The 57671-nt window shown below is 71.3% G+C and carries 52 protein-coding genes and 1 pseudogene (1 of these 53 running past the window's edge); 28 read left to right on the top strand and 25 right to left on the bottom strand.

The genetic code is table 11. The annotated features are described in order from the left end of the window. Window positions 1-354, bottom strand: the 5' end (the start) of a protein-coding gene (locus tag KY462_10810; protein MBW3578209.1) for an LLM class flavin-dependent oxidoreductase. The gene continues 579 nt to the left of window position 1, outside the view; the window shows 354 of its 933 coding nt (coding positions 1-354); the start codon lies at window positions 352-354; its stop codon lies off the left edge, out of view. A 250-nt stretch (window positions 355-604) separates the two neighbouring features. On the opposite strand from KY462_10810, the gene KY462_10805 reads away from it, so the two are divergent. Next, window positions 605-1384: a patatin-like phospholipase family protein gene (locus KY462_10805; protein ID MBW3578208.1), complete on the top strand. Its 780-nt coding sequence runs from the start codon at window positions 605-607 to the stop codon at window positions 1382-1384. 31 nt (window positions 1385-1415) lie between these two features. Here KY462_10805 and KY462_10800 read toward each other — a convergent pair whose 3' ends face one another. The 7 genes from KY462_10800 to KY462_10770 form a co-directional block, all read right to left on the bottom strand. Beyond that, the gene (locus tag KY462_10800; protein ID MBW3578207.1) at window positions 1416-2444 is read right to left on the bottom strand and encodes an SIS domain-containing protein; all 1029 of its coding nucleotides are present in this window, start codon (window positions 2442-2444) and stop codon (window positions 1416-1418) included. Window positions 2445-2514: 70 nt separating this feature from the next. Continuing rightward, the gene (locus KY462_10795; GenBank protein ID MBW3578206.1) at window positions 2515-3666 is read right to left on the bottom strand and encodes an FAD-dependent monooxygenase; all 1152 of its coding nucleotides are present in this window, start codon (window positions 3664-3666) and stop codon (window positions 2515-2517) included. A gap of 48 nt (window positions 3667-3714) precedes the next feature. Beyond that, window positions 3715-4137, bottom strand: coding sequence for an aminoacyl-tRNA hydrolase (gene arfB, locus KY462_10790; protein MBW3578205.1), 423 nt, complete (start codon window positions 4135-4137; stop codon window positions 3715-3717). Between the two features lie 112 nt (window positions 4138-4249). Continuing rightward, window positions 4250-6247: an exodeoxyribonuclease V subunit alpha gene (recD, locus tag KY462_10785; protein MBW3578204.1), complete on the bottom strand. Its 1998-nt coding sequence runs from the start codon at window positions 6245-6247 to the stop codon at window positions 4250-4252. Window positions 6248-6273: 26 nt separating this feature from the next. Further along, window positions 6274-9708 (bottom strand): UvrD-helicase domain-containing protein, encoded by a 3435-nt coding sequence (locus tag KY462_10780; GenBank protein ID MBW3578203.1) that lies wholly within the window; start codon window positions 9706-9708, stop codon window positions 6274-6276. Then, window positions 9705-13178 (bottom strand): exodeoxyribonuclease V subunit gamma, encoded by a 3474-nt coding sequence (gene recC, locus KY462_10775; protein MBW3578202.1) that lies wholly within the window; start codon window positions 13176-13178, stop codon window positions 9705-9707. The genes KY462_10780 and recC overlap by 4 nt, the downstream gene beginning before the upstream one ends. Before the next feature lie 104 nt (window positions 13179-13282). Further along, window positions 13283-14242: an NADP-dependent oxidoreductase gene (locus KY462_10770; protein MBW3578201.1), complete on the bottom strand. Its 960-nt coding sequence runs from the start codon at window positions 14240-14242 to the stop codon at window positions 13283-13285. Window positions 14243-14463: 221 nt separating this feature from the next. Between KY462_10770 and KY462_10765 the strand changes: the two genes are divergently transcribed. The 5 genes from KY462_10765 to KY462_10745 all read left to right on the top strand — a co-directional run bounded on the left by KY462_10765 (window position 14464) and on the right by KY462_10745 (window position 20340). Continuing rightward, entirely contained in the window at window positions 14464-15780 is a 1317-nt protein-coding gene (locus KY462_10765; GenBank protein MBW3578200.1) for a branched-chain amino acid ABC transporter substrate-binding protein, read from the top strand. Window positions 15781-15845: 65 nt separating this feature from the next. Then, window positions 15846-16928, top strand: coding sequence for a branched-chain amino acid ABC transporter permease (locus tag KY462_10760; GenBank protein ID MBW3578199.1), 1083 nt, complete (start codon window positions 15846-15848; stop codon window positions 16926-16928). Next, window positions 16929-18752 carry a leucine/isoleucine/valine transporter permease subunit gene (locus KY462_10755; GenBank protein ID MBW3578198.1) on the top strand — a complete coding sequence of 608 codons (1824 nt, stop codon included), beginning with the start codon at window positions 16929-16931 and terminating at the stop codon, window positions 18750-18752. Beyond that, complete coding sequence (locus tag KY462_10750; protein ID MBW3578197.1) at window positions 18752-19588, top strand: ABC transporter ATP-binding protein; 837 nt, start codon at window positions 18752-18754, stop codon at window positions 19586-19588. The genes KY462_10755 and KY462_10750 overlap by 1 nt, the downstream gene beginning before the upstream one ends. Window positions 19589-19629: 41 nt before the next feature. Then, a complete protein-coding gene (locus KY462_10745; GenBank protein MBW3578196.1) occupies window positions 19630-20340 on the top strand; it encodes an ABC transporter ATP-binding protein in 711 nt (236 codons plus the stop codon). 62 nt (window positions 20341-20402) lie between these two features. Here KY462_10745 and KY462_10740 read toward each other — a convergent pair whose 3' ends face one another. The 4 genes from KY462_10740 to KY462_10725 form a co-directional block, all read right to left on the bottom strand. Beyond that, window positions 20403-21236 (bottom strand): ABC transporter permease, encoded by an 834-nt coding sequence (locus tag KY462_10740; GenBank protein MBW3578195.1) that lies wholly within the window; start codon window positions 21234-21236, stop codon window positions 20403-20405. Next, on the bottom strand, window positions 21233-22192 hold the full coding sequence (locus tag KY462_10735) for an ATP-binding cassette domain-containing protein (GenBank protein MBW3578194.1): 960 nt from the start codon (window positions 22190-22192) through the stop codon (window positions 21233-21235). Before KY462_10735 ends, KY462_10740 begins: the two co-directional genes overlap by 4 nt. 95 nt (window positions 22193-22287) lie before the next feature. Then, on the bottom strand, window positions 22288-22908 hold the full coding sequence (locus KY462_10730; GenBank protein MBW3578193.1) for a M23 family metallopeptidase: 621 nt from the start codon (window positions 22906-22908) through the stop codon (window positions 22288-22290). A 2-nt stretch (window positions 22909-22910) separates the two neighbouring features. Beyond that, window positions 22911-23648, bottom strand: coding sequence for a Mut7-C ubiquitin/RNAse domain-containing protein (locus tag KY462_10725; protein ID MBW3578192.1), 738 nt, complete (start codon window positions 23646-23648; stop codon window positions 22911-22913). A 126-nt stretch (window positions 23649-23774) separates the two neighbouring features. Between KY462_10725 and KY462_10720 the strand changes: the two genes are divergently transcribed. From KY462_10720 to KY462_10710, 3 genes are read left to right on the top strand one after another with little or no spacing between them, the layout of a single operon-like run. Beyond that, the gene (locus KY462_10720) at window positions 23775-24614 is read left to right on the top strand and encodes a TIGR03619 family F420-dependent LLM class oxidoreductase (GenBank protein ID MBW3578191.1); all 840 of its coding nucleotides are present in this window, start codon (window positions 23775-23777) and stop codon (window positions 24612-24614) included. A gap of 4 nt (window positions 24615-24618) precedes the next feature. Further along, on the top strand, window positions 24619-25548 hold the full coding sequence (locus KY462_10715; GenBank protein MBW3578190.1) for a DMT family transporter: 930 nt from the start codon (window positions 24619-24621) through the stop codon (window positions 25546-25548). Between the two features lie 42 nt (window positions 25549-25590). Next, on the top strand, window positions 25591-26676 hold the full coding sequence (locus KY462_10710; GenBank protein MBW3578189.1) for a YncE family protein: 1086 nt from the start codon (window positions 25591-25593) through the stop codon (window positions 26674-26676). Here KY462_10710 and KY462_10705 read toward each other — a convergent pair. Further along, the gene (locus KY462_10705; GenBank protein MBW3578188.1) at window positions 26643-27575 is read right to left on the bottom strand and encodes a M23 family metallopeptidase; all 933 of its coding nucleotides are present in this window, start codon (window positions 27573-27575) and stop codon (window positions 26643-26645) included. The two genes, KY462_10710 and KY462_10705, sit on opposite strands and share 34 nt — an antisense overlap. Before the next feature lie 293 nt (window positions 27576-27868). On the opposite strand from KY462_10705, the gene KY462_10700 reads away from it, so the two are divergent. The 3 genes from KY462_10700 to ppc all read left to right on the top strand — a co-directional run bounded on the left by KY462_10700 (window position 27869) and on the right by ppc (window position 33192). Next, window positions 27869-29197 (top strand): cyclopropane-fatty-acyl-phospholipid synthase family protein, encoded by a 1329-nt coding sequence (locus KY462_10700; protein MBW3578187.1) that lies wholly within the window; start codon window positions 27869-27871, stop codon window positions 29195-29197. A 68-nt stretch (window positions 29198-29265) separates the two neighbouring features. Further along, entirely contained in the window at window positions 29266-30345 is a 1080-nt protein-coding gene (locus tag KY462_10695) for a DUF763 domain-containing protein (protein ID MBW3578186.1), read from the top strand. A gap of 120 nt (window positions 30346-30465) precedes the next feature. Next, the gene (gene ppc, locus KY462_10690; GenBank protein ID MBW3578185.1) at window positions 30466-33192 is read left to right on the top strand and encodes a phosphoenolpyruvate carboxylase; all 2727 of its coding nucleotides are present in this window, start codon (window positions 30466-30468) and stop codon (window positions 33190-33192) included. Between the two features lie 51 nt (window positions 33193-33243). Here the strand turns inward: ppc and KY462_10685 are convergent, their stop codons facing one another. Both KY462_10685 and KY462_10680 read right to left on the bottom strand, forming a co-directional pair. Beyond that, on the bottom strand, window positions 33244-34011 hold the full coding sequence (locus KY462_10685; protein ID MBW3578184.1) for an SIMPL domain-containing protein: 768 nt from the start codon (window positions 34009-34011) through the stop codon (window positions 33244-33246). Window positions 34012-34099: 88 nt separating this feature from the next. Then, a complete protein-coding gene (locus tag KY462_10680; GenBank protein MBW3578183.1) occupies window positions 34100-34651 on the bottom strand; it encodes a transglycosylase family protein in 552 nt (183 codons plus the stop codon). A 312-nt stretch (window positions 34652-34963) separates the two neighbouring features. Here KY462_10680 and KY462_10675 point away from each other — a divergent pair, with 312 nt between their 5' ends. Together KY462_10675 and KY462_10670 are read left to right on the top strand one after the other, a co-directional pair. Beyond that, window positions 34964-35746: a hypothetical protein gene (locus KY462_10675; GenBank protein MBW3578182.1), complete on the top strand. Its 783-nt coding sequence runs from the start codon at window positions 34964-34966 to the stop codon at window positions 35744-35746. Window positions 35747-35749: 3 nt separating this feature from the next. Beyond that, on the top strand, window positions 35750-36463 hold the full coding sequence (locus KY462_10670) for a metal-dependent hydrolase (GenBank protein MBW3578181.1): 714 nt from the start codon (window positions 35750-35752) through the stop codon (window positions 36461-36463). A 4-nt stretch (window positions 36464-36467) separates the two neighbouring features. On the opposite strand, the gene solA is transcribed toward KY462_10670, so the two are convergent. Together solA and KY462_10660 are read right to left on the bottom strand one after the other, a co-directional pair. Continuing rightward, complete coding sequence (solA, locus tag KY462_10665; GenBank protein MBW3578180.1) at window positions 36468-37565, bottom strand: N-methyl-L-tryptophan oxidase; 1098 nt, start codon at window positions 37563-37565, stop codon at window positions 36468-36470. 125 nt (window positions 37566-37690) lie between these two features. Beyond that, complete coding sequence (locus tag KY462_10660; GenBank protein MBW3578179.1) at window positions 37691-37924, bottom strand: hypothetical protein; 234 nt, start codon at window positions 37922-37924, stop codon at window positions 37691-37693. A 153-nt stretch (window positions 37925-38077) separates the two neighbouring features. Here KY462_10660 and KY462_10655 point away from each other — a divergent pair, with 153 nt between their 5' ends. Together KY462_10655 and KY462_10650 are read left to right on the top strand one after the other, a co-directional pair. Next, window positions 38078-39361: a cell wall-binding repeat-containing protein gene (locus KY462_10655; GenBank protein ID MBW3578178.1), complete on the top strand. Its 1284-nt coding sequence runs from the start codon at window positions 38078-38080 to the stop codon at window positions 39359-39361. Then, window positions 39358-39588: a hypothetical protein gene (locus tag KY462_10650; GenBank protein MBW3578177.1), complete on the top strand. Its 231-nt coding sequence runs from the start codon at window positions 39358-39360 to the stop codon at window positions 39586-39588. Before KY462_10655 ends, KY462_10650 begins: the two co-directional genes overlap by 4 nt. A gap of 3 nt (window positions 39589-39591) precedes the next feature. Here the strand turns inward: KY462_10650 and KY462_10645 are convergent, their stop codons facing one another. After that, on the bottom strand, window positions 39592-40182 hold the full coding sequence (locus tag KY462_10645) for an HD domain-containing protein (protein ID MBW3578176.1): 591 nt from the start codon (window positions 40180-40182) through the stop codon (window positions 39592-39594). A gap of 245 nt (window positions 40183-40427) precedes the next feature. Between KY462_10645 and KY462_10640 the strand changes: the two genes are divergently transcribed. Continuing rightward, window positions 40428-42299, top strand: a complete 1872-nt coding sequence (locus tag KY462_10640; GenBank protein MBW3578175.1) for an AAA family ATPase — start codon at window positions 40428-40430, stop codon at window positions 42297-42299. A gap of 174 nt (window positions 42300-42473) precedes the next feature. Then, complete coding sequence (locus KY462_10635) at window positions 42474-43628, top strand: sigma-70 family RNA polymerase sigma factor (protein MBW3578174.1); 1155 nt, start codon at window positions 42474-42476, stop codon at window positions 43626-43628. A gap of 111 nt (window positions 43629-43739) precedes the next feature. Here the strand turns inward: KY462_10635 and KY462_10630 are convergent, their stop codons facing one another. The 4 genes from KY462_10630 to KY462_10615 all read right to left on the bottom strand — a co-directional run bounded on the left by KY462_10630 (window position 43740) and on the right by KY462_10615 (window position 46170). Then, a complete protein-coding gene (locus KY462_10630; protein ID MBW3578173.1) occupies window positions 43740-44141 on the bottom strand; it encodes a PPOX class F420-dependent oxidoreductase in 402 nt (133 codons plus the stop codon). 152 nt (window positions 44142-44293) lie between these two features. Then, window positions 44294-45025 (bottom strand): hypothetical protein, encoded by a 732-nt coding sequence (locus KY462_10625; GenBank protein ID MBW3578172.1) that lies wholly within the window; start codon window positions 45023-45025, stop codon window positions 44294-44296. Between the two features lie 8 nt (window positions 45026-45033). Next, window positions 45034-45669 carry a protein-L-isoaspartate(D-aspartate) O-methyltransferase gene (locus KY462_10620; protein MBW3578171.1) on the bottom strand — a complete coding sequence of 212 codons (636 nt, stop codon included), beginning with the start codon at window positions 45667-45669 and terminating at the stop codon, window positions 45034-45036. A gap of 60 nt (window positions 45670-45729) precedes the next feature. Next, window positions 45730-46170, bottom strand: a complete 441-nt coding sequence (locus KY462_10615) for a dual specificity protein phosphatase family protein (protein MBW3578170.1) — start codon at window positions 46168-46170, stop codon at window positions 45730-45732. A gap of 83 nt (window positions 46171-46253) precedes the next feature. Between KY462_10615 and KY462_10610 the strand changes: the two genes are divergently transcribed. The 4 genes from KY462_10610 (at window position 46254) to KY462_10595 (ending at window position 49377) form a co-directional block, all read left to right on the top strand. Further along, a complete protein-coding gene (locus KY462_10610) occupies window positions 46254-46751 on the top strand; it encodes a hypothetical protein (GenBank protein MBW3578169.1) in 498 nt (165 codons plus the stop codon). 174 nt (window positions 46752-46925) lie between these two features. Beyond that, complete coding sequence (locus KY462_10605) at window positions 46926-48032, top strand: L,D-transpeptidase/peptidoglycan binding protein (protein MBW3578168.1); 1107 nt, start codon at window positions 46926-46928, stop codon at window positions 48030-48032. A gap of 512 nt (window positions 48033-48544) precedes the next feature. Further along, window positions 48545-49105, top strand: coding sequence for a sigma-70 family RNA polymerase sigma factor (locus KY462_10600; GenBank protein MBW3578167.1), 561 nt, complete (start codon window positions 48545-48547; stop codon window positions 49103-49105). Then, window positions 49102-49377 carry a zf-HC2 domain-containing protein gene (locus KY462_10595; protein MBW3578166.1) on the top strand — a complete coding sequence of 92 codons (276 nt, stop codon included), beginning with the start codon at window positions 49102-49104 and terminating at the stop codon, window positions 49375-49377. Before KY462_10600 ends, KY462_10595 begins: the two co-directional genes overlap by 4 nt. A 16-nt stretch (window positions 49378-49393) precedes the next feature. On the opposite strand, the gene KY462_10590 is transcribed toward KY462_10595, so the two are convergent. Both KY462_10590 and KY462_10585 read right to left on the bottom strand, forming a co-directional pair. Then, window positions 49394-50194 carry a DUF427 domain-containing protein gene (locus KY462_10590; protein ID MBW3578165.1) on the bottom strand — a complete coding sequence of 267 codons (801 nt, stop codon included), beginning with the start codon at window positions 50192-50194 and terminating at the stop codon, window positions 49394-49396. Window positions 50195-50283: 89 nt separating this feature from the next. Next, window positions 50284-51252 (bottom strand): annotated as a pseudogene (locus tag KY462_10585) (quinone oxidoreductase). A 135-nt stretch (window positions 51253-51387) separates the two neighbouring features. Between KY462_10585 and KY462_10580 the strand changes: the two are divergent. The 5 genes from KY462_10580 to KY462_10560 are packed head-to-tail and all read left to right on the top strand — an operon-like array spanning window position 51388 to window position 56631. Continuing rightward, window positions 51388-52797, top strand: a complete 1410-nt coding sequence (locus KY462_10580; protein MBW3578164.1) for an extracellular solute-binding protein — start codon at window positions 51388-51390, stop codon at window positions 52795-52797. A 6-nt stretch (window positions 52798-52803) separates the two neighbouring features. Continuing rightward, window positions 52804-53850, top strand: coding sequence for an ABC transporter ATP-binding protein (locus KY462_10575; protein MBW3578163.1), 1047 nt, complete (start codon window positions 52804-52806; stop codon window positions 53848-53850). A 9-nt stretch (window positions 53851-53859) separates the two neighbouring features. Then, a complete protein-coding gene (locus KY462_10570) occupies window positions 53860-54789 on the top strand; it encodes a sugar ABC transporter permease (protein MBW3578162.1) in 930 nt (309 codons plus the stop codon). Next, window positions 54789-55685, top strand: a complete 897-nt coding sequence (locus KY462_10565) for a carbohydrate ABC transporter permease (GenBank protein ID MBW3578161.1) — start codon at window positions 54789-54791, stop codon at window positions 55683-55685. The genes KY462_10570 and KY462_10565 overlap by 1 nt, the downstream gene beginning before the upstream one ends. Window position 55686: 1 nt before the next feature. Beyond that, the gene (locus tag KY462_10560) at window positions 55687-56631 is read left to right on the top strand and encodes an ADP-ribosylglycohydrolase family protein (GenBank protein ID MBW3578160.1); all 945 of its coding nucleotides are present in this window, start codon (window positions 55687-55689) and stop codon (window positions 56629-56631) included. A gap of 14 nt (window positions 56632-56645) precedes the next feature. Here KY462_10560 and KY462_10555 read toward each other — a convergent pair whose 3' ends face one another. Beyond that, window positions 56646-56831, bottom strand: a complete 186-nt coding sequence (locus KY462_10555; GenBank protein ID MBW3578159.1) for a hypothetical protein — start codon at window positions 56829-56831, stop codon at window positions 56646-56648. A gap of 530 nt (window positions 56832-57361) precedes the next feature. Between KY462_10555 and KY462_10550 the strand changes: the two genes are divergently transcribed. Continuing rightward, window positions 57362-57671: IS110 family transposase (locus tag KY462_10550; GenBank protein ID MBW3578158.1), on the top strand; the 310-nt coding region annotated here is incomplete at its 3' end.

Raw genomic sequence — 57671 nt, 5'->3', positions numbered from 1 at the left:
GACCGCCTCGCCGGGAGACCGCCGCGGGCCGCCGTAGGCGGCGACCGCGTCCCACTGTGACCCGGCGCCGATCCCCAACTCGATCCTCCCGCCGGTGAGGGACGCGAGCGACGCGGCGCTCTTGGCCAGCATCTGTGGGCCCCGCAGGGGCAGGTTGGCCACGTTGGGCATGACGTTGACGCGGGCGGTGCGGCTGGCCAGGACCGTGAGCAGGGTCCACGTGTCGAGGTGGCGGCGGTGGTAGGGATGGTCCTGGACCGCCACCAGGTCCAGTCCGGCCGCCTCCGCCACGGCGACGAGGTCGAAGGCGAGCTCGAGCCGGTCGGCGCTGGGATCGATGTTGAGGCCGAACACGCACTCCCCCGGGTTCCCGCTGCGTCGAACGTAGAGGACCCGGCCGGCGTCCACGCCGACGGCTCCCTGACGGCGGATCGGCTGGGCATAGTGGCGATGCCGGACGGGGGCAGCGCCTCACGGAGGCGTCTGCGAGACGTCGAGGTTCTGCGGAGGTGGACGTAAGGTGGACGATCAGACCCTGCCGTCCTCACCGACGGTGGCGTTCGTCCTCGGGGGCGGCGGGAACATCGGTTCCTACGAGGTCGGCATGCTCCGCGCGCTGCTGGAGCGAGGCATCCGACCGGACCTGGTGGTCGGCGCGTCCGTCGGCGCAGTCAACGGCGTGGCCGTGGCCGCCGACCCCGCCCTGGAGATGATCGAGAAGCTCGCCGACATCTGGCGGGAGTTGGAGAGCCACGACCTGTTCAGCGGCTCGCTCCTCGACCGCGCCGCGAACCTGCTCCGCACGGGCAGCCACGTGCACTCCAACGAGCCGCTGCGTGAATTGATCCAGGGGATGGTCCCACCCCGGTTCGAGGATCTCACGGTGCCGTTCCAGTGCGTCGCGTCGAGCATCGAGCAGGCCGCCGAGCACTGGTTCTCCAGTGGCCCGGTCGTGGACGCTGTTCTCGCATCGGCCGCGTCACCCGGGCTGCTCCCGGTGGTCGAGATCGACGGTGAGCACTTCCTCGACGGGGGGATCGTCAACGCCATCCCGGTCTCCCGGGCGGTTGAGCTCGGTGCGACGGAGATGTACGTGCTGCACGTGGGGCGGGTGGAGCGTCCCCTCGAGCCGCCCACCAACGTCTGGGAGGTCGCGATGGTGACCTTCGAGCTGTCCCGACGTCACCGTTTCCACCACGACATCGCCACCCTGCCGGACGGTGTGCTCGTCCACGTCCTGCCGACCGGGGAGGCCGACCCACCGCGCTTCGACGTCCTCGACCGGATGCGTTACCGGGACTTCACGGACGCGGAGCGACGGATGGAGCTCGCGTACGAGGCCAGCTGCGAGATGCTCGACGCGGAGCAGCTCTCAGCTGAGTGACAGGCGCGTGCGGTTGGCGATCGCGCCAGCCTCAGCGCGTCTGTGTCACCTTCTGCAGGCTCGGGGGATGGTCGGGGTCGATGCCGCGCAATCCGGCGAGGTACCAGGCCAGCTGCTGCGCCCGGACCACGTACACCAGCGGCGTCAGCGGTTCGGGGATCCCGGCCGGAACGGCCAGCAAGGCTCCGTCGACCGGCAGGTCGGCGTCGGGCTGCGTCACGGCCGACACGGTGGCGCCCCGCTCCCGCAGCGCGGCGGCGGCCTCCGCCACGTCGGCGAACGTGGGACCGGGTGTGGCGTGGCACAACACGTGCAGCTGCTGGCCAGCCATCGCGATCGGACCGTGGAGCAGGTCCGGGGGGGACCAGCCGGTGGCGAGCACCGACGTCGTCTCGGCGATCTTCAGGGCGGCTTCGAGGGCCACCGCGTAGAGGTAGCCACGTCCCACCGACAGCAGCCGTTGGACATCACGGAGGACCTCCGCGGCGGCGGCGGGCGCCTCGACGTCGGTGAGCAGCTCACCGACGACGTCCACGGTGCGGTCCCAGTCGGTACGAGGCCAGCGGGGCGTCCCACCGAGCGCCTCCGCGAGGAGCGCGAACGCCGTGACCTGCCCGGTGAACGTCTTGGTGGCCGGGACCGCGACCTCCTCTCCGGCGCCCAGGGCGAGGACCCCGTCGGCCACGTTCGCCAGCGGCGAACCCGCGTCGTTGGTCACCGCCAGCGTCCGCGCCCCGCATCCGCCCATCCGCTCGAGGGTCTCGACGATCTCGGGCGTGCGGCCGGACTGGCTCACCCCGATCGCGAGGAAACCATCGAGGTCGGTCGTCACCCGGTACCGCGTGTGCAGGCTCGCAGCCGCCAGAGCCGCGTGCCGACCGCCGATGGCCTCCAGCGCGTACCGGGCGTAGACGGCTGCGTAATCCGACGACCCCCTTGCGACCAGGACGGTCCCGACGTGCCGTTGCGGCAACGTCGCGGCGACGGTGGCAGCGATCTCATCCCGGCGCGCGACCAGCCCAGCGATGACCTCGGGCTGTTCCGCCATCTCCTGGGCCATCACCGCCCCGGGGTGCTCGGGGTCCCGCTCCGTGCGCGTCGTCATGTGGCCCCCTCGGACGCCTTCGTCGCTAGCGGCGACGCGTCTCCTTGCCACCCCGCAGACACGCGGCCACGACCGCGGGTAGATGACGGGGCCGGAAGGTCCCGTCGCCCAACGCCACGTCGACCAGTAGGTCGAAGATCGCCGGTGTCGCGGCGGCCGCCAGCGTGGCCTGGACGGTCCAGGGCACGTCGAGCAGGCGTGCGAGGATGCGGGTGTGGCGCCAGTGGCGCCCCAACCGCGTGCGCAACCTCCGTCGGTACGTGGCAGCGGGGTCGGGTGCGGTGGCCGCCGCTTCACCCGCGAGGCGACCCGAGGCGAGGGCGTAGAAGATGCCCTCCCCGGAGAGCGGGTTGATCAGGGAGGCCGCGTCGCCGGCGTACAGCACCGGGCCGGTGGTCAGGGGAGCGATCGAGGTCGACAGCGGCAGGAGGTGACCTCGCAGCGTGCTGCGGTCGATGTCGACGTCGGGGAGGACCTTCCTGACCCGCTCCATCAGCTCCCGCCGCCCGCCGGTGAACCCTCCCACGGGTGCGCACGACCCGACGTTGAGGCGGCCGTCGCAGGTCGGGAACGACCAGACGTAGCGCAGGCCGCCCCCGGCCTGCCACGCGATCAGCAACTCGTCCCGACCGGGGACGGCCGGTGCGTACCCGCGGACGGCCACGGCCAGACCGCGGTCGCCGCCGCCTGCGCGATCGGTGCGCTGTGGTGCCGGCCGAGCCTGAGGTGACAGCACGCGGCGGACCGTCGAGTGGGCCCCGTCAGCGGCGATCACCGTCCTGGCGTGCCACCGCCCGTTGACCACGACGTCGTCGCCGACGCACGTCACCGTTGCCACCGGCTCGGTGACGAGTTCCGTGCCCCGGTCCCGGGCGGTCTCGACCAGCCGCGCGTCGAACTGCTCGCGAGGCACCACGTACCCGGTGACACCGGGGACGCCACTCGCGTCGGCGCCGCGGGGGCCACGCAGGCGGAACCGCGTCACCCGCTCGTCTGGCTTCAGGACGTCCGGCGCACCCAGCGCCCGCAGTTCGCCGTGGGCCTGTGGGCCGATCGCGTCACCGCAGGTCTTGTCGCGTGGGAACGTTGCCTTGTCCACGACCAGGACGCTGGCGTCGGGGCGGGCCTGTTTCGCCGCGAGCGCCGCCGCGGTCCCTGCCGGGCCCGCACCGACCACCACCACATCCCACAGCTTCACAACACGCCCTACCTCGACGAACGCGCGCTAGACCTCCGGGGGACGACGGAGGCGCTTGACCTCGGAACGCTCCCGCTTGTGCTGCAGCCGTCGCTCGCGCGCCGACCGGCTGGGCCGCGTGGGTTTCCGTTGCGTCCGTACCTCGAGGGCGTCTCGCAGCAGGTTGCGCAGGCGACCGACGGCAGCCTGACGGTTGCGGGTCTGGCTGCGATGTTCCGACGCGTGCAGCACCAGGACGCCGTCGTTGGTCAGCCTCGACCCCAGCCGCTCGCGCACACGCTGCTTCTGTGCATCGGTGAGGGCGTCGGTCTCCTCCAGGTCGAAGCGGAGCTCGACCTTGGTCGCGGAGGTGTTCACGTGCTGCCCGCCCGGTCCCCCTGATCGGGCGAAGCGGAGCTCGATGTCGCGCTCGGGGATCGAGATGCCGCGACGGATCCGGATGGTGCTCATGCAGCCAGGGTACGGATGCTCGTACGAGCACCATCACCGCTGATCGTCCTGACGATCGCCTCGCTGATCGCGTTACCCGCTCGAACACCACGGCGTGCGCCAGGCGGCCTGGTCAGGGCGACGCCGGCGTCGAAGCCCCCCACAGCGCGTCGCGCAGGCCGGAGGCGCGCTGGACCTGCCGGTCGATCGCCGCGCGGACAGCTGCCGGCCCCCCGACGATCGTGACGCGTTCCCGGGCGCGTGTGACCGCCGTGTACAGCAGTTGGCGGGTGAGGATCGGCGACGCCAGGTCGGCCAGCACGACGATCACGTGCTGGAACTGCGACCCCTGGCTCTTGTGCACGGTGATGGCGTGTGCGGTCTCGACGGCGTCCAGGCGAGCCGGGTCGAGCAGCCGCACCTGACCCCCCTGCTCGAACGCGACGGCGACGCGGCCATCGCGCTGTGCGACGACCACACCCTGCTCACCGTTGAACACGCCGACCTGGTAGTCGTTGGCGGTGACCATCACCAGCCGTCCCACGTACCACGCTGGGTCGGTGTCGTAGCCGTCCACGTCCTGCACGAGCCACCGCTCGATACGCGCGACCCACGTCGCGACGCCCGCCGGCCCACGCCGGTGTGGGCACAGGATCCGGAGCCGGCCGAGCGCATCGAGCGCCTCGTGCGCGGACCCCGCACGTGCCGCTGCGTGCACCGCCGCCCCGGCGGCGCTCACCGCGTCGCGGACCGGATCCAGCGCGTCCTCGAGCGTGTCCTGCGCCGGGTCGGCCGCCACCCAGCCGATGTCGGGCCGCCCATCGTCGAGGAGCTCGAGGACCGCCGCGACCCGCCCGCGCTGGATCGCGGTGGCGAGCTCTGCGATGCCCGACCGGCGACCGAAGCGGTGGATCGTGGTGAGCACCACGATGCTGTCACCGATGGTCGACCCGGCGGGAGGCTTGTGTGCCGTGACCGGCTGGCCGGTGAGCCGGCGCAAGGCGGTGCGCGCGTCCTCGGTCGAGTGCAGGCCGGCGGTGGTCGGGCCGACGACGTCGCCCAGGACCGTCCCGGCCTCGACCGATGTGAGCTGGTCGGGGTCGCCAACCAGGACGAGGCGGGCATCGTCGCGGACGGCGTCGAGGAGCTTGGCCATCAGCGACAGCGACACCATCGACGTCTCGTCGATCACGACCACGTCATGCGGCAGCGGGTCGGTGCGGTCACGGCGGAAGCGTGTCCGGCTGTTCGGTCGGACGGCCAGCAGCCGGTGGATGGTCGACGCACCCAGGGCCGTCAGCCGCGCGCGGGTCGCGTCGTCGGTGCGAAGATCCACGACCCGCTCGTGCACCGCTTCCGCCAGGCGGTCGGCGGCCTTCCCCGTCGGGGCCGCCAACGCGATCCGCGGGGGACGCTGCCCCGCGGCGGCGGCCTGCTCCTCGAGCAGCGCCAGGATCGCCGACACGGTGGTGGTCTTGCCCGTCCCGGGTCCCCCGGCGATCACCCCCAGCGGCCGGAGCACCGCCACGGCGGCCGCGAGCCGTGGCCGAAGGGCTTCGTCCACGCCGCGGTCGGCGGGGAACATCCGATCGAGGCCGTCGCGGAGGACGTCGACGTCGACGTCGTCGGTCCCGCTCGCGCCCCGCCGCCGCAGGGCGTCCACCACGCGTTGCTGGTAGCGCCAGTACCGGTCGAGGTACAGACGCGACCCGACCAGCCGCACGGGCCTGTCACCCTCGGGCGTCGTCTCCGTGGCCGTCGGGTCGGCGGGCGCCCCGTCGGCGATCGACGGGCTGGTGACGGCGGTCAACGGGCTGGCGGCGACCGCCTCCACCCAGCTGTCGACGTCGGGCCACGGCAGGGCATCGACGTCGACGGCCACGTCGTCATCGGCGGTCACAGAACAGCGGACGGTCGCCAGGTCGACGAACACGTGCCCGAACCGCGGGGCGCGGACCGCCAGGGCGACCGCCAGGAGCACGCTGGGGTCGGCGTCACCGACCAGGCGCGAGAGCGTGGTTGCGACGTGCACGTCGGCCGGCCCGAGGAGCCCTGCGGCGTTGAAGTCACGGAGCAGGTGCGGTCCGCGCTGCACCCGGCGGGCGTCGCGCGGATCGACCGGCCCGAGCAGCGCATCGTCGGCGGGGACAGCAACGGTCACGCGGTCTTCCCGCGGTCGAGCAGGTCGCTGACCGCCTCGATCAGCGACGCAGGCGGCCGCCAGGGGAACACCCCGCAAGGTTGGCCGCCGACCCGGGGGACGTCCGCTCCGGTCATCCCGCGCACGAACAGGTACAGCACCCCGCCCAGGTGGCTGTCGGGCCGGTACCCGTCCAGACGCCAGCGCAGGTAGCGGTGCAGCGCGACGCTGTAGAGCAGCGCCTGCAACGGGTAGTGGCCGCGCGCCATCGCGTCGGCCAGCGCGGCCGGTCGGTAATGCCAGGCGGTGAGCCGTCCGTCGCCGTCACCGAGGCGGTTGGTCTTGTGGTCCACGACCACGAACCGCGGTGTGCCGCCGGGACCGCGCACGCGGAGAACCAGATCGATCGAGCCGGTCAGGTACCCGCGGACGTTGCGGCGGAAGGCGGGATCGTCCAGCTGAGCCGGGTACTCGGCCAGCGGACCATCGTCTGCGAGCCAGGTGGCCAGCAGCTCCCCGATCGCGGCAACCGCCAGGTCGGCGCTGGGGGAGGTCGCTGCGACCAGCGGGAGCTCGAAGGCGACCTCGTCGAGGCGGTCGGCGCGGGTCACGTCGCGGAGGCGAACGTCGCCGACCAGCGCGCCGAGCGGGGTCTCGATCACCCGCCGCAGCCCGGCGACCAGTGCCGCCTGGTCGCCGACGTCGACCGAGCGTCGCGTGAGCTGCACCGCCACCTGCGCGGCGAGCTCACGGTCGAGGTCGTCGGCCGCGAAGTCGGTGTGTTCCAGGACGGCGTGGACGAACGTGCCGATATCCGCCCCGCCCGGCAGGCCGACGAGCGGTGACACGACCGAACGTAGCCGGCGGTCCTCGCGGACTCCGCCCGCGACCGCGGCAGCTGCCGTGGTCAGCGACGGTTCGTCATCGACGACGTGCTCGTCGGGTTCGCTGGTCACCAGCGTGTCGTCGCGCGCGGCGATGAGGGCCGTATACGAGGTCCGCTGCCACGTGCGATCCAGGCTGCGGTCGAACGTGGCCGCGGCCAGCGCCCGGCCCGTCGCGGGTGCGGCCGTCCAGGCCTCCGTCGGCGGGTCGGGTGGGGTGGCTTCGATCGCGATCGTGCCACCGGCGCGTGCGGCCAGCTCCTCCAGTCGCCGTTGCGCATCCGCGTCGCTCGGCAGGGATGCCCGGCCCTGGCTGAGCACGCGCCCGTCGCGGGAGCGGCAGAACAGCACCCGTGCCACCGCTGAGTCCTGGCCGCGTGCGGCCGGGGCCCACCACACCACGGCCTGGTGACGTGCCCGGGTCAGGGCCACGTACAGCATCCGCAGGTCCTCGCCCTTCTGCTCGCGTTCCGCGAGGCGCTGGTGGTGATCGAAGTCCGGGGCGCTGTCCCCGCCGACGTCGACGATCCGGCCCGGTCCGGTGTCCGGGTCGTGGAACACCGGGACGTTGGTGTCGACGGGCCGCGACGACCACAGGAAGGGGCAGTAGACCACCGGGAACTCCTGGCCCTTGCTGCGGTGGATGGTCACGACCTGGACCGCTTCGGCGTCGGACTCCAGGCGGCGGGCCCGCTCCTCGGCGTCGAGGTCGTCGCCGGCCTCGGCGATGCGCGCGCGCAGCCAGTTGGTCAGGGCGGTGACGCCGAGCTCCTCGGCGGTCGCCGCCGCGTGCAACAGCTCGCCGATGTGGTGGATGTCGGTGAGCAGGCGCTCGCCGGCTTCGCGGGCCAGGAGACGCTCCGGTAGGCGCTGGTGGACGGTCAGCGTCTGCAGCAGCGACGCCACGCTGTGGTGGCGGAGGATCGCGGCCCACCGGTGCAGCCACAGGTGGACGTCCACGAGCCGGTCGGGTTGGTCGACCGTGGCGGCCACGTCCTGGCCGTTCCAGCCCACGAACGCCGTCAGCGCCGCCGCGCGGGTGCGGGTGGGCGAGGCCGGCCGCTCCAGCGCCTCGAGGAGCCGGAGCCAGTCGGTGGCGGCTGGGGTGGCGAACACGCTCCCGACACCGTTGATCACCGCCGGGACACCGACGGCACGCAGGCTGCGTTGCACCAACGCCGCCTCGACGTTGCGGGGCACCAGGACCGCGATGTCGGCGGGGCGGATGCTGGCACGGCTGCGTTCGCGACCGTCGGCGCCGCGGCTGATCACCTGCGCCCCGGACGCGAGCAGGCCGACGACGTCGGCGGCCAGATCGGCGGCGATGTGCCTGCGTGCGGCAGCCGCCTGGACGGCCCCCCACCGGGTGGTGCGCAGGCCCGGGTGGCGGGCGACGAACCGGATCCGGAGAGGCGCGTCGGAGGGGCTGCCGACCAGGCGCGGGGAGCGGAGACCGTCGGTGGCCTTGACGGCGCGGTAGGCGATGCCGGGATGGCCCAGCGCGGCGCCGCGGAACAGCAGGTTGTAGGCGTGGAGCAGGCCGCCATCGGATCGCCAGTTGACGTCAAGGGTGGACCGGGTGGGGGCCCGCGTCGCCGCGGTCAGGTAGGAGTGGACGTCCGCGCCACGGAAGCGGTAGATCGCCTGCTTGGGGTCGCCGATCAGGATCAGGCCGCACCCGTCGCTCGCCCCACCGAAGGCCGACGACAGGATGTCCCACTGCACCGGGTCGGTGTCCTGGAACTCGTCGACCAGGGCGATGCGGTACTGGGCACGCAGCCGGCGTCGCGCGGCGGGTCCGCGATGAGGGTCGCCCAGGGTCTGGGCCAGCCGCGCCAGCAGGTCGTCGTACGACAGTTGACCGGCAGCCCGCTTGCGGTCGACGACCTCGGTGCGGACCGCCCGGGCGAGCTCGACGCGGAGCGCGGCCGTGCGGTCGGCAGGCCGCTCGGGGACGATCGTGGCGTCGCAGTTGGCGACCACCGCCGCAGCGATCGCCGACAGATCGCGGCGCGAGACGGGCGGCTCCCCGACGGTGCGGTGGAAGCGTCTCACCATCACGTCGTCGACCACGGCCTCGACCAGGTCACCCTGGTCGTCGACCAGCGTGGCGTCGCGGTCGACGTCTGCGGCGAGCCCGACGCCGTGAAGGACGTGCTGGCAGAAGCCGTGGATGGTCGCGATCGTCGCCGCGTCGAACTCGCCGAGCGCGACGAGCAGCCGCCGGCGCCGTTCGGCGACCTGCGCGCGGCCGCCGGCACCCAGTAGCGCGGCGACCCGGTCGTCGGTGCGGTCTGGATCGGATCCTGCCAGGACGTGCTCGAGGTGGTCAGCGACGCTGACCAGGCGTCGACGGACGCGGTCGCGGAGCTCAGCGGTGGCCGCCCGCGTGAACGTCACCACCAGCAGCTCGGGCAGCCGGTACTCCTCGGCCACGTACCGCGCCACGAGACCCGCCATCGTGTGGGTCTTCCCGGTCCCGGCGCTGGCCTCCAGCACCACCGTGCCGGTCGGAAGCCGCCCCGCGGGGTCGAAGTGGTGGATCGTGGTGGTCGCCGTGGGGCTCATCGGTCGTGGCACTCCTCGAAGGCGATGAGCGGCTCCCACAACCGTCGGGCGTAGCGGCCGAAGCGTGACGTCTCGTCGGCGGCCCAGCCGTCGCCGGTCTCGTCGTCGCGCGCCACCGCACCGAGCACATGGTCGAACCCGACGACGCCGCCGAGGACGAGGACGTGGTGGGGGTCGCGGTCCTCGCGCGCGTGGGTCCACTCGGTCGTCCACGCGTCGTGTGCGGCGGCGGCCGGGTCATGGTCACCGTCGACGGCCTCGGCGTACACCGCGGAGGTGTCGCAGTAGATGGGGAGTGGTTCGCGTCGGCTCCGCAGGTAGAGGTCCACGAGGCGGATCAGCTGGGCACGGGCCGTGCGTTGTCGCTCGGCGGCGGTGGCGCCCAGCGGTCCCAGGCACGCCACGGTCACCTCGGCCCGCTTGCGTGGGGTGCGGCAGCGCCCCACCGTGACGGCGCGCAGGGCCCGGTCGGGTTGCGCCGCCGTGGCGGCGACCAGCCGTGCCCAGGCGGCCAGCCGGTGCTTGGGCGCGACCCGTGAGTACTGCACCACCAGGATCACCTCGCCGGCGACGTCGGGAACCGTTCCGGTCACGGTCCGTCCGGCGGGCAGGTCGAGCGCGACCTCGATGCTCTCGCGCGGGGCGCCGAGGTCGGCGTGGTCGCTGGCGCAGGCGACCAGCGCGTCGACGGTGGTGGTGATCTCGTCCAGGAGGGGGTCGGCGAGTCCCCCGGGCGGGAGGGTGCCGCGTGCGCGCTCGACCCGCACCCACCGCTCGACGCTCGCTCCTGCCAGGCGTGCGGTCAGCAGCCCCTCACCGACCGCGTGCCGCTCGAGACCGGCCAGCTCCACCGGGATGGCGTCGGAGACGGCCTCGTTCTGTCCGGGGAGGGTCACCCCCAGACGCCGACGCAGGAACGCCTTCACCGGGTGCTGCAGGAAGTCCACGATCTCGCCGAGGTCGATGACGTCCTCGGCGTCGACCTCAGCCAGCGGTGTGGGCAGGAACGGGGCGTCGTGGGTCTGGCCGGCCGCGCGGACGCGGGCCCCGGCCAGGGCGTTGCGGTCGAAGCCCCACGGCCCATCGGCCAGGAGCTGGCCGGAGTGGAAGTTGCGGGCGTCGAAGGGCTGTAGCGGGTGGTCGATCACGACCTGGTCGCGGGCCGGTTCCTCGTCGCCTCCGACGCGGGGCGCGCCGGCGCGGACGGTCCGGTCGATCACGTCGAGCAGCTCCCCGATCGGGACGGCCGGAGGCTGCTCCTGGTTGCTGCGTTCGTCCCGGCCGGTGTAGGTCACGACCAGCGTGTCGGTCGCGGCCAGGAGCGCATCCAGGAGCAGCTGGCGGTCCTCGGTGCGTGGGTCGCGGTCGCCGACGTGCGGGTCGCGTGCGACCAGGTCGTCACCGTCGGGCGCGGTCCGGCGCGGGAACGCCCCGTCGTCCATACCCAGCAGGCACATCACCCGGTGAGGGACCGACCGCATCGGCACGAGCGTGCACACGGTGAGGTCACCGGTGCGGTGGTTGGCGCGGGTGGGGCGCCCGCGGAGACGACCCGCCAGGAGCGTGCGGATCTCGTGCAACGTCAGCGGAACCGGGCTGGTGGCCCCGTGGTGGGTGGCTTCGGAGACGACCTCGTCGAGGAGACGGTGCACCTGCACGGTCTGCCACCGTTCGCGTTCGGCGGTGACGGTGAGCAGCGCGGACGCCTCCGCGATGGCGGCCCGCCACCCGGCCACGGTGTGGGGGCCGGCGAGTGCGTCACGGGTCGCCGCGAGCCGGTCGATGAGCTCGGCGAAACGGCCGGCGAGGTCGACCTGGGATGCCTCGACGTCGTCGAGCGGGACGGTTCCGCCGACCAGGTGCTGGTCCTCGTCGGCCATGGTGACACCCAGCAGGAGGCGGTCGATGCCGGCCCGCCACGTGTTCGCCGCGACGTCGTGCAGGCCGAACCTGGCCCGGTGGTCGCCATCGAGCCCCCAACGGATGCGGGCGTCGGCGACCCAGGTCTCGAGCTGCTGCAGGTCATCGTCATCGAAGCCGAAGCGGCGACGGACCGGCTCGCGGGACGCCAGGTCGAGCACCTGCGAGGCCGTCAGCCGCCCTTGGGCCAGCTCCAGCAGCTCGGCGACGACGCGCATCACCGGGTTGGTCTGGCGGATCGAGCGGTCGGCCAGACGCACCCTGAGGTCGGGCAGGTCGCCGGCGGGGCCGCTGTCGGTCACGGCCCGCGCCCCGAACACCGCGTGCACGATCGGAGCGAAGATCTCGATGTCGGGGCACGTGACGATGACGTCGCGCGGTTCCAGCGTCGGGTCCTGGGCCAGCAGGTGGAGGATCGCGTCGCGCAGCACCTCGACCTGGCGGGTGCGGCCGTGGCAGGCGTGCACCTGGATGGAACGGTCACGGGGGTCGAGGACCGGACGGAGGTCGTCTCGGCCGGTGGCCGGCGCTCCGGGCGGGAGCCGGTCGGCACGGACGTCGGCCTGGATGCGCGCCAGGAGGCTGGCAGGCCGATCGTCGACGGCGTGGTGGTCGTCGGTGTGCGCGCCAGCCGCCCCGGTGACGACCAGCTGCAGCTCACGGGCGTCGCGCCCCCAGGACGCCAGCAACGGGTTGCTGGGCAAGTCGCGGGTGAGGTCGTCGACACGGCGGCGTCGCCGTGGGGCCTCCGCGACGTCGGCCGCGACCCGGCTCCACAGGACCGGGGAGGGGTGCAGGAGCAACAGGTGGACGTCGCGGGTCGCGGCCAGGGCAGCCAGGAGGGCGGCGTAGCTCGCCGGGAGGGCGGTGAGCCCGAACAGCGCGAGCCGCGGCGGGAAGCCGGGGACGTCCAGGCCGTCGCGGAGCTGGTCGACGGCGTCGTGGAGCCGCTCCGCGGGGCTGGGCACACCGAGGCGTTCACGGACGCAGCGCCACAGCCGCGGCTGCCAGCGGGCGGCTGCGTCGAGCGCTGCGTTGGAGCCGTCCACGTCGCGTCCGGCCGCCCAGGCGCGGACCATCTCGGGACGGTGCACGCCGTAGCGGTCGTAGAGGTCGGCGACGTGTCGGACCGCCGCGTACCGGCGCGCCGGTGTCGGCGTGGCGTCGTCCCCGGTCGCCGCGCGCAGGTGGGCGCGGATCGGGGTGAGCCAGGCCTCGTGCAGGTGGGCGTCGACCGTCTCGAGCAGCGGCCACACCAGCCGGTCGGGAAACCACGGGTCCTCGTCGGGGCGCAGGTCGGCGGCGGCGGCCAGGGCCTGGCCCATGACACGGCTCGGGAACGGGAACGCGACGTTGGCGCAGACACCGTCGCGCCGCCCGACCGTGGTCCCCAGCCGGGTCGACAGCTCCTGGGCCAGCCACCGTTCGATCCCGCGGGACGGGACCGCCACGACCTCGGGCGTCATCGGGTCCGGCAAGGACGTGGCGATCACCCCGGCCAGAGCGTCGACCAGCCGGTCCGCCCGTTCGGCGCGGTGGATGTGCAGCACACGGTGCCCTCCGCCAGGCGACGAAGTATGCCGGTGACGTGCGACACCTTGGCGGCGACCTGCACGCCGCGGTGGGGATGGGGCCGCGGTCGTCGGGGTGCCGGCTAGCGCCGCGGTCCGGGCACGTGCAGAACCAGCTTCCCGCACACGTGGCCGTCCTCGCTGACCCGGTGCGCGTCGGGGGCCTCGTCCAGGCGGTAGGTGGCCTGCACGCGTGGTTCGAGCACGCCCTCGTCGACGAGCGCAGCGATCCTGGCCAGCTGCTCGCCGTCCGGTTCGACCAGCATGCCGGTGGCCCGCACCCCCCGCTCATCGGCCAGTTGCCGTTCCTCGTCGCTCAGGCTGGACAACCGCACCAGCACCCCTTCGGGCACGAGCACGTCGAGCGAACGGACCAGGGTGTCGCCACCGATCGGGTCGATCACCACGTCGACGTCGTCGACGGCCTCGGCGAAGTCCGTGCTGGTGTAGTCGATCACCTCGTCGACCCCCAGCGACCGCAGGAAGTCGGCGTGGCGCGACGAGGTCCCGATCACGCGCGCGTCCTTCCACTTGGCCAGCTGGACGGCGACGTGGCCGACGCCCCCGGCAGCGGCGTGGATCAGCACCGTCGCACCCGGTTGCAGGCCAGCGTGATCGAACAGCGCCTGCCACGCGGTCAGTGCCACCAGCGGGAGCGCCGCGGCTTCGACGGCGCTGATGCTGGCGGGTTTCGAGGCGAGGTGCTCGGCGGGGGCGGCGACGTGCTCGGCGTACGCCCGGCCGAGCTCAGGGAAGCGGACCATCCCGAACACGGCATCGCCGGTCGCGAACTGCGCCACGTCTGGCCCGACCGCCTCGACGACACCGGCGACGTCCCACCCCAGGATCCACGGCGGCTCGCCGACCTGCCCGGCCACGCCACCGCCCCGCCGGGTCTTCCAGTCCACCGGGTTGATCCCGGCCGCGTGGTTGCGGATCAGGACCTCACCGGGTCCGGGGGTGGGCTTGTCGACCTCGTCGACGGCCAGGACGTCCGCGTCGCCCGTCTGCTGGGCCACGACCGCTCGCATCAGCTCCGCCATGGGGGTTCCGCTCCTCGCGCTGTCGTCGTCACCGACGCTATTCGCTCGAGGTCCGCGCCGTCACCCGACTCGGGGCGCTGCGTGGTCGCCGGCACCCGGCCGGCTGCACGCAGCCGCACCCCCGGCCGTGCGGCGGTACTTCCGGGCGCGCTCCGACCGTTGTAGTGTCGGCCGTCCGGCGGTCTGTCGTGACCACCGTGACCCTCGGAGGAGGCGACGACATGCGGGACCGGAAGGCGTCGGGCTGGTTGGGGCTCGCCTTGGCGATGATGCTGTTGGCGGTCGCGTGCGGTGGCGGGGGCGGCGAGGTCCAGACCACACCGACCACCCCCACGGACCAGGGGGCCGGCCTGGGGACGATCACGATCCGAGCCGGCGAGCCGGTCAAGATCGCGGTGCTCCAGGCGATCTCGGGTGACAACGCCAACCTCGGTGAGGACCAGGTCCGTGCCTCCAAGATCGCGATCGATCGTCGGGAGGGCCGGCTGCTGGGCCACGCGATCGAGCTCCAGGTCGAGGACGAGGCCTGCTCGAGCGAAGGCGGCCAGACCGGCGCCCAGAAGATCGTATCGGATCCCCAGATCATCGGGACGATCGGGACGAGCTGCTCGACCGCGGCGGTTCCCGCCTCACAGGTGATCTCCCAAGCGGGTGGCGTGCTGATCTCCGGCTCGAACACCTCTCCGTCGCTGACCGCGAGGGGCTACCTGGAGGAGGGAACGCTCGAGCAGGCGGAGAACTTCTCGGAGGGGTACTACCGCACCGCCCACAACGACGAGTTCCAGGGCCACGGGGCGGCGCAGTTCGCCTACGAGGAGCTTGACGCCAGGACGGCGGCGACCGTCCACGACGGCGACCCCTACACCGAGGGGCTGGCGACCGAGTTCGGCCGGTTCTTCCAGGAGTTCGGCGGTGAGGTGGTGCTGGCGACCGCGGTCAACAAGGGCGACACGGACATGCGACCGGTGCTCACCGAGGTCGTCGCCGAGAAGCCCGACATCTTCTTCTTCCCGATCTTCCAGCCGGAAGCGGACTTCATCGTCCAGCAGGCGACGGAGTACCCGGAACTCGATGACGTGACGTTCATGGGCGCGGACGCGTTGCTGTCCGACACGTTCGTCACCATTCCGGAGAGCGAAGGGATGTACTTCTCGGGGCCGGCCCGGAGCGAGTCCGGCCAGTACGACGACTTCGTCGAGATGTACGAGAGGGACTTCGGCGAGAAACCGATCCAGTCCTTCCACGCCCACGCCTACGACGCCACCAACCTCCTGCTCGACAAGATCGCGGAGGTCGCCGAGCAGGACGGCGACACCCTGACGATCGACAAGCAGGCGCTCCGCGACGCCCTGTACGCCACCAGGGACTACGACGGCCTCACCGGGCGGATCACGTGCAACGTCTTCGGTGACTGCGCCGCGCCGCGCATCGGCGTGTACCACAACACCGACCCGTCGGTGGGCATCTTCGGGACGATCAGCAACGTCGTGTTCACGTCCTCGCCGGAGGTGGAGGCCACCGTCCCCGAGCGGCGGTAGACGCACGGGTCCTGGCCGGCCCCCGACGCGGCGGGGGCCAGCCCTGTCCCACTAACCTTCCGCCCGTGTCCACCGTGCTGAACCGCCCGTCGCGTTGGTCGGCGCGCCGTATCGACTTCGTCACCGTCGTCCTGTGGCTGGTGCGGATCGTCGCGGTGATCGTGGTGATCTGGGGCGCGTACTTCAGCCTGACCGGCGGGCGGCTCACCGTCGCCCAGTGGCGCGGTCTGGTGCTGGCCGGGGTCGCTCAGGGGTCGGTCTACGCCCTGATCGCGTTGGGCTACACGATGGTCTACGGCGTGCTCGGGTTCATCAACTTCGCGCACGGCGAGGTCTTCATGAGCGGGACGATGGTCGGCTTCGTCGCCGCGGACGCGCTCGCGCGCCACGGTGTGTGGAACAGCCAGCCGGTGCTGTCGCTCCTGATCGTCCTGGCGGCGTCGATGGCGGTGTCGACCTTCGTGGCGGTGCTCCTCGAGCGGGTGGCCTACCGGCCGCTGCGGGGCGCGCCCCGCCTGATCCCCCTGATCACGTCGATCGGCGCGTCGTTCTTCCTGCAGTACACGTTCCGGGGGTTGTTCGGGCCGGGGATCAAGACCTACCCGTCGGTCGACGTCCTCCAGGGGCAGGTCAGCCTCCTCGGCGTCGGAGTGGTCAAGACCCAGGCGCTCACGATCGTGGCGGCGTTCGCGATGATGCTCGGCCTGTACCAGTTCGTGGAGCGCACCAAGACGGGGCGGGCGATGCGGGCGGTGGCCGAGGACAAGGAGATCGCCGCGCTGATGGGGGTCGACGTCGACCGCACCATCGTGACCACGTTCGCGGTGGGCGGCGCCATGGCGGGTGCGGCCGGTCTGCTGTGGGCGCTGGTGTTCCGGTCGGTGTTCTTCTTCACGGGGTTCCTCCCCGGCATCAAGGCGTTCACCGCCGCGGTCCTGGGAGGGATCGGCAACATCGTGGGCGCCATGATCGGTGGGCTGCTGTTGGGGGTGTTCGAGGCACTGGGCCCGAGCATGGTCCTGACCGGCCTGGGGATCCCCTCGGCCCACCAGCTCAAGGACGTGGTCGCGTTCACCGCGTTGGTCATGGTGCTGATCTTCCGTCCCAGCGGCGTCCTGGGCGAGCGGTTGGCGGAGGAGCGGGCGTAGATGGCGCGGACCCTGCGCACCCCCGCCCGGGAAGCCGCTCCTGCCGTCGAGCGGGAACAGCAGCGCCGCGACATCGACCTGCGGCGCGCGGTGCGGTGGGGCCTGATCTCGGGGGCGACCGCGGCGTACCTCCCGGCGGTCGGCATGGTGGGCAGTTTCGCCGGCCGCAGGATCGCCGGCATGGTGACGCTCGGCTACCTGCTGATGGTCCTGGTCCCGCTGACGTACGGCTACGTGGCCGGGAAGCCGCCCCCACAGCTCGAGGGGTACGCGCCAGCACGCCGGGGCCCACGCAACGTCGTGGCGGGTCTGGTGACCGGGGTGGCGACGGCGCTCGTCCTGACGGTGTTCCTGGCCGTGGTCGACGCGCTCGACCTGAGGCGTATGCTCATCAACCTCAGCCCGCAGATGGTGGACCTGCTCACGTTCGGACGGGGCGTGACGGGCGGGTCGGCCCTGCTGCTGGCCGGTTCGGCGGTCGCGGGGGCCGCTGGCGGTGCGGTCCACGTCGTCCCACAGCGGTGGCGGCGGCCGCTGCTGGCGACGCTGATGTGGGTGGTCACGTTCGGGCTGCTGCGGGACCTGATCGGGCCGCTGCTGCGCGGCACCGGCCTGGGGGCGGCGGCCGACCTGCTGTACACGCGCGGCGGCGGCCTGTCCGGCTGGGGCGCCGCCATCGTCGCAGCCAGCTTCTTCGCCTTCTACGCCGCGATCGAGACGCGACGCACCACCGTCCGGGAGCGGTTCGACGCGATGCCGGCGGGCCAGCGGCGGACCTACGGTGCGGTGGCGCTCGCCGTCGGTGTCGTGGTGGTGGGACTGCTGCCGCAGGTGCTGGGGCCGTTCCTCAGCGAGATCCTCGACCTGGTGGGGATCTACCTGCTGATGGCGCTCGGCCTGAACATCGTCGTGGGGTACGCCGGCCTGCTCGACCTCGGGTACGTGGCGTTCTTCGCGGTGGGCGCGTACACCGCCGCGGTCCTGACCTCCCCGGCGTCGCCGCGGTGGAGTCCCGGGCTGACCATCTGGCTGGCGTTGCCGTTCGTCGTCCTGGCGGCGGCGATGGCCGGGATCATCGTTGGGACGCCGGTGTTGCGGATGCGGGGCGACTACCTCGCGATCGTCACCTTGGGTTTCGGCGAGATCGCGCGGATCCTGTTCCTGTCGGACTGGCTCAACCCCGTCTTCGGGGGCGCGCAGGGCATCACACGCGTCCCGCCGGTGTCCGTGGGGCCGATCGTGCTGCGCACACCGCCGCAGTTCTTCTACGCGATCGCGTTCTTCGCGATCATCGCTGCGTACGTGTCGTGGGCCCTGCGTGAGTCACGCATCGGTCGTGCCTGGATGGCGATGCGCGAGGACGAATCGGTCGCCGAGGTCCTCGGGATCAACATCGCGTCCGCCAAGCTGTCGGCGTTCATCGTCGGGGCGGTGCTGGCCAGCTTCGGTGGTGCGCTGTTCGCGTCCAAGATCGGGTCGGTGTTCCCGCACAGCTTCAACATCGTCGTGTCGATCATCGTCTTAGTGATCATCATCGTCGGTGGCATGGGCAGCCTGCCCGGCGTCGCGGTCGGGGCGCTGGTCCTGGTCGGCGCCCCGCAGCTCCTGCGCGAGTTCGAGGCGTACCAGTTCCTGCTGTACGGCGCGCTGCTGATCTTCATGATGGTGCACCGCCCCGAGGGTCTGATCCCCAGCAAGCGCAGAGCGCGCGAGCTCCACCAGGACGAGCTGATGCAGGACGCGTGGATCAGTCGCCAGCAGGAGCACGAGGAGCGCGAGGCGCCTGCATCCCCGGAGCGCAGCCCCGACGCCGGGTTGACCTGATGGCGCTGCTCGAGACGGTCGAGCTGACCAAGGCCTTCGGCGGGCTGAAGGCGATCGACGGCTTGAGCTTCCACGTCGACGCGGGCGAGATCGTCAGCGTCATCGGGCCGAACGGCGCCGGGAAGACGACGCTGTTCAACCTGGTGAGCGGCATGATCCGGCCCGATGCCGGAGAGATCGTCTTCGACCACGACAGCCTGGTCGGCCGCCGGCCCAACCAGATCGCGCGCTTGGGCGTCGCTCGCACCTTCCAGAACGTCCGGTTGTTCGCCAACATGACGGTCCGTGAGAATGTGATGGTGGCCCAGCACTGCCGCACTCGGTCGGGGGTCGTCTCGGCCGTCCTGCGCACGCCCCGCTTCCGCCAGGAGGAGGAGGAGATCCGCCGCAACGCCGAGGACATCCTCGGTTTCTTCGGGACCCGCCTCGTCGGGTACCGCTACGACCAGCCGGCGATGGTGCTGTCCTACGCCAACCGTCGGCGCCTGGAGATCGCCCGCGCGATGGGCACCGGCGCCAGGATGCTCCTACTCGACGAACCCACCGCCGGCATGAACCCGCGCGAGACGGGCGAGCTGACCGACCTGATCGGGAAGCTACGAGACGAACGCGGCTACACCGTGTGCCTGATCGAGCACGACATGCGGGTGGTGCGGGGCGTGTCGGACCGTGTGGTCGTGTTGGACCACGGGCGGAAGATCGCCGAGGGCACCTACCACGAGGTCGCCACCGACGCGCAGGTGATCGAGGCCTACCTCGGCACCAAGGCGGTCCAAGATCGCGGATCCGATCACCGCGCGGGCGACAGCCGGGGCGCACCAGGCGAGCAGGCGTGAGCACGCCGGGAGACGGCAGCGCCTCGGGTGACGCACTCCCGGTGCTCGAGCTGCGCCACGTCGACGCTCACTACGGCGCGATCCAGGTGCTGCGCGATGTCACGCTCACCATCCACGACGGGGAGATCGTCTGCCTGCTCGGCGGGAACGCCAGCGGGAAGACCACCACCTTGAAGACGATCCTGGGCTACCTGGAACCCACCGCGGGGGACGTGATCCTCACCGGCGAGCGGGTCAACGGCCTGCCCACCCAGCAGCTGGTCCGCAAGGGCATCTCGATGGTCCCCGAGAACCGCCGGCTGTTCAAGCGGATGACCGTCCGCGAGAACCTCGAGATGGGCAGCTACCTCCGCCGCGACCGCGGCGCGGTCGCCGAAGACCTCGAGAACGTGTTCACGCTGTTCCCGCGCGTCAAGCAGCGCCTGGACCAGCGTGCGGGGACCCTGTCGGGCGGCGAGCAGCAGATGGTGGCGGTCGGACGGGCGCTGATGTCGCGGCCGAAGGTCCTGCTGATGGACGAGCCGTCAATGGGGCTGGCACCGGTCCTCGTGGCGCAGAACTTCGAGATCATCGAGCGGATCAACGAGGCGGGGACGACCGTGTTCATGGTCGAACAGAACGCCAACATGGCGCTGTCGATCGCCGACCGCGGGTACGTGCTGCAGACCGGCGAGATCGTCCTGGCCGATACCGCCCAGGGCCTGCTCAACAACCGTCAGATGCAGCGGGCGTACCTCGGCGACCTGGAGTAGCGCCGGCGGTGTTGCGCTGCCTGCCCTGCGCGGGTGCCTTTGGCCACGTCGCACGGAGACGCTCAGGTCAGGCGCCGGTAACGGCGGACGGCCAGCGGCACGAAGACCGCCAGGAACACCGCCGCCCACGCGACCGTGCCCAGCAGAGCGGTGGTGACCGGCCTGGTGATCGACGACTCCCCGATGGACAGGGCACGCGCCGCGTCCGCCGCGAACGTCACCGGGCTGACGTTGGCGACCACTTGCAGCCATGCGGGGAAGGTCGTGATCGGGACGAACACGGAACTCGCGAACACCAGCGGGAAGATCGCGACGAAGCTGGCCGACTGGGCCGCCTCGACCCCCCGCACCACCAGAGCCAGCCAGGCGAAGATCCAGCTGACCGCGAAGCCGAACAGGGCGACGACCCCGACCGCGCCCAGCGCCGCGGCCACCCCGACCTGGAACCGGAACCCGATCGCGTACCCGACCACGACCATCAAGACGATGACGAACAGGCTGCGGACCAGATCGGCGAGCGTCCGCCCGGCCAGGACCGCCGATCGGGCCATCGGCATCGAGCGGAACCGGTCGATGACGCCGCGCTCGAGGTCCTCGGCGAGCCCGACCGAGGTCTGCGTGGAGCGGAACGCGGCCGACTGCACGAAGATCCCCGGCAGCAGGAAATCGACGTACGAAACGCCGGCCGGAAGCGCGCCGCTGATCGCCCCACCGAAGACGTAGGCGAACAGGAGCACGAACATCACCGGTTGGATCGTGGAGAACACCACCAGACGTGGTTGGCGGACGAAGTGGCGCAGGTTCCGGGCGGCCACGACGAGGCTGTCGTGCAGCGCCCAACGCAGTTGCTCGTACGGGTCGGAGCGGATCCTCGTCGTGTCCGTCGCGGCGGTCATGCGGCGGTCGGCTCCTCGACGGCGCGGCGGCCGGTCAGCTCAAGGAACACGTCGTCCAGCGTCGGCCGGCGCAGCGCAAGATCGAGCACCGCGATCTCCGCGTTCTGCAGGGCGTGGGCGACGTCGGCGACCAGACCGACGCCGTCGTGGCGCACCGGCAGGGACAGCGCGTCGGCGTGCCGTTCGTGGCGCGGCTCACAGCCGACCGCGGTCAGCGCACGCACCGCACGGTCGCGGTCGGATGGGTGTTGCAGCCGGACGAAGACCACCTGCCCGCCGACGTCGTCCTTCAGCTCGTCGCCGGTGCCCTCGGCGATGATGCGTCCCCGGTCCATGACGACGATGCGGTCGGCGAGCTCGTCCGCTTCCTCGAGGTTCTGGGTGGTGAGCAGCAACGTGACGCCCTCGCCGACCAGGTCGCGGATCACCTGCCACATCTGGCGGCGACTGCGCGGATCCAAGCCGGTGGTTGGTTCGTCGAGGAACAGCAGCTGCGCCTGGGTGACCAGGCTCGACGCCAGGTCCAGCCGGCGACGCATCCCCCCCGAGTAGGTCCGCACCGGCCGATCCCCGGCGTCGGCGAGGCCGAAGCGGTCGAGGAGCGCGTCCGCGCGTGCAGACGCCTCCACCCGGTCGAGGTGGAACAGGCGCGCGAACATGCGCAGGTTCTCGCGGCCGGTCAGCAACTCGTCGACCGCGGCGAACTGTCCGGTCAGCGCGATGCGGCGGCGAACGGCCGGCGCTTGGGTCACGACGTCGTGGCCGAACACCTGGGCGCGTCCGCTGTCGGGGACCAGCAACGTCGCAAGGATCCGCACGAAGGTGGTCTTGCCCGCACCGTTGGGTCCCAGCAGGGCCACGACCGTTGCCTGCGCCACCTCGAGGTCGACGGAGTCGAGTGCGACCGTGGCGTCGAACGTCCGGCGGATCCCTTCGGCTTGGAGCACCGCGGCCACGCTCGCTCCTCGTTTCCGATCGGGGCGATGCTACGTCCAATCAGGGTCGACGCGTCGGTCCGGTGCGCGGCGTGGCTCCACGGTCACACGCCCCATCAGCGGCAGTGCTCGTCGAGCCACGAGAACGGGTTGATCGGTCCTTCGGGCGTCAGCATCTCGAAGTGCAGGTGCGGGCGGCTACCGACAGCGTTCCCGCTCGTGCCGACGTACCCCACGACCGTTGCGGCCGCGACCCGTCCGTGTTCCCCGCGTCGCTCAAGGTGCGCCCCGACGTACCGGACGCCGTCGTCACCGTGCAGGACGTACTGCAGGCCGCCGCGGTCACCCTCGACGTGCTCGACGCGCCCGGGGACGCTGGCCGCCACCGGCGTGCCGCGGTAGGCGTACAGGTCGATGCCGCGGTGGCGGCGGCCGTCGGGCTTCCTGACCCCGAAGTCGTCGACGAACGACACCGTCCCGACCACCGGGCAGACCGACGCCGGCCGTTGCAGGCTCCTGCGGTCATCGTCGTCGCGTCGGTCGCCGCCGGTCACAGCTCCGTCACCGCCCAGCGGTTGGCCGACCCACTCAGTGACCTGCGGCCACAGGCCCGGCGCCGCGACCCGGCCTGCCACGGCCAGTCCCGCCCCGACCAGGACGGCAGCGACCGTGACCCGCCACCGTTTCGGTGGGGCAGCGTCAGGCCGCCCCGCGGTCCAGGTCTCGAAGCCGCCCACGTTCACACCTGTCGAGCTTCGTGGACGAACTCCTCGAGCGAGTCCAGATGCGACCCGTCCCAGAAGACCTGTCCGCAGGCGCCGCAGCGCACGAACGTGTCGTGGTCTTTGCGGGTGCCCGGCTGGAGCTGGTTCGCGACCTGGGCCTTGGGGACGGACTCCAGAACGCCGTTGCAGGCCAGGCAGCGGCTGAACGGCGAGATCTGGCCCGCCAGCCGGAAACGGCGCACCACCTCGAAGGCTTGCTGACGCGGGTCGGTGGAGCGGACCAGGTAGCCGTGACGGACGCGGTTGCGCATCAGCAACCCACGGTCGCGGGTCAGCAGCCAGCGTCCCTCCTCGGCCGAGATGGACGCCAGCGCCCGATCGTCGAGGTCGTTGTGGTAGGCCGCGTCGAACCCCAGCAGCCGCAGCCGCTGCGCCAGCCGACCCAGGTGAACGTCGAGCAGGAAGCGGGGCTCGAGGGGATCGGGGCGGACCCGCGAGACGTCGTCCACCTCCAGCGACGCGAACGGCGGGTACACGCTGACGCGGTCACCGTCCGCGATGCGATGCTCGAAGCCGACGCTGTCGCCGTTGACCAGGACGAGATCGACCTCGGTGTGCGGGACGCCGCAGGACTCGATCGCGTCCTTCACGGACCGGGGCCGCTCGACGGGGACCTCCACCTCGCCGTTGCGGTCGGCGTCGAACGCCAGGTCACGCAGGTCGGCGTAGAACCGGAGCGTCGCGCGGGCCACCATTGGGGGCAGCGTACGGCTGCACCCGTGGCTGCTTGTCCGCCGGGAGGGGCACGTCGCGCGTCCGGGACGTCCGCCGGCGTACCGTGCGCACGAACGATGCCCGCCGAGAAACGGAGCAGCCGGGTGACGGTCGAGATCGGGATCGTCGTGCCGAACTACGGTGCGCACGCCTCGCCGGACGGGATCCTGGCGGTGGCGCGCACCGCCGCTGAGCTCGGCTTCGGGTCGGTGTGGGCCACCGAGCACCTGCTGGTCGGTGCGGAGGCCCCCGACCGCTACGCCCAGGTCTTCGACCCGCTCACGACGCTGGGGTGGCTGGCCGGGCAGGTCGCCCACGTCGCTCTCGGGACCTCGATCCTGATCCTGCCGCTGCACAACCCGGTCGAGGTCGCCAAGGAGGTCGCGAGCCTGCAGCAGCTGTCGGGCGGCCGTGTGCGACTCGCCGTCGGTGTGGGGTGGTACGAGCGTGAGTTCTCGTTCCTCGGCCACCGCTTCGACGATCGGGGCGCCCGCGCCGACGAAGCGCTGGATGTGATCCGCGCCCTGTGGAACGGTGCCGAACGCTTCTCGGGCAGCCGCTGGTCCTTCGACGACGTCCGCTTCGCGCCGCTGCCTGACCCGCCCCCGCCGGTGTGGATCGGTGGGAACTCGGCCGCAGCCCGCCGCCGCGCCGCTGCGCGCGGCGACGCCTGGCATCCCACCAGCCCCGACCCGGACACGCTCCGCCGCGGCCGCGAGGAGCTCGGCGACCTACCGATCGTCCCGCGCTACACGGTCGCGCTCGACGGGGACGGGGACGGGGCGCCGGTCGCCGGTCCACCCGCCGCCGTGGCCGATCAGCTGCGGCAACGGCTCGATGCCGGCGCCGACGGGTTCGTGCTGCGCTTCGGGCTCGACCCGGACGCGACCGTCGACGCGATGCGCCGCTTCGCCGGGGAGGTGCTGCCCCGGCTGGCCGACTGAGCGGGTGATCGCCCGCCCCGAGCAGCTGCGACGGTTCGGTCGGCGCCATCCGCTGGCCCCGATCGCCCTGGGCGTGTTGCTGTACAGCACCGGGCCCGTGCTGGTGCAGGCATCGTCGGTGTCGGGTCCGGCGTTCTCGTTCTGGCGGCTCTGGTTCGGCGTGGTGGTTCTGGGCATCACCACGCTGGCGCACATGCGCATCTCCGGTCGGCGCCCGAGGGTGCAGGCGTGGCGTTGGTCGGTGGGGGCAGGGTTCGCGTTCGGTGCTCACCAGCTGCTGTTCTTCTCGGCCATCAAGGCCACGTCGGTCGTCGACGTGACGCTGATCAACACACTCGCACCGATCGTCACCGGGATCCTGGCGGTCCCCGTCTTCCAGGAACGTCCCGGGCCGTCGTTCCGGCTGTGGTCGCTCATGGCGATGGCCGGCACGGCCGTTGTGGTGCTCGCAGCTTCCACCGGGCCGGAAGGCAGCCCCGTCGGGATGGCGCTGGCCGTGGCGAACGTGGTCGTCTTCGCCATCTTCTTCCTGGCGTCCAAGGGCAGCCGGGAGCACCTCGACGTGGTGCCGTTCCTGTTCGGCGTCATCACCCTGGCGGCGTTCACCGTCTCCACCTACGTCGTGGTCGCCGGGGAAGCGGTCGGCGCCGCCACCGTCCGCGACCTGCTGTTCGCCGCGATCGTGGCGGCCGGCCCGGGCACGGTCGGGCACGTGGTCAGCACCTGGCCGTTGCGGTGGGTCCCGGCCAACATCCCGCCGGTGATGCGCCTGGCGATCCCTGTGCTCGCCGCCAGCTGGGCGTGGTGGTTCCTCGGCGAACCCGTCACCGTCGTGCACGTCGTCGGCGGGCTCGTCACCGTCGCTGGTGTGGCCGGTGCGATCCTGTCGCCCGGCGGGCAGGCCCTGATGGAGCAGGAGACCCTGGAGGGATAGCCCGCTGCTGCACGAGTACGGTCTTCGGTGATCGGAGGCTGCATGCCGCGGACCGTCTGGCCGTTGCTGACCGTCGTCATCCTGACAGCGGCATGCCCGGGCGGAGGTGGGTCACCCGACGGGGCCGGTACGCCGACCACGCCGACCACGCCGACAACGCCGGCACCGGCACCGGCCGACGAGGACCGGTCGTCGCCGGCCACGCCGGCCGCCGACGCGACGTCGCCGACGCTTGGCACCACGCAGGCTGCCGTGTGGGTCGCGGTCGAAGAGGCGGGGACGCTGGTCATGGTCGATCTCGCCGCGAGCGAGGTCGTGCGTACCCACCGCACCGGCGACGGACCGCACAACATCACGGTCGCCGCTGACGCCACCGTGGCCGCGGCCCTCTACGCCTCCACCGACCTGGCGATCATCCGGGACGGCGAGCTCCACACGGTCACACTCGGCGGGCGCCCGCACGACGTCAAGGCCACCGACCGCTGGTTCGTGGTCGCCAACGAGGCGGGGCGCCGCATCGAGCTCGTCGAGCACGACGGCGATCGCGGCGCACGCGTCGGTCTACGCGCCCAGCCGCACGACCTGGACGTCACCGCCGACGGCGACCGGGCCTGGGTGACCCTGAACGGCACCGACCAGCTGGCTCTGGTGGATCTGACCACCCCGCAGGTCGCGGCTTACGTCCCGACGGGCAAGCGACCCCACGACATCCGCATCGCTCCCGACGGGACGATCTGGATCACCGACTGGGACGGTCCGGTGCACGTCCTGGGACCCGACGGAGAGGTCGAGACCAGCATCCCGCTGGGCGTCGAGGCCCACCACCTGGCTTTCACCCCGGGCGGCGAGGAAGCCTGGGTGGTGGATCACGCCACCCGCAAGGCGTACGTGGTCGACACCGCCGCGCGGCGGGTGGTGGCCGAGTTGCAGCTCACCGGTTCACCGCACCACGTGGCCATCACCCCCGACGGGGTGCTCGCCGCCGTCGCCGACCACACCAACGGCGCGTTGGTGGTGTTCGACGTGGCCCGGCGCGAGCGCGTCGCCACGATCCCCGTCGGTCCCGGTCCCCACGGCGTGTGGGCGCTGCCTGCTCAGCCGGCGCACGCAGCCAGCAACACGGGGTAGGGGTTGACCGGGCCCTGCGAGTCATGCATCTCGAAGTGCAGGTGCGGGTCCGTGCCGGCGGCGTTCCCGCTGGTGCCGACCCGGCCGATCACGGTGCCTGCCTGCACCTGCCCGGCGACCCCGAACGCGTCGAGGTGGGTGGCGTAGTAGCGGTACCCGTCGACGCCGTCGAACTGCACCTGCAGGCCGCCTCGCGAACCCTCGCGCTGGGTCGCCACCCCAGCGACGCTGGCGACCACCGGGGTCCCGCGGGGCGCGAACAGGTCGATCCCGTCGTGGAAGCGCCCGTCGGGCTTGGGGTACCCGTAGTCGTTCAAGAAGCGCACCGCGCCCTCCACGGGACAGCGCCACCCACCGGGGATGGTCAGGCGCGTCCCGGCGAGGATCCGGTTGGGGTCGGAGATCCCGTTGACCCCGGCGAGGTCGGCGACCGTCACGCCGTACCGTGCGGCGATCACGGACAGGCTCTCACCGCGCTGCACGACGTGCTCGGCGGTGGCGGCCGGGGCCACGGCGCCTGCCGGCGCAGCCGGGGCGTCCGCCACCCGTAGCCGAGCGCCGGCCAACACCCGGTTTGGGTTGACGATGCCGTTGACCCGGGCCAGTTCTGTCAGCGTGACCCCGTAGCGGGCGGCGATCTGCGACAGGCTCTCGCCCGGACGCACCACGTGGTCTGCCCGGCCACCGCCAGCCCCCCCCGACGCCGGGATCTGCAAGCGCTGGCCGACCCGGATGCGGTCGGGGTCGGCGATCCCGTTGCTGTCGGTCAGCGCCCGCACCGTCGTCCCGACACGATTGGCGATCCCCGACAGGGTGTCGCCGTGCTGCACCACGTACGTGTGGGCGCCGGCGACCAGCAGCAGCGCCGCCAACGCGGCGACGCTCACGATGGTGCGCACGCCGCTGCTCGTCACGGACCGGTCCGGATACTCCCCGTGCATCACTGTCCCCCCAGTGGCCCCTCCACCGTTCACTCGCCCAGCCTGGCATCGATAGTTCACAAATTCAACAGCTGCCACCGGTAACCCATGCGGGTGACCGGCCAGCCGGGCCGGCCAGCACGCACCGAGCGGGGTTCGCACGAGCTGTCCTGTCTGTTCCCGCTGATGAAGTCGGGGTTGGAACCGCACGCTTGACCCGGCCGTGAGCGCCCGGCACGTTCCCGCCTCAGGAGCACGACGAGGAGTGCGCCATGCGTTCACGTGATGTCGCGGCGGCCGCCTTCGGGTCACGAGCGCGGAGGATCGTCGAGCGCATCCACCGGCGGGTCGCTGCCGCGACCGGCCACCAGTGGCCGATCCGGCTATGGGACGGCACCGAACTGGGGCCCGACGACGCGCCTTTCCGGCTGGTCCTGCGCCGCCCGTCGGCGCTGCGTGCGCTGCTGGCCCCCGGTGACGTCGCTGCGGGTGAGGCCTACCTCGGCGGCGACGTGGACGTCGAAGGCGATCTGGTCGCGGCGCTGCGCGCGGCGGCGAGGACCCAGAGGCAACAGCTGCCGTTGCCGACGAGCGCTGCTCTGGCCGTCGATCTGCTCCGGCTTCCGCCCCCGCCTGCTTGCGGTGATCGGCGGATCAGGCTCCGCGGGCGGGCTCACTCGCTGGCCCGCGACCGGGAGGCGGTCCGTGCCCACTACGACGTCGGCAACGACTTCTACGCCCTGTTCCTCGACCGCAACCTGGTCTACTCCTGCGCCTACTTCGCCGACCGTGACGAGCCGCTCGACGTCGCCCAGGAACGCAAGCTCGACCTGATCTGCCGGAAGCTGGCGCTGCGGTCCGGTGACCGTTTCCTCGACATCGGGTGCGGCTGGGGAGCGCTCGTGTTGCACGCCGCCCGCCACTACGGCGTGCACGCCACCGGTGTGACGATCTCGCAGGGCCAGTACGACCTCGGGCGGGAACGCATCCGGCAAGCTGGCCTCGCCGACCGGGTGGAGCTCGTGCTCGCCGACTACCGTGAGATCCGTGGCCGGTTCGACGCCGTCGCGTCGGTGGGGATGTTCGAGCATGTCGGGCCTGACGAGCTCGAGGAGTACTTCTCGCGGTGCTTCGCGCTGACGGCCCGCTCCGGACGGTTCCTCAACCACGGCATCACGACCGGCGGCCGGGGGGTCGTCCGCGACTTCACCCGCGACAGCGACACGTTCCTCGCCCGGTACGTGTTCCCCGACGGCGGGCTGGTGCCCGCCTGGGAGGCCGTGCGCCACACCGAGCGCGCCGGCTTCGAGTTGATCGACGTCGAGCAGCTCCGCCCGCACTACGAGTTGACGCTCCGCAAGTGGGTGCGGCGGCTGGAGGTCAACCACGACATAGCCGTGCGCGCCGCCAGCGAAGCCGTCTACCGCATCTGGCGGGTCTACATGGCCGCGGCGGCGGTGGGCTTCGCCACCAACGAACTGGGGGTGATCCAGGTCCTGGGCGGCAAGGGCGCCAGCCTCCCGCTGGGTCGTCGGTGGATGCTGCCGACCACGCCCGAGCACGCGTCGCCCGCACAGCTGGCGGGCGACGTCGGCGCGTGAGTCACCGACGCCGCGGAGCGGGACCACACCGTGACCCGCGATCCGCAGGCCGCGTAGACTGCGCCCCCATGCGAACCGGACACGCCGACCTCCCGCTGCACGGCGGACGAGCGCCCCGGTGGCTGTTCGAGCGGATGTCGGCGCTGGCCCGGGAGATGACGGTGGCGATCGCGGCCCAGGAGGGGCCGCACGGTCTGCTGCGCCGCGTCTCCGACCCGATCTGGTTCCAGGCGTTCGGGTGCGTGCTGGGGTTCGACTGGCACTCCAGCGGCCTGACCACCACGGTGTGCGGGGCGCTGAAGGCCGCGGTGCGCGGCGTCCCGCGGCTCGGGCTGACGGTGGCGGGCGGGAAGGGTCGCACGTCGCGGCGGACGCCCGCCGAGATCGAGTTGACCTGCGAGCGCCTCGGCCGCGACCCCACCCCGCTCGTGCTGGCCAGCCGTCTTGCCGCCAAGGTCGACTCGGCGGCGGTGCAGGACGGGTTCGCGCTGTACCACCACACCTTCATCTTCGCCGACGACGGGGCGTGGGCGGTGGTGCAGCAGGGAAAGGACGACGCCACGGGCATGGCGCGCCGCTACCACTGGCACGAGCCGCGACGGTTCGACGCCGACCCGCACGCGGCGGTGGCCGGGGACGGCTCGGTCGGGCAGGTGCTCAACCTCGTCGCTGCCGAGGCCGAGGCCAACCGCACGGTCTCGGTCGCGCTGGCCCGGGAGGGGCCCGCCCCGGTGGTGCGCGACGTGCGTCGTCTGCGCAGCCTGCAACTGCCACGCCACCATCACGTCCGGGTCGCCGACCTGCACCCCGACCGGCTCGAACGCATCCTGCTGGGCGCCTACGAGGCTCAGCCCGCCGACTTCACGGCGCTGCTGGCCGTTCCCGGGCTCGGCGCGAAGGGGTTGCGAGCGCTGGCGCTGGTGGCGGAGCTGACGTACGGCGAGCCGACCTCCGTCCGCGACCCCGTGTCGTACTCGTTCGCGCACGGGGGGAAGGACCGCACCCCGTACCCGGTCGATCGCGCGACGTACGACAGCACGATCGCGTCGCTGCAGCGTGCGGTGCGCGAAGCCAAGGTCGGGCGGGGCGAGAAGGTCCAGGCCCTCAAGCGTCTGGCGCGCGTGGAAGCCGCCGCCCCGCCGGGCTGAGCGCCAGCCGCCGGCTGCCGCGGTTATGCGGATCCAGGAACCGGTTGCCACGCTCCTGGTTGAGCGTGACCATCGACTGGCAGGCAACCACGGTCAGGAGCCATCGTGAGCGACGTTCGCATCACCGCCGCCGATCGCGACGCGGCGCTCCGCGCAGACATCCGCCGGCTCGGCACGCTCCTCGGCGAGACCCTGGTGCGTCAAGAGGGCGGGGAGCTGCTGGAACTCGTCGAACGCGTCCGGACGCTCAGCAAGGCACTGCGCACCGACGGCCGTGGGACCGGCCCCGGCGAGCTCGAGTCGCTCGTGGCCGACCTGGACCTGCCAACCACGATCCGGCTGGTGCGGGCCTTCACCGCCTACTTCCACCTGGCCAACGTCGCCGAGCAGGCCCACCGGGTCGATGAGCTCACGGCTCGCACCGAGCACCGCGGCTGGCTCCAGGCCACCATCCGTCGGATCCAGGACGCCGACCTCGACGACAAGCTCCTCGCTGACGTCGTCGACCGCCTCGAACTGCGTCCGGTGTTCACCGCGCATCCCACCGAGGCGTCACGTCGGTCGATCCTGACCAAGGTGCGTCGCGTCGCCGACCTGCTCGCGGAGCGCAACGACCCGCGGGCCACACCCGCCGACCAGGACCGTATCGACCGTCGTCTGGCGGAGGTCATCGACATGCTGTGGCAGACCGACGAGCTGCGCTTGGAGCGCCCCGACCCCGTCGACGAAGCGCGGGCGGTCATCTACTACTTCGACGAGCTGTTCAGCCACGTCGTTCCCGACCTGTTCGACGAGGTCTCCAACCAGCTGCTCCGGCTGGGGATCGAGCTGGAGCCCGATGCCGTCCCGATCCGGTTCGGGACCTGGGTCGGTGGCGACCGCGACGGCAACCCCAACGTCACGCCCGAGGTCACATCGGAGGTGCTGCGGGTCCAGGCTGACCACGCCGTCCGCAACCTGCTGTCTGCGCTGCAGGATCTGGCAACCGACCTGTCCACGTCGGTGCGGATCGCCGACATCACCGACGAGTTCCACGCCAGCCTGGCCGAGGACCGCGAGGGCCTGCCGGACGTGTACGAACGCTTCGTCCACCTCAACCGCGAGGAGCCCTACCGGCTGAAGTGCTCCTACATCCACCACCGGCTGACCAACACCCGCCGGCGGATCCTGGAGCGGCGCGCTCCCGGCCGCGAGGAGTACACCAACGCCGATCAGGTCCTGGCGGAGCTGCGGATCATGTACGACTCGCTCCTGGCCAACCGTGGGCAGCTGATCGCCCGCGGGTCGCTGGCCCGGCTGATGCGGATGGTGGCCGCGTTCCGCCTGAACCTGGCGATCATGGACGTGCGCGAGCACGCCGCCAAGCACCACGCCGCCGTGGCCAGCCTCTACGCCCGGCTGGGACAGCCCTACGAGACCCTCGATCCGCAGGCGCGGGGTGCGCTCCTGGCCGACGAGCTGCGCAGCCGTCGTCCCTTGGCCGCGCCCACCACCCGCCTCCCCGGGGAGCAGGGCCGGACGCTGGCGACCTTCACGACGATCCGCCGGGCCCTCGACGAGGGCGAGCCGGCGATCGAGTCGTACATCGTCTCGATGGTCGAGACCGTCGGCGACCTGCTGGCCGCCGTGGTGTTGGCGCGCGAGGCCGGGCTGGTCGACCACGACGCGGGCATCGCCCGCATCGGCTTCGTGCCGCTTCTGGAGACGCCCGAGTCCCTGGCCGCCGCCGGCGACCTGCTGGACGCGCTCCTCACGATCGAGCCCTACCGGGAGCTGGTCCGGCTGCGTGGCGACCTGCAGGAGGTCATGCTCGGGTACTCGGACTCGTCCAAGCTCGGCGGCATCACGACGTCGCGTTGGAAGCTGCACAAGGCGCAGCGACGGCTGCGGGACGCCGCTGCCGGTCACGGGGTGGCGCTGCGCATCTTCCACGGCCGGGGCGGGAGCGTCGGGCGCGGTGGCGGGCCGACCAGCGAGGCGATCCTGGCGCAGCCACCCGGCAGCGTGGACGGACGCATCAAGATCACCGAGCAGGGCGAGGTCATCGCGGACAAGTACGGGCTGTCGGACCTTGCGCGCCGCAACCTCGAGGTGACCTTGGCCGCGACGCTGGAAGGGTCGCTGCTGCACCGAGAGGCCCTCAACCCGCCGGAGGCGCTGCGTCGCTGGGACACCGCCATGGACGTGATCTCGCAGGCGGCGTACGACGCCTACCGGGCGCTGGTGGAACTCCCGCGGTTCGCCGAGTACTTCCGCGCCTCGACACCGGTCGAAGAGCTCGCGGAGCTCAACATCGGGTCGCGCCCGGCGCGGCGGGGCGGCGGAACGGGGCTGGAGGAGCTGCGCGCCATCCCGTGGGTGTTCGGCTGGACCCAGTCGCGCCAGATCATCCCCGCGTGGTTCGGGGTGGGGTCGGGGTTGGCCGCCGCCCGCGCCGAGGGGCTGGACGCCACGATCGACGACATGCAGCGCGATTGGCAGTTCATGCGCATGTTCATCTCCGACGTGGAGATGACGCTGGTCAAGACCGACCTGGACGTCGCCCGCCGGTACGTCGAGCGCCTGGTCGACCCGGACCTGCACCACATCTTCGAGCGGATCGTCGACGAGTACGAACGGACGGTGCGACAGGTGCTGCTGACCACCGGCGAGGAACAGCTGCTGGCCGGCCACCCGGTCCTGCACCGCACGCTCGACGTGCGCGACGCCTACCTCGACCCGCTCAGCTACCTGCAGGTCGCGCTGCTGGCCCGCTACCGCCGCGACGGCGAGCCCGACCCGCTGCTGCGACGCGCGTTGCTGTTGACGATGAACGGGATCGCCGCGGGGATGCGCAACACCGGCTGACGGCCGCTCGAATCCGGCCGTCGGCGCGTCCCGCGCCGCTGCTGCGCGTGATCACTCCAGCGACCAGACTGCCGTCACGTGGACGGCGACCTCCTGCTCGCCGGGCCGGATCGGGACCGCCCCTGCGTCTTGGGCGCGGTCAAGGACATGCTTCGGCGGTGGTTGGTCACCGCCCAGCTGCTCGGAGACGCCGACCAGCCGCCCGAGGCTGCGTTCGGCGAGCTGCGCGTACTGCTCGGCCTTCGCTCGTGCGTCACCGAAGGCGGCGTCGCGCGCCGCACGCAGCAGCTCGTCGTTGTCCTCGAGCGTGAACCGCATCCCGTGGACCCGGACGGCGTCGCCGGCGGCCTCGACCGCGGCCTGCAGAACCTCGCCGGCGCGGTCGAGGTCGCGCAGCTTGACCTCGACGAGGTTGGTCACGGCGTACCCGCGGACGGTCGGGGCACCGTCGCGGGGATGATCCATCCGCGGACGCACCGAGAACTCGGTCGTCTGGATGTCGGACTCCTCGACGCCGCTGTCGCCGAGCGCGGACAGGACCTGGTCGACCGCGGCGTTGGCCGCGTCGAGCGCTTCCTGGACCGTGTCGCGCTCGACCTCCACACCGACCGTGGCACGCAACGTGTCGGGGCGGCCGGTGATGCGCCCGACGCCGGTCACGGTCACGCCCTCGGCGATCACCGCCGCGTTCGGGCCGCGTTGGGCTGCCGCCACCTCGGCGGGCGCGCCGGCTGCGCCGGTTGCTCCGCCCTGGCCGTCACACGCGGCGGCCAACAGGGTGACCAGTGCCGCGGCTGCCATGACGATCCGTGATCGCACCTCGCCTCCTGCAATCGTGGTCCATGGTGTGAGACGCGGAGCGCGGGCGTACCGTTCCACGCGCAGGGCGGTGGGGGAGGAGTGCGCTTCAGCGCACCCCGATCTGGCGGCTGCACACCGGCCACGCCTCCCAGCCCTGCCGGGCCAGGACACGCTTGGCGACGGCGATCTGCTGCTGACGTGAGGCGTTGTACGCGGCATCGGGATACCCGGACGGCTTGAACCGTTCCCAGGTCTGCGGGTGGAACTGCAAGCCGCCCTCGAACATTCCACGGGTGCTCGACCATCTCCCGCTCGACTCGCACTGCGCGAGCCGATCCCACAGCGACCCGGACGAAGCGCGGGACCTGGCTACGGGCTCGGGCCGAACGGCGATCCGCTGCAGCTTGGCGTCCGCCGCCGGGTCACCGTCGACACCCACGGGGCCGCTCGGCTCGGTGGGCGGCGCGTCGATCAGCTCGTCGACCGATGCGGCCTGGGCTGCGCGCACCAGCGCCGGCGGGCCGGCAACCGGATCCTGCGTCGGGACGGCCGCCGGCGTGTCGTCCGTGTCGCGGCCGAGGAACAGCAGCGCTGCCGCCACGGTCACAGCCACCACGGCGAGGACGGCCACCACTCGACGTGGCAGATGAGGGCTCATCGTCAATGTCGCTCCTTGGCGGCTTCTGCGCGGGCGGCTCCATCCGCAGCGGCGCGGACTGCGCGTGCGGTGGCGGCGGCGTTTTGGACGTGCGTCGTCAGGCTTGGTGTCGCAGCCGTTCCCGCAGCGCCCCGTCGCCGTGGAAAGGTTCGCCCCGCGAGATCAGTGTGAGGTCTGCGACGATGACCGGCAACCGGTTTAGGGGTCCACACGGGCGTGTCGCGCCCGACCGTGCGTCCCTGGCGAACGGTCGGGTCGGTGGCGGGAACCGGGGCGCGGGGCTGGCGAAGGTGGAGACGAGCAGGAGGGCTCATGCCAAGCCGGCAGGACACGATCGACACCCTTCTGTCGCGCCACGGGCGCTTGTTCGCCGAGGACCTGGCGATCGACATCGAGCGCGGAACGCCCTCCCCGCTGTTCCAGCTGCTCGTCGCCTCGATCCTGTTCGGCGCGCGCATCAACACCACGATCGCGGCGGAGGCCACCAGCGCCGTGTTCCGCGTCGGGTGGACCACACCAGCCAAGCTCGCGCACTCGACCTGGAAGCAGCGGGTGGATGTGCTGAACTCCGCTGGCTACCCGCGGTACGACGACGCAGCAGCGATCCTCGGCGACGCGGTCGGGGACCTGCTCGCCAACTACGGTGGCGACCTGCGCCAGCTCCGCCTGCGGGCCCAACGCGCTCCTGCCCGCGAACGCCAGCTGCTGAAGGAGTTCAACGGGCTTGACGACGCCGGCGTGGACTTCTTCCACCGCGAGGTGCAGCTGCTGTGGGACGAGCTGTTCCCGTTCGCCGACCAGCAGGCACTGGAGGTGGCTGGCGAGCTCGGCCTCGGCAGGTCGGTCGATGATCTGCGCGCCGTGGTCGACGACGCCGATCTCCCGCGGTTGTGCGCGGCCCTGGTCCGCGCCCGCGACGCCGGCGACCTGGACGCGATCCGCGCCGGCAACGACGCGGAGGACGCCCACGAGGTGGCGACGCTGCTCCAGGAACGCAAGACCGACCTGTACGATCGCGCCCGCGCTCTGCGCATCTCCGGCCGGTCGAAGATGGACAAGCAGGAACTCGCCGAGGCGATCGCCCGCCGGCACTGAGCGGTGGACCTGCGCGGCGTCGAGCTGACCTGGCTGGGTCACGCCACGTTCCGGTTCCGCACCGGCGACGGCACCACCGTGTACATCGATCCCTGGCTGCGCGACAACCCCGGGTGCCCACCCGGTGAGCGCGACCCCACCCGGATCGACGCCGTGTTCGTCACCCACGGCCACTTCGACCACCTCGGCGACACGGTGACGTTGGGCTGGCGCTACCGGCCACAGATCTACTGCGTGTACGAGACGTTCCTGTGGTTGTCCCGCCAAGGGGTGCCGCACGTCAACGGCCTGACACACGGCGGCACGGTCGAGGGCCCCGGTGGGGTGCGGGGCACGCTCGTCCGTGCCGTGCACTCCGGGGGGATCCAGCTCCCCGACGACCGGGTCGTGTACGGCGGCGAGCCCGGTGGGTGGGTGCTGGAGTTCCCCGAGGGCCTGCGCGTGTACCACGCCGGCGACACCATGGTGTTCGGCGACATGCGCCTGATCGGCGAACTGTGGCGCCCGCACGTCGCACTCCTGCCGATCGGCGGTTTCTACGTGATGGATCCCCGCCAGGCCGCCCACGCCAGCCGACTCCTGCAGGTCCCGACGGTCATCCCGATGCACTACGGCCACTTTCCCATGTTCACCGGCACGCCCCAGGCGTTCCGCCGCCAGGCCAGCGACCTCGACGTCGAGATCGTCGAACTGGAGCCCGGCGTGCCGGTGCGGTGAGCGTTTAGCGCGGCGCGTCGATCAGCCGCCCGGGGCGGAAGTGGTCGAGATCGAAGCCGGTCTCCCCGTCGACGACCAGGTCGGCGAGGATCTCGCCCACCGCGGAAGCGAACTTGAACCCGTGGCCGGAGAACCCCCCCGCCACGATCAACCCGTCCACGTCGGGATGGGGCCCGATCGCGAAGTGCCGGTCGTGGGTGTTGGTGTACAGGCAGACCTGCGCGTCGGCGACGTCACCGAGCGCAGGGACGCGGTCGCGGGCGGCCCCGGCCAGGCGCTGCAGCTCGTCGTCGTGCACCTCTCGTGACAGCGCGTCAGGGTCGCCGGTCTCGCCACCGTGGTGGAACGCGACCTTGACCCCATCGCCGTGCAGATCCGGGAGGCCGTACAGGGCGACGTCATCTTCACGGTCGATGATGAAGACGGGCAATCTCCCGCCGCTGAACAAGTGACGATCGCCGCGTGGCCGCAGCCAGGCCACGTACTGACGTTCCACGGTCATCGGGAGGCGTCCACCGGTGAGCTGCGGGATCCACGGTCCCGCCGTCAGCACCACGTTGCGGGCGTGGTAGCTCCCGCTGGCGGTGGTGACGACCAGGCCCTCCGGATGCGGTCGCCATCCGCTGACCGGCTCGCCGGTGCGCAGGACCGCGCCGTTGCGGTCGGCGAGCTGCAGGTGCGCCGCGACGCAGAGCTCGGGGACGAGCACGCCGGCCTGGGCCTCGTAGAGCGCGAGCTCGTCGGGGACGATCCGCAGCTGCGGGAACCGGCGCGTCGCATCCTCGGCGTCGAGCACTTGATGGTCCACGCCATGCGTCTCGGCGCTCATGCGTGCCGCCTCCACCCGGTCGGAGTCCGCACGCCCGATCAACAGCCCGCCGGTGATCGTCACGAGCGGCGAGCCGGACCGGCGTTCCAGCTCCCGCCACAGCTCGTAGGCGCGGACGACGATCGGGACGTAGCTGGGCCCCTCGAAGTAGGCTCGGCGGATGATCCGGCTACGGCCGTGAGACGAGCCGTGGACGTGCGGCTGCCCGAACCGGTCGAGTCCCAGGACCTTCTGCCCGCGCCGCGCCAGGTGGTAGGTCGCTGCGGATCCCATGCCCCCGAGCCCCACCACGATCGCGTCGTACGCGCTCACCGGTTGGTGACCCCCGGTTCCTCGGGCGTCTCGCCTTCGCCTGACAGACAGGGCCTCGTCGGTGAAGGTCGGTCAGGGCCGTGCGGCTACACCCGGTCGGCGACGTCCGAGACCCCGGACTCACGCGCGCAGTGGGCGCAGCAGTAGAACTGCCCGTCCGCCTCCACCCCGTGGCCGACCACGCGGCAGCCGCAGTGCTCACACGAGGGAGCCATCGCGTGGATGGCACACTCGAAGCAGTCGAAGGTATGCACCGCTCCGGCGGCGTGCACCTCGAAGGCCTTGTCGTAGTCGTTGCCGCAGACCTCGCACCGCGCCATGTCCACCTCTCCCGAAAGCCCACCCTTTGACATAGCGGCGGGCAACCCAGGTGGCAACCGACGGATGGTCACGTGGCCGTCACGCGCCAACAACGGTGGCTCTACGATCGCCGCTGTCGACAGCGGGGCCTTTTGGAACGTCACTGGTGCGGGTTGGCGATCATCCTGCTGCTGGTCGTGTTGGGGGCTGCGACGCAGCCCACCCCGACCGCCCTGGCGCACGACCCACACAGGCGGGCCCTGCCCGCTGCGGACAACATCGACGCGGCGATCGAAGTCATCCGACTGGGGTTCGCCGCGGGGACGGCGCGCGAGGTCCTGCTTGGTCGCAACGACCTGTTCGGCGACAGTCTCGCTGCTGGGTCCGCCACCGGCCGCCCGATCGTGCTCACCCGACGCGATGTCCTGGATCGGCGCACCGCCGCCGAACTCGAACGCCTCGGCGCCGAACAGGTCACGATCCTGGGTGGGACGGATGCGATCGGCGCACCGGTCGAGGCGGAGCTGATCGCACGCGGTTACGCCGTCCGCCGGATCGGGGGCGCCACCCGGATCCAGACGGCGGTGGGCGTCGCGCGCCACTACCACCCGGACGCGGCTGGCGTCCCGGTCGTGATCGCCCGGGCCGCCGGCGATGGCACGCAGGCCTTCGCCGACGCTGTGGGAGGGTCCGCGCTCGCACATCACCTCGCCGCCCCGGTCGTGCTGACCCCGTCGCAGGACCTGCACGACGATGTGGCCGCCTACCTGGTCGACACCGGTGCCCGCGAGGTGATCGTCGCAGGGGGGACCGCTGCGGTCTCGGCAGGCGTCGAGCACGAGCTCCGCGCGCTGGGGATCACGGTCCGGCGCGCCGCCGGCCGCACCCGCACCGGCACAGCGGTCGAGCAGGATCAGCGACGGGGGTTCGCGGTCGCGGCCGACGCCCGCTCCGTCCTGCTCATCGACGGCTATGACCCGGACGCGTGGGTCTCGGGGTTCGCTGCCGGGGCGTGGGCGGCGTCCCAGAAGGTTGCGATCGTGCTCGCCGACGGCGCCGACCTCGACCGCGACACCAGCGATTTCCTGGCCGATGCGCCGGACACCGATCTGGTCTGCGCCGCGCACGTGGTGGTGTCCGCCTGCGTGGCCGCCGAGCGGGCGATGCACCTGCCGGCCTTCGCGACGACCGGCGGGGTGGTGCTCCGCCTGCCGTCGCCTGCCGTCGACGTGATCGGGTTCCACGAGTCCAACCACGACGGGGCGCGGCAGCTCGAGGTCGTCTCGACCGGCGCCCCGACGGTCACGCTGCCGAGCCGAGGTCGCGGGACGGGGTCACGCTCCGCGGCCGATGTGGTGTCCCACCCCGACCTCGCGGTCCGCGCACCGGTCACCGGTCGGGTGCTCCGTGCGGGACCTACGTGCTGTACTGCCGCGATCACGACGACTTCGCGGTGATCGAACCCGACGACCACCCCGGGTGGGAGGTCAAGGTCCTGCACATCGACGGCGTCAAGGTCCAGCGCGGCGACCGCGTGACCGCAGCCTCGACCGTGTTAGCTGATCGCCCCACGCGGCTGCCGTTCCCCTCCCAGATCGACGAGCACTCGACCCGCGACTGGCCCCACGTTCACCTCGAGGTCGTCGACCCGTCCATCCGTGATCGCCCTGGCGACGGCTGCTGACGGTCAGCGACCGCCGGCCGCCTCCTCCATTGCGGTGACCGTCTCGTTCAGCTCGCGGACCAGCGGCCCGCCGGCCACGTCGGCGAGCCGATCCGCCAGCTGGCGGTAGTACCACAGCTGGCCATCACGGCCGTGCTCCAGCCGGTCCCAGACCGCGTCGCCGTCGATGCGCAGGTCCCGCAGGATCGCCGCGGCGTTGTGCAGCTTCTCCGCCGCGGAGATGCGCAACGTCGATACCGGTGTCGTATCGAGGTGGTCGAGGTACCGCTGCTTCCGCTCCTTCCACTGGCCGCGCTCGCCGCTGTAGGGGTCGTAGTCGGTGCAGGCCAGTACCAGGTCGCCGACCAGCTCGCCGAACTCCTCGACGATGCGGCGGTGCACCTGCCGGGCGGTTTCCGCGTCCTGGGCATGCTCGACCGTGTCGTGCAGCACTGCCGCGATCGCCTCGTCCTCGTCGCCACCGTCCTCCAGCACCAGCGCGGCGACACCGAGCGGATGGGCGAGGTAGGGCACGTGCGTGCCCTTGCGGGCCTCACCATCGTGCACCGAGTGTGCGACCGTGACCGCCTCGACGAAGCGGTCGGTCAGCGAGATCGGGTCGTCGTCGGCCACATCGACTCCTGTCACCGGGGCGTCGCTGTCTCGCGCGGCAGCGCGCGCCCGCGTCTGGCGGATGCTCAGTGGTCTGCAAGTTGACGGCGCGGACGCGCTCAACCGCGACCGTAACGACGTGGCCCCGAGCTCGCCCGCCGTCGACACGGTCGGTCGGCTCCACCGCCGCGTCGCCAGCCCCGGCCGGTGTACCGTCGTTGCTTCCCACGACCGATCCGGGAGGCCGGTTGAACCACGACGTCCGCGCGATCGCCATCCGCGAGGAACAGCGTCACGTGGATCGCGCGTACGCCCGCTTGGAGGAGCTCCGACGCCGGGCGGAGCGGCGGCGGCAGCAGGCGTTGGCCGCTCCCGTCGTGACCCACGCCGACCTGGTCGACCGCGACGCCGCTGCCTTCCAGGCCGCGGCCCGCGTGACCTCGCTCAGCATCGGAGACACCGAGCCGCTTGTGTTCGGCCGCCTCGACCGCGACGATGGCGAGACCTACCACGTCGGGCGGGTATCGGTCCTATCGCAGGACTACGAGCCGCTGGTGGTCGACTGGCGGTCCGACGTCGCGGCCGCCTTCTACCGCGCCACCCTCGCCGACCCGCAAGGGGTGCGACGTCGTCGCATCATCCACTGCCGCGGCCGGACCGTCCTCACGGTCGAGGATCAGCTGCTCGGGGGCGACGGGGACGCCCGCATCGACCTCGTCGGTGACGCGGCCCTGATGGCCGCGTTGACCCGGGACCGCTCGGATCGGATGCGCGACATCGTCGCCACGATCCAGCGCGAACAGGACGAGATCATCCGGCAGCCCGCACGCGGAGTGGTCGTCGTCAGTGGCGGCCCGGGCACCGGCAAGACCGTGGTGGCTCTGCACCGGGTCGCCTACCTGCTGTACCGGCACCGGGAACGCCTGGAGCGCCGCGGTGTCCTGATCGTGGGGCCCACCCGTGCCTTCGCTGACTACATCGCCAGCGTCCTGCCGTCACTCGGTGAGACCACCGCGGTCCTGCAGCCGCTGGGGGCGTTCGTGCCTGGCCTGGTCACCGACCGCCACGATCAGCGTGATGTCGCAGCCATCAAGGGGGATCCCAGGATGGGGGAGGTGATGCGCCGCTACGCCGCCCGACTCCCACGGGGCGCGTCGTGGCGAGGGGCCTTCGACCGGCTGCGCAGCGGCGAGGTGGACGTCTCTGGGCTGGCGGGTGGGGTGCTCACCGCCGAGCAGGCGCGGACGGTTGCCGCCGCCTGGCGTGGCGACCACGCCGCCGGACGGTTGCCCTCGGTGGACGACGTGGCCCTTATCGACGAGCTGCGTGTCAACCTCGGCTCGTTCGGCGTGTCAGGTCCGCCCGCCGCCGACGGCGCAGACGAGCCCGCTGTCACCACGTTCGCGGACCGCTCGGTCCGCGTCGACCCCGGCGAGCTGATCAACGCGCCGGACTACAGCGAGTTCGGCCACGTCGTCGTCGACGAGGCCCAGGACCTGTCGTTCATGCAGTGGCGGATGGTCGCTCGCCGCGGTCACCGGGCCACCTGGACGGTCGTGGGCGACCTGGCCCAGCGCTCGACCCTGGCCGGACCGTCCACGTGGATCGACGTGGGGCGACTGGTGGGACGGCGCGAGGTCGAGGTGGCACGCTTGACGGTGAACTACCGCACGTCCGCGCGGATCATGGACCTCGCCGCCCGGCTGCTGATGGTCACCGCACCCGACCAGCGACCCCCGCGGTCGGTTCGCATCGGCGAGCACGACCCCTCGATCATCACCGGGTTGTCCGACCTCGCCGACGCCGCGGCCGGCGAGGCGAGACGTGCCCGCGAGGCCGTCACCGGAACCGTCGCCGTCGTCGCTGCCGGCGCGGTGCTCCCCGAGTTGGCCCAGCGCCTGGTCGACGATGATGTGCGGGTGTTCGATCCGTGGACGGTGAAGGGCCTGGAGTTCGACGCGGTCGTGGTCACCGACCCCGACGCTATCGTGGCCACCGCCGGATACGGCAGCCTCTACGTCGCCCTCACCCGCGCCACCGACCGGCTCTCGGTCGTCACGGCCGGTCAGGACCTACCGGGCCCCCTCGCCGGTTCCGACGCCGTCCACGCCGCCGGCTGAGTAGCCGTCGGCTGTTCGCACGGCGCGGCGACGCACCCGTCCGTTCGTACGGGAAGGGTCACGGCGCCCCCCGCGTTGTTCAGGTGTGAGGCGCAGTCCGGCCGTGCGGGCTGTCGTTACCGTTGAACTACCCACGCCCGGATCTTTCTCTCCCTATGCCGAAAAGGAGCCCATGTGACCATCAGTGAGCTTGCTACCAGCGACACGCTGACCGATGTGCTCGAGCGTGCCGGTGAGCGAGGCTACCTGCTGGTCTCCGAGCTCGAGCGGATCGAGGACCCGCTCGCTGACGAGGAGACCTCGGTCGGCGACGTCCTCGACCGTGCGCGTGAGCGCGATATCCCGATCATCGACGACACGTCCGCCGACTCCGACGCCGAGCGGCAGGTCCGTCAGCTGACGCACACCACCGACTCCGTGCGCCAGTACCTCAACCTGGCTGGCCGCACGGAACTTCTCGACGCCGAGCGCGAGCAGGACCTCACGAAGCGGTACCGGGCCGGGCTCGCCGCGAAGCGGATGCTGGAGGACGACGAGCAGACGATGTCGCCGCGTCGGCGCGCCACGCTGCGGCGGATCGCCCGTGGCGGCGAACGCGCACAGGAGCACATGGTCCGGGCCAACCTGCGGCTGGTCGTCGCGCAAGCCAAGCGCTGGCTGGGCCGCGGCCTGGACATGCTCGAGCTGATCCAGGAGGGCAACCTCGGCCTGATGCGTGCCGTCGAGAAGTTCGACCACACCAAGGGCTACAAGTTCTCCACCTACGCGGTGTGGTGGATCCGTCAGGCCCTGCAGCGGGGCGTGTCCGGAAAGGCGACCACGATCCGTGTTCCGGCCCACGTGTGGGAGCTGTCGGCGAAGATTACGCGGACCGAGATCGACCTGCGTCAGGAGCTCGGTCGTGATCCCACCGACGCGGAGATCGCCGAGGCCGTCGAGCTCACCGTGGAGCGCATCCACGAGGTCCGTGACGCCCTGGAGCGCACGGCGTCGCTCGACGCCCCGGTCGGTGAGGACGGCGACGCGAGCATGGGCGACCTGATCGCTGACCAAGAGGCGATCAGCCCCGAGCAGTCGGCCTGGTCCCACGACGCCCGCCGCCAGATCGAGCGGGCCCTGTCCAGCCTCGACGAGCGTGAACGGCGCATCATCATGCTGCGCTTCGGTTTCGTCGACGGCCAGGAGCGCACGTTGGCCGAGATCGGGGATGATTTCGGCATGAGCCGTGAACGGATCCGCCAGCTCGAGAAGCTCGCGCTCGCCAAGCTCCGTCACCCGGCAGCCGACTACGACCTCACCGGCCTCCACGGCGAATTGGTCGCTGCGTAGCCACGACCACGCGGCCCGACCGGCCCCCGCAGGGCCGACCGGAAAGTCGCGTGGTCGGTGTGTGAGAGTTGTTGGCTCTCACCGTGGATACAGCCGATCCACCGCAGGTGATCAGCCCATGGTGGCGGCGTGTTCAGGTTCGATCCTGATGATCACCCGCTCAGCGTCCGGCTGCTTGTTGGGGTACTCGTCCTCGCCCAGGTACTTGCCCGCGAGGAAGTCGATGAACTTCTTATGGGGGTCGTCTTCGATCGCGGCGACTTCACCGCGAATCTCGAGGTAGCGGTAGGGGTTGTCGGGATCGAGGATCGAGACGGCAACCCGCGGGTGGCGGCTGACGTTGCGGAACTTCTGCCGCGACTTCGTCGTGCTGAAGCACAGTTGTCCGTCCTGGAAGTCGTACCACACCGGGTGCGACTGCGGGTTGCCATCCGGGCCGAGCGACGCGACGTGGGCGAAGCCGGCCTTGTCGAGCAGATCACGGTGGCTGGATGGGATGACGTCGGCGGGCATAGCGTCCTCCTGGTCGTAGGCTGTGTCCTTCGTGACCAGGGTGGCTGATCGGCCGTTGCGACGCAGCGGCGGACGCCCCACGTCCGTGCACCTCCAAGACCGGGTGATGTCCATCTGGACACGCGTGACCGACGGCCGCGCGCTCCCCCGTCTCAGGTCCACGCTCCGTCACGGAGCGGCGTGGGCGGATGCTCCCGACGGTCGAGGTCGAGCTGACGCATCAGGTCGGCGGCGTCGTCCGGGTGCAGCGCCGGCGTGCCGTTGACGTCGACGTCCTCGCGCGCCCCGATCAGGACGAACTCGGCACCCTCGTGGTCGAGGAACGCCGGCGGGTCGGCTGCCAGCCAGCGACGGCCGTCGAAGCGTTCGTGCAGGTCGGGCGGGAGGTCCGCGCGGGCGTCGGGCGGCAGGCCAGCGCCGGGCGGAGCACCCACGTCGGGGTTCTTCACCGCCAGCACGAACCGTGCCTCCGGCGCGATCCGCAGGACCTGCTGCACGTCACCGGGCTGGTCGGGGGAGTCGAGCTGGTAGGCGACGAACGTGTCACGTCCGCGCCGCACCAGGGCGTACACACCCTGACCGGCGGGCCGAGCGCCCGGCTGATGACGTCGGCCAACAGTGGCCGTGTCGTACTCGGCAGGACCGAGCGCATCCCGCAGCCCGTCGGCGTCGTCGGTCACCTCCTTGACGAAGCCCCACAGCCGCTCCGTGTCGCCGATCTCGGGCAGACGCTTGCGTCCCACCACCACCAACCGGAAGGTGTCGCGTCCACGCGGGTGCAGCACGACGAAGAAGTCCTGGACGTCGACGAGGCCCTGGGGATGCTCCTCCTCGACCACGGGCTTGTACAGGAAGTGGATGTCACCGGTCTCCAGGGTGTCCATGGTGCTCCTCAGGTCGGGAAACCGTGCCGGCCATGCAACGGAACGAAGTGGGCGCCGATCACCGAGCGCTGCGCAACCAGGCCGTCGTGGTCGCGGACGAACAGGGTCACGTCCTCGGCGCCTCCGGGGCCGACGGGCTGGACCAGCGTTCCGCCGACCCGCAGCTGCTCGATCAGCGGCGGAGGGACCTGCGGGTAGGCGGCTGCGACCACGATCGCGTCGTACGGGGCCTGTTCCGCCAGGCCCTGGCTCCCGTCGCCCACGACCACCTCGACGTGGTCGACGTCGGCGGCGGCGAGGTTGGCGCGGGCCTGCTCGGCGAGATCCTCGAACCGCTCGACGCTCCAAACCTCGGCGGCGAGCTGCGCCAGGACGGCCGCCTGGTAGCCCAGGCCCGTCCCGACCTCCAAAACCCGCTCGGAGCCCGACAGCTGCAGGGCTTCGACCATCGCGGCCACCAGCGACGGCTGGGTCGTCACCTGGTCGTGGCCGATCGGGAGTGGACGGTCTATGTAGGCGCGGTCGAGACGGTCGTCAGGGACGAAGTGGTGTCGCGGTACGGACCGCAACGCCTCCAGGACACGTTCGTCACGAACGCCGCTTGCGATCGCGGCGCGCACCAGCTGCTCAGTCGAGGATGCCACGACGCGAGTATGGCCCCCACGAACAGATGTTCGCCACCGGACGAGTGGGCAGGGCGCCGGCTACGACCGCTCGCGCGGCCGTTCCTTCAGCAGCCAGCTCTCGAACTCGGGGTTCGACAGCGCGCTCGGGATGGCCCTGCGCACCGCGCCGATCGCCTGCTGCGGTGAGCGGCCCCGCTCGATCAGCGTGCGTGCGACGACCAGACCGGAGCGGTTGTTCCCAGCCGCGCAGTGGATCAGCACCCTCCGGTCCTCGTCGAGCAGCCGCGAGATGAACGTGGCCAGCGACCGCACCATCCGCGCGTCGGGCATCGGGCCGTCATGGATCGGCCACCACATCGAGATGAACTGTTCGGCCTGCGGCTGGTCCGGGAGGTAGCTGGGCGGCCGCATCTGTAGGTTCATCACCACGTCGGCGTCGACCTGCCCGGGCGTCCCGGACTGGTACAAGCCCGGGACGATCTCGAACGGTGGCTCGTCCATGGTCGGGAGGCTACCCATAACAGCCGCTCCGCCAACGCAGCCGACGGCGGCCGTCCGCGGCGGCGAAGCCACACAGACGATCTCGATCGACGGAGTGCCACATGGACGACTTCCAAGACGCGCTACGCGCGAGGCTGGAGCGGAACGTCGAGCTGGAACAGGAGCGCCAGGACGCCGAACAGCAACAGCTCCGTGACGAGCGCGGACGGGCCGAGCGAGAGGCGAGCCGCGCGGAGGCCCGCAGTCAAGCCCGTGGCAGGCGGCACGCCGAGCTGGTCGAGCGCCTGCAAGCGTTGCTCGGCCAGCTCGAGGCCGAGGCAGCGGAGTCGGTGGTGTCTCGCTCCGGCTGGAGCGAGTCGGGCGAGGAGTTCGTCTCAGAGGTCACCACGGTCCGGCGCACACCGCGCAGGACGTTGCTCATCGAACTCGACCGAGATGACGACGAGGTGCTCGCCCGCTGGACCAGCGAGGTCGGCGACTCGATCGAGATGTGGCGACTGCTGGACTTCAGCCCACAGCTGCTGGACGAGTTGGTGCTCCAGGTCGTCGATGACGAGCTGTGGCACTCGGCGAGCCGTCCCCCCGCGTTCCCCAGCTGAGCACGGCGCGGGGCGCCGGGGCCCGCCGAGGGCGATATCTGACGGACGGCACTGTCCGCTCGATGGTCCCGCCGGACAAGAGCGCGAAGTTGAAAGGCGTACGGTCGAAGCGAGACTGACCCGAAGCGAGCTGACCCGAAGACGGATCAGCCAGGCATCGATGTGAGGGGGCCCATGACGTCGTCGGTGTCCTGGACGTCACGTCAGCGCGGGGATCCCGGCAGTTGGTGGGCGGCCGTCACGGCGCTCGCGGCCGCCGCGGTCCTGATCCTGGGGTCGGGCACGGCCGCCGTCGCGCTCGACATGGCCGACTACCGCCGCACGTGGCAGGACCGGGCACTGCCCGGTGCGGAGATCAACGGCGTGGACGTGGGTGGTATGACCGTCGACGAGGCCACCGCAGCCGTCGACGCGGTCCTGGCGTCGCGTCTCGACCGCCGCATCACGCTGCGGTTCGAGGACCGCACGTGGGAGACGACACCCCGGGAGCTGGGTGTGAGCACCACGGCTGGTGACGTCGCCGAAGCCGCCGTCAACACGTCACGGAACGTGTCGTGGACGACGCTGGCCGAGGTTCGCTGGCGCGGCGACACGGTGCCGTTCACCGGCGACGCCACGCTGCAGTACCCGACGGCGAAGGCACGTGACCTCGTCGCCCGGATCGCTGACGAGCTTCACCTCGAACCGGTCGACGCCCAACTGGCCTACGACCGCGCCCGACCCACGATCGTCCCCGAGCAGCCCGGCCGCACCGTGAACCAGGGGGCGACGATCGAGGGTCTCATGCACGCGGTGACCCAGGCGGGTTCACCTGAGGGGCTGGCGACCAGCGTCGACGTGGCCACCGTGGCCGTGCAGCCCGACAAGACCACGGCTGCGTACCGCCGCATCCTGTTCCTCCGGCAGAGCGACCACCAGCTCGACCTGTGGGTCGACGGGCGGCGTGTGCGCTCCTACGTGGTGGCGGTCGGGACGGGGAACTACCCCACGCCGACCGGCATCCACCATGTGACGCTAAAGCGCCCGAACCCGGTGTGGACCAACCCCGCCCCCAACGGCTGGGGTCGCGGGCTACCACGGCGGATCGAACCAGGACCCAACAATCCGCTCGGGCTGCGGGCGCTCAACTGGGATGCAGCCGGCATCCGCTTCCACGGGACCGCCAACGTCGATTCGCTCGGCCGCGATGCGTCCCACGGCTGCGTTCGCCTGTCCAACGACGACATCATCGAACTGTTCGACCTGGTGGAGGTCGGCGACCACATCGTCTCGGTCCGCTGAGCGCTGGGTCCCCATCCGACAGATCGTGAGTCGCCGGCGGAGACGCCGTGACGTGGCCGTGTGTGGCGACCAGCCACGCCAGGTCATACGGATGGGGTTCGGGGGCGGATCGGACCGGTGAACTCGCCGGCGCGAACGACGGCCCGCATCTCATTGAGCGCCGTGATGTCGGCAGCCAGGGCCCGTGCGGCGGCGCGCTCCATGCCGTTCCAGGAGGGTCGCGTCGTCAGCGGAGGTCATCGCTCCCACGGGATCGGTGCTGGCGTCGAGCCCCAGGTGCAGGCGCGTGTCGATGAAGCCGGGCGCCTTGTCCAGCCCCTTCGGGTCGCGCCCCGCCGCGACCGCCAGACGAGCGGCGCATGGAAGACTCCGGCGTGGCGATCGGGTTGCCACCTTGAGAGACCAGGGAAGGGCCGGCACATGACGGCGGCGGCAGGTGACGGGGCGAACTGTCCCGCGATCGGTCGACCAGCGATGCGACGCACCATGCGGGCAGCCCGCGGATGGCTCTGATGGATCCGGAGCCGACGACCTCGACCGAACGCGACGACGCCTTCCGCGCCTACGTCGTCCCCGAGCTGGAGGTGATGCTGCGGGTCGCGCGCCGGTTGACCGGCGACCCGCATGCCGCGGAGGACCTCGTGCAGGATGCTCTGGTCCGTGCGTACCGCGCCGTGGACCGCTTCGACGGTCGTCATCCGCGCGCGTGGCTGCTCACCATCCTGCGCAACACCTGGAAGAACCAGCTGCGCCGGCGTCGTCCGGTGATCTCTGAGTTCTCCGAGAACATCCTCGGCAGGACCCGGGCGCGGGGCGCGGACGGGCGCACCGGCCCAGAGGAGCACGTCCTGGCCGATGCGCTCGATCCCGCGGTCGCCGACGCTCTGCGGTCGCTGTCCGACAAGCACCGCGCGGTCGTCGTCCTGGTCGGCATCGACGGGTTGACGTACCGGGAGGCCGCCGATGCACTGGGCATCCCGGCCGGGACGGTGATGAGCCGGCTGCATCGGGCGAGGAAGAACATGCGCGATGAGCTGCGCGGATCCGGTCACGTACGGGGAGGACGTCGATGAGGTGGGTGTTCCCGCGGCGGCGCCGCGACGACACGCTCGACTGCGGAGAGGTCGCCCGGGTGCTGCAGAGCTACCTCGACGGTGAACTGACGCTGACCACGGCGCGCGAGGTCGCCGACCACCTGGAGCACTGCCGCCGCTGTGGCATGGAGGCCGACACCTACCGGGACCTCAAGCAGCGCCTGTCACGGTTCGCCGACCCCGTCGACCAGGTGGCCCTCGAGCGGCTCCGGCGCTTCGTCGACGAACTGGCGGGCCACCGGGCGTCCTGACGGGGCAGGTCCGGCCTCACGCAACCGGCTCACCGTCGACCTCCACCAGGACGCGGTCGTGCTCCTGGGGCAAGCACAACATGTCGGCGATCGGGTCGCCATCGTGCAGCGGCTGACGGTAGGACCAGACCAGGTCGTCGATCAGGCCGCCACCGGCCCGAACCGACCAGTAGGACGCGAGTCCCTTGTACTGGCACCGGGTGCGGGTGTCGCTCTCGACCAGCAGATCGGTGCGCACGTCGTCTGCGGGAAGGTAGTAGCGGGGCCGGGCGCCGGTCTCCACCAACAGCCGCGGTCGACGCGACTCGGCGACGAGCTCGTTGGCGACCTCCACACGGACGTGACGCGAGCTGCGCAGCACGTCGACGCGGTGATAGGGGTCGCGGGGTTCGAGGAAGACCTGCTCGTCCTCCTCGAACCAGGCATCCATCTCGTCCCATTCCAACGTGACGTGGCCGGCGAGGAACGCGGCCGCCGGCGCCGGGTCGGCGTAGGACCAGGCCGCTCGTCTCGCCACCCGCTCACCGACGACGACGTCGTAGGCAGCCGCCGTCCCCTTCTGGTTCGTGCCTCCGCGCACGCCCGCCGCGCGCAGGACACCAGGGCGAACGTCGCCCTGCGGGAAGTAGTACGCAGCGACCTGACCGGTCTCGTGCAGCACCTTCACGTTGCGGCTGTCTGCCACCGTCTCACCGTGGAACACGACCCGGACCCGCTTGGGCGTGTCCTCGAAGTACAGCACGTGTCGCGGCAACGTTGCGTTGGACACCCCCCGTGGGTGGTCCCCGAACGGACCGGAGCGGAACGCGAGCGACATGTGACGGCCTCCTTGGCGTCGCAGTGATCCCGGTCGCCTTCGGACGTGCGCCGTCCGCGGCCCGACGACGTGCGGGTGCGACGCACCTGTCAGGGCACCAGCAGGACCTTGCCCTTGGTGTTGCGGCCCTGGATGTAGCGGTGCGCCTCGGCCGCCTCGGCCAGCGGGAAGGTGCGGTCGACGCGCACGTGGAGCTCACCGGCCACCATCGACGCGAACAGATCGCCGGAGCGCCACTCGAGCTCCTCACGGCGAGCCACGTAGTGGGTCAGGCTCGGTCGGGTGAGAAACAGCGACCCCTTGCCGTTGAGCACCTGCGGATCGAACGGCTCCACCGCCCCACTCGACTGGCCGAACAGCACCAGGTAGCCGCGTGGCCGTAGACAGTCCAGGCTCTGGGCGAACGTGTCGCGCCCGACCGAGTCGTACACCACGTCGACGCCGGCTCCGTCGGTCAGGTCCTGGACCGCCTCGACCAGGTCCACCTCGGTGTAGCGCACGACCTGGTCGCACCCCAGATCCCGGGCCAGGGACTCCTTCTCCTAGGTCGACACGGTCCCGATCACGCGCGCGCCCCGCCGGGCGGCCAGCTGCACCAGCAGGTGGCCGACCCCTCCGGCTGCGGCCAACACCAACGCCGTGTCGCCGTCGTCGACCACGTAGGTGCTGTGCGTCAGGTAGTGCGCGGTCATGCCCTGCAGCATCACGGCCGCGGCGGTGCGCAGGTCGATCTCGTCGGGGACGGTGACCAGCCGGTCGGCGGGGACCACGGCGTACTCGGCGTACGCCCCGCGCACCCCCGTGTAAGCCACCCGGTCGCCCTCGCGCACGCCGTCGACGCCGTCCCCGACGGCGTCGACCACACCAGCGGCTTCCACGCCCAGGATGGCCGGGAGCTCCAGGCCGTACGCGCCGCTGCGCAGGTAGGTGTCGATGAAGTTGAGTCCGGCCGCCTCGATCCGGACGCGGACCTGGTCGGGGCCGGGAGCGGGTGTGTCGAGCTCCTCGGTGCCCAAAACGTCTGGACCACCTGTTGTCTGGATCGTCACGGCCTGCATCGTCACCGTCCTCTCGCTGCGACGCTCGTCCCACGCTACGTCAGACGGGACTACCGTTGTCGACACACTGGCGCCGTTGCTCGCCGCCGGGTCGCCACGGCGACGGCGTGGCAGGCGGGACCACAAGGAGGAGCCATGGCGGGCCATCCGGGGTTCAGCATCACGCGGCGGAGTTTCGTGAAGGGTGTCGGGTTTGCCACGCTGGCGGCTGCGTGCGGCGGTGGCGGCGAGCAGAGAGCCAGCCAGACTCCGACGGACACGCCGACCGAGACGTACACCGAGCCCACGACGACGCTGTCAGGAGAACTCAGGATCCTGCTGTGGAGCCACTTCGTCCCGGCGCACGACGACTGGTTCGATCCGTTCGCCAAGGAGTGGGGGAACGAGGTCGGCGTCAACGTCACCGTCGACCACATCAACGTGGCCGACATCCCAACCCGGATCTCGGCGGAGATCGCCGCTGGTGGGGGCCACGACCTGATCCAGTACATCGCCCCGCTGTCGCAGTTCGAACCCAGCGTCGTCGACCTGACCGACGTGACCGAGGAGGCGGTGAACCGGTTCGGCGAACAGCTGGACCTGTGCCGCAAGTCGAGCTTCAACCCCAACACCGAGAAGTTCTACGCCTACAGCCCCGGGTGGGTGCCCGACCCCGGTGACTACCGCAGGAGCTTGTGGGAGCAGGTGGGCCTGGCCGACGGGCCGACGACGTGGGACGAGCTGCGTGAGGGCGGGGCGGAGATCAAGAACAGGCTCAACGTGCAGCTCGGCATCGGGATGTCGCAGGAGATCGACTCGAACATGGCGGCCCGGGCGCTGCTGTGGTCGTTCGGCGGTTCGGTGCAGGACGAGAACGAGAACGTGGTGATCAACTCCGACGAGACGATCGCCGCCGTGGAGTTCATGCGCAACCTGTACGAGCAGGCCATGACCGACGAGGTCTTCGCGTGGAACGCCGCGTCGAACAATCAGGGGCTGATCGCCGGGGAGATGTCGTACATCCTCAACTCGATCTCGGCGTGGCGCACCGCCCAGGACGCCAACCCCGAGGTGGCCCGCGACGTGTTCTTCGTCCCCGCCCTGCAGGGGCCGGCAGCACAGCTCGCCGCGCAGCACGTGATGTACAACTGGATCGTTCCGTCGCACGCGCAGAACGTGGACGCCGCCAAGGAGTTCCTGCTGCACTACACCGCCAACTTCCACAGGGCCACCTTCGAGTCGAAGCTGTACGACTTCCCGGCGTTCCTCGAGCGTGTCCCGCAGCTCGACGAGTGGCTCAGCATCGACCCGTTCGGGGCGCAACCGACCGACAAGCTGGCGGTCCTCAAGGACGCGGTGGACTGGACCACGAACATCGGTCATCCCGGCCCGTCCAACACCGCGATCGGTGAGGTGTTCGGCACGTACATCCTGCCGAACATGATGGCCAAGGCCGCCCGCGGCGACCTGTCGCCTGCGGACGCCGTCGCCGACGCGGAGTCGCAGATCACGCCGATCTTCGACAAGTACCGTCAGCGAGGTCTGGTCGGCGGCGGAGGCGCCTGAGCGGATATGGCAGTCGTCGTCGAGGTCCGGGAGCTCAAGAAGCACTACCACGGCGGTGACGTCCATGCCGTCGACGGGGTGAACATCCGCACCGACGAGGGCGAGTACCTCGTCCTGCTCGGACCGTCCGGCTGCGGCAAGACCACGCTGCTGCGCACGATCGCGGGCCTCGAGCAGCCGACGCGAGGTGAGGTCCTGATCGGCGGGAACGTGGTCAACGGGCTTCCGCCCCGCGCCCGACAGATCGCGATGGTGTTCCAGAGCTACGCCCTGTATCCCCACAAGACCGTCCGTGACAACATCACCTTCCCGCTCAAAGCCGAGAAGCTCAACAGCAGGGAGCGGCGCCGGAAGGCCGAGTGGGCCGCGGAACTGCTCGGCATCGCCCACCTCCTCGACCGTCGGCCGCGTCACCTGTCCGGTGGCGAGCGGCAGCGGGTGGCCCTCGCGCGGGCGCTGGTCCGCGAGCCGAGCGTCTTCCTGTTGGACGAGCCGCTGTCCAACCTCGACGCCAAGCTCCGTGCCGTTGCCCGTGACGAGCTCAAGCAGTTCCAGGCTCGCATCGGGACGACCACGATCTACGTCACCCACGATCAGGTCGAGGCGATGGGGCTCGGCGACCGCATCGCGGTGATGTACGAGGGGAAGCTGTGCCAGGTGGGCCCGCCCACCGCGGTGTACGACGACCCGGCCGACACGTTCGTCGCGACGTTCCTGGGGTCGCCGCCGATGAACCTGGTGTCCCGCGACGACCACCTGCTGGGGTTCCGCCCCGAGACCTTCCTGCCCAACGACGCCGTCTCCGGCGACGGCAGCCGGGTCACCATGCCGTTTCACGTTCACCGCATCGAACACCTCAGCGGCGACCGGCACCTGTACGGCACCGTGACCGGGATCGGGGAGGAGACCCGGGTGATCGCCCGGCTGCCCGCCACCGTCACCACCACGATCCACGCCGGACAGACCTACCAGTTCGCGGTCCACGAGCGCGACCTCAGGTTCTTCGACCGCGACAGCGGCCAGCGCGCCCAGCCGCGCCCCGTCCGCGCCTGACGCCACCGCATGGTCGAGGCGACCTGGGAGCGCGCGGCGGGACACGCACGTGCCCGACGCTCGATCGCCGACCGCGACGACGTCCTGGGACCGCTGTTCCTCCTCCCAGCGGTGGTCTACATCATCGCTCTGGTCGCGATCCCGTTCCTCCTCGCGATCGGGTTCAGCTTCAGCGACGTCACCGTCGGTGATCCCAGCTTCGACTGGGTGGGGTGGGACAACTACCGGGCCATGGTCGGCGACCAGGTGTTCTGGCGGTCGCTGAAGAACACGCTGATCTTCACGTCGGTGTCGATGGCGCTGGTGGTGGTCCTCGCCAAGGCGCTGGCGATGATCCTGGTGGCCGACTTCCACGGGAAGTGGTTCGTGCGGTTCCTGGTGCTGCTGCCGTGGACCACGCCGGTGTCGCTGGCGGCGATCGCGTGGCTGTGGATGCTCGATTCGGTGTTCAGCCCGATCGACTGGGTGCTGCGCTGGGCCGGCGCGATCGAGTCGAACACGTTCTGGCTCGGCAAGCCGAACCTCGCCATGGCCTCGGTCATCGCCGTGCACACCTGGCGGATCGTGCCGTTGGCTGCGGTGATCATCATGGCGGGCCTGGTGGCGATCCCCGACGAGATCAACGACGCGGCGGCCATCGACGGCGCCGGCTTCTGGCGCAAGCTGTGGGAGGTGACGCTCCCACTGACCCTCCCCATCATCGCTGTCGCAGCACTGTTCGGGGCCATCCTGACGTTCACGGACATGGCGGTGGTGTTCGTCCTGACCCGTGGCGGTCCCACCCACGCCACCGAGGTGCTGGCCAGCTGGGCTTTCCGCAAGGGCGTCGAAGGTGGTGACCTGGCCCAGGGAGCCGCGGTCGCCCTGTTTCTGTTCCCGCTCCTGCTGGCGTCGGCGATCGCGATCCTGCGGGCGGTGCGCCGCATGGAGGTCATGTGATGGCCACCCTCGACATCCGAGACCCTCGCCAGGTCGAGCGCGCCCGCCGGCGCGCGGGTCGACGCGGAAGGCTGGGACGTACCGGGCTGTACGTGACGGCGGTGCTGGCAGCGTTGCTGGCCGCGGGCCCCTTTCTGTGGAGCCTGGTGACGATGTTCAAGCAGGACCGCGATCTGTACCGCAAGGCCAACAACCCGTTCGTCTTCAACGACCCACCCACGCTGGAGCACGTGAGCTACCTGTTCTCGCGGACCGCCTTCGACACGTTCGTGTGGAACACCGTGTGGGTGGGGCTCCTGGTCGTGCTGATCACCCTCGCGGTCAGCCTGCCCGCGGCCTACAGCCTCGCCCGGCTCGACATGCCGTGGGCCGGGCCGCTGGGGATCGCGATCTTCTTCGTCTACCTGATCCCCCCCACGCTGCTGTTCATCTCGCTCACCCGCGTGGTCGCGGAACTCGGGCTGCAGGACTCGACCTGGTCGCTGGTCGTGGTGTACCCAACCATCACGATCCCCGTCTCGGTGTGGCTGCTGATCGGGTTCTTGAAGTCCATCCCACGTGACGTCGAGGAACAGGCGATGGTGGACGGCTACAGCCGCGTCGGGGCGTTCGTCCGGACGGTGATCCCCTTGGCGTTCCCCGGGATCATCGCCGTGGTGGTGTTCGCGTTCACCCTCACCGCCCACGAGTTCATCTACGCTCTGGCGTTCGTGTCGCCGACCGCGGAGAAGACGATCAGCGTTGGCGTCCCCACCGCGCTCGTCCGCGGCGACGTGTTCTTCTGGCAATCGCTGCAAGCCGCAGCGGTCCTGGTCGCCGTCCCGATCGCGTTCGTGTTCAACCTGTTCCTCGAGCGCTTCATCGCGGGCTTCACGATGGGCGCGGTGAAGGGCTGACGTGCCGACCCGCGAGGAGATCGCCGCCGGCGCGCTGCTGGGCACGTTCGCCGGTGACGCCCTGGGGGCGCGGTGGGAGGGCAGCCGACCGGCGCCTGACCGGGCATCGCGTGACCGCCTGCAACGCTCGGAGGACGACGCGGAGCTGGTCTACACCGACGACACCCAGCTCACGTTGGCTCTGGCCGAGCACCTGTGCGACGCCCCCCACGTCGATGCCGAACGGCTGGCCGCGACCTTCCTCGCCCACTACCAGCCGTGGCGTGGGTACGGAGCAGGCATGCACGGGATCATCCAGGAGTGGCGGAAGGGGACTTCCGTCGAGGACGCCGCGACCGCGATCTTCCCCAGCGGCTCGTTCGGCAACGGCGCCGCGATGCGCGTCGCGCCGGTCGGCGTGCTGTGGGCCGACCACCCCGACACCCTCGAAGCGGTGGCCCGCCGCCAGGCGGGGGTGACCCACGTCCATACGCTGGGCATCGATGGGGCGGTCGTGCAGGCACGCGCGGTGGGGTTGGCCGCCGGCCGGGGCCGCTTCGGGGGCGCGGAGCTGGCGGAGCTGGCCGGGGTGGCATCCAGCGACGAGCTACGAACCGGCGTGGAGGCGGCCGCTGAACTGGTCGACGGCTGGTCAGCCGACGACGACCTGGAGTTCGCCGACGTCGCCAAGCGGCTGGGCAACACCGTGACCGCCCAACGCTCGGTTCCCGCAGCGCTGTGGGCTGCGGCCACCGCGGACGGGTTGCGAGACGGGGTCGAACTGGCGCTGGGCCTGGGTGGTGACGCCGACACGATCGCCGCGATGGCGGGGGCGGTGCTCGGCGCCGCCGGCGGCCTGCAGGCCATCCCCCCGGCGTGGCTGAGACGCCTCGAGGACGGTGAGCGGGGACGGAGCTACGCGCTGACGTTGGCTGGGCGCCTGGCCGCGGTCACGCCTTCGGTGTGAACGCGCCTGGAGACCTACAGGCTCGGCGGTTCCTCGGCCTGGACCTCCTCGAGGTGGTCGTCGAACTCCAGCTGCGCGTCGGCGTAGCCCTGATCGGGTTCGGGGTAGGCGGCCCCTTCCCACCCGCAGCTGCACCTGGCCAGGACGAAGACCTCCCCGTCGCGCAGATCCTCGCTGGGCCGGAACAGGTGCTCGGCCATCACGTCCCTCCGCGCGGCATCCTGGCACCGTAGCCGCGGCGAACGCGACCCGGTCGTTCGAGTTCCTCAACCGCTGGCGACCGTCGGTCGTCGACACCCCTCGCCGACCCGCGTCTCGACCTCAACATTGCGCACCAACGGGCGCAACGTCTCGGCGGTCATCACGACTTCTCCGGCTTCCGCGTACGGCGGACTGCGGGCCTACGGGCAATGTGCCGACACGGCCCCCGTTTGTGGGATTGCGCGAACTACCGCATTGTGGAGCGACGCGGGGGTTGCCATAGGCGCGACCGTGCGCGCGAAATCCCCTGATGGAGACTGGGGGGCAGGCGACGAGACGGTTGGCCTTCCGTAGCGTCGTTGGCCTCGGCGGGAACGCTCTGTAATCCCCTGTCGCCCTCGGGCTGACTTGAGAACGAGGTGCGCCCGTCGAGGCCGCCGCCGCGTGACTCAACAGAGGGATGTGCACGCTCACATCAGGACTGTCCGTAGCGGCTCCCTGCACGTCACCGACAGGAGGCCAGCACAGCATGGATGTCATCATCGGGATCGATCCGCACAAGAGCTCGCACACCGCCGTCGCGCTCGACACGGCCGGACAGCTACTCGCCGAGCTGCGAGTGGCCGCCAACAAGCACCAGGTCTTGCAGCTTCAGAGGTTCGCGGAGCCATGGCCCCAGCGACGGTGGGCAGTGGAGGGCGCCAACGGACTTGGCCGGCTGCTGGCTCAGCAGCTGATCGCCGCTGGCGAACAGGTCATCGATGTGCCCGCCACGCTCTCGGCTCGCGTCCGGCTTCTCTCGGGTGGCTCGGCACGCAAGTCCGACAGCCACGACGCCC

It is taken from the genome of Actinomycetota bacterium, from assembly GCA_019347675.1.
GTDB lineage: Bacteria > Actinomycetota > Nitriliruptoria > Nitriliruptorales > JAHWKO01 > JAHWKW01.
This window is presented reverse-complemented; position numbering and strand designations above follow the sequence as displayed.

Bases quoted from the DNA above. Each gene is read 5' to 3' on its own strand.
- KY462_10805 (MBW3578208.1), top strand. From the start codon at position 605: ATGCTCCGCGCGCTGCTGGAGCGAGGCATCCGACCGGACCTGGTGGTC.
- KY462_10800 (MBW3578207.1), bottom strand. From the start codon at position 2,444: ATGGCCCAGGAGATGGCGGAACAGCCCGAGGTCATCGCTGGGCTGGTC.
- arfB (MBW3578205.1), bottom strand. From the start codon at position 4,137: ATGAGCACCATCCGGATCCGTCGCGGCATCTCGATCCCCGAGCGCGAC.
- KY462_10780 (MBW3578203.1), bottom strand. From the start codon at position 9,708: ATGAGCCCCACGGCGACCACCACGATCCACCACTTCGACCCCGCGGGG.
- KY462_10770 (MBW3578201.1), bottom strand. From the start codon at position 14,242: ATGGCGGAGCTGATGCGAGCGGTCGTGGCCCAGCAGACGGGCGACGCG.
- KY462_10765 (MBW3578200.1), top strand. From the start codon at position 14,464: ATGCGGGACCGGAAGGCGTCGGGCTGGTTGGGGCTCGCCTTGGCGATG.
- KY462_10755 (MBW3578198.1), top strand. From the start codon at position 16,929: ATGGCGCGGACCCTGCGCACCCCCGCCCGGGAAGCCGCTCCTGCCGTC.
- KY462_10750 (MBW3578197.1), top strand. From the start codon at position 18,752: ATGGCGCTGCTCGAGACGGTCGAGCTGACCAAGGCCTTCGGCGGGCTG.
- KY462_10740 (MBW3578195.1), bottom strand. From the start codon at position 21,236: ATGACCGCCGCGACGGACACGACGAGGATCCGCTCCGACCCGTACGAG.
- KY462_10710 (MBW3578189.1), top strand. From the start codon at position 25,591: ATGCCGCGGACCGTCTGGCCGTTGCTGACCGTCGTCATCCTGACAGCG.
- KY462_10700 (MBW3578187.1), top strand. From the start codon at position 27,869: ATGCGTTCACGTGATGTCGCGGCGGCCGCCTTCGGGTCACGAGCGCGG.
- KY462_10695 (MBW3578186.1), top strand. From the start codon at position 29,266: ATGCGAACCGGACACGCCGACCTCCCGCTGCACGGCGGACGAGCGCCC.
- KY462_10680 (MBW3578183.1), bottom strand. From the start codon at position 34,651: ATGAGCCCTCATCTGCCACGTCGAGTGGTGGCCGTCCTCGCCGTGGTG.
- KY462_10675 (MBW3578182.1), top strand. From the start codon at position 34,964: ATGCCAAGCCGGCAGGACACGATCGACACCCTTCTGTCGCGCCACGGG.
- solA (MBW3578180.1), bottom strand. From the start codon at position 37,565: ATGGGATCCGCAGCGACCTACCACCTGGCGCGGCGCGGGCAGAAGGTC.
- KY462_10660 (MBW3578179.1), bottom strand. From the start codon at position 37,924: ATGGCGCGGTGCGAGGTCTGCGGCAACGACTACGACAAGGCCTTCGAG.
- KY462_10630 (MBW3578173.1), bottom strand. From the start codon at position 44,141: ATGCCCGCCGACGTCATCCCATCCAGCCACCGTGATCTGCTCGACAAG.
- KY462_10625 (MBW3578172.1), bottom strand. From the start codon at position 45,025: ATGGACACCCTGGAGACCGGTGACATCCACTTCCTGTACAAGCCCGTG.
- KY462_10615 (MBW3578170.1), bottom strand. From the start codon at position 46,170: ATGGGTAGCCTCCCGACCATGGACGAGCCACCGTTCGAGATCGTCCCG.
- KY462_10610 (MBW3578169.1), top strand. From the start codon at position 46,254: ATGGACGACTTCCAAGACGCGCTACGCGCGAGGCTGGAGCGGAACGTC.
- KY462_10605 (MBW3578168.1), top strand. From the start codon at position 46,926: ATGACGTCGTCGGTGTCCTGGACGTCACGTCAGCGCGGGGATCCCGGC.
- KY462_10600 (MBW3578167.1), top strand. From the start codon at position 48,545: ATGGATCCGGAGCCGACGACCTCGACCGAACGCGACGACGCCTTCCGC.
- KY462_10595 (MBW3578166.1), top strand. From the start codon at position 49,102: ATGAGGTGGGTGTTCCCGCGGCGGCGCCGCGACGACACGCTCGACTGC.
- KY462_10590 (MBW3578165.1), bottom strand. From the start codon at position 50,194: ATGTCGCTCGCGTTCCGCTCCGGTCCGTTCGGGGACCACCCACGGGGG.
- KY462_10580 (MBW3578164.1), top strand. From the start codon at position 51,388: ATGGCGGGCCATCCGGGGTTCAGCATCACGCGGCGGAGTTTCGTGAAG.
- KY462_10575 (MBW3578163.1), top strand. From the start codon at position 52,804: ATGGCAGTCGTCGTCGAGGTCCGGGAGCTCAAGAAGCACTACCACGGC.
- KY462_10570 (MBW3578162.1), top strand. From the start codon at position 53,860: ATGGTCGAGGCGACCTGGGAGCGCGCGGCGGGACACGCACGTGCCCGA.
- KY462_10565 (MBW3578161.1), top strand. From the start codon at position 54,789: ATGGCCACCCTCGACATCCGAGACCCTCGCCAGGTCGAGCGCGCCCGC.
- KY462_10555 (MBW3578159.1), bottom strand. From the start codon at position 56,831: ATGGCCGAGCACCTGTTCCGGCCCAGCGAGGATCTGCGCGACGGGGAG.